The following is a 49,357-nucleotide window of genomic DNA, read 5'->3' on the forward strand; positions in this document are numbered from 1 at the left end:
GACTACATAAAGCTTAACAGCTTTTCAGCGTCAGGGGTAACATGGGTGACACGCAGGCGAAGCAGGTCCGCTTATGATGTCCTGGAAGAATTGAATAATCCGCATAAAGAAAAAGGGGTTATTGCAGACAAACGTATCCGCTTGGGTTACAGGGGCAGCAATCGCGTTTTAGGCAGAATCGTGCAATTCAAAAGCCCTGAGAGCGGAGAGGTGTACGAGTTCCTAACCAATAATATGAAAATGAGTGCGATAACTATAACTGAGTTATATCGAAAACGCTGGCAAATAGAGCTGTTATTTAAAAGAATGAAGCAAAACTATCCGATTAAATACTTTCTTGGTGACTCGGAGAATGCTATAAAGCTACAAATATGGTGCGCTCTGATAGCAGACTTAATATTAAAGATCATTAAGAAAGGAATAGCCGCTAAATGGTCTTTCGCTAATCTGGCTGCAATGATGCGCCTGCATCTTATGACGTATATAGATATACGTGGCTTTCTAAAATCACCCGAAAAAGCATTGCAGAGCAAATTTTCAAACACCCAATCCGCCAAATCCCAACAACTGCTTTTTATTACATAGGGCCTGCTATCAGCATATTCCTATAAAACCGCCAAATTGTGATTTATTCATACATTTAAATTGTAGTCCTGTTTTTACCGGACAGTAATAGTCGGAGACTTCGGACAGCGGGGTTTGGAAGGTTTTTATAGCTTTTTTGCAATAAAATTTAAAACCTTTTTTGGTAGTGTCTCAATTTGAATTTATATCGAAAATTAAAGTGTTTTTTCAAAAAATGCTTTTATGCTGGGGTCAACCTCGCAAAGAAACTTTATTATCTCAATTAAAGCGAGAAAACCAGTTCCTATTGCAAGCCATAAAGTCCACTGATTTAGACGAGAAGATAAATTTTTCAAGCCTTCGTCCTGTTGTAAACGACGATTTATTTCCATTTGAACCAGCAAAGCGTCGTTTGCATCTTTTAAAGCCTTAGCCTTATAGCCGCCTAATTCTATAAATAATGACCCCTCCCACGTTATCATAATGGCATTGCCGCCATCATATTCAACATACCCATCTTTATGTAGTTTTTTTAATGCTATTATAAACTGGTCATTACCAAATATTATTCCGTCTTGTTCCAATTCTGCATTTGTTTCAATGATACTATGAATTAAATCATCGTTTAATACTAACAAAACTTCATCTAAATTTTTAACCCTAGAAATATATTGCATAAAAAACCACTTTTAGATGGCTTAAATCTATGAATAAGATATTTTAAATTACTCTGCTAATCTGACTATTTCTTCTATTGTCATAACATCTTTAGTTAACCCTGCTTCCATTGCCGGGGTAATAACTCTTAATGTTTTGTGAATTTTAGCGAAGTTATAATAAACAAATTGCAAGGCGATTGCATGGCAATGATTTTCCATTTTCTTGCTGAAAGCATTGGTTAACCTTGTAAACCTACCCAATCTGGCGCGAGTATGCTGCGTAGGCCTAAAGCCTGGCGTACTCGTGACTTTATACGCCATTGCCATCTTTACTTTTCTTTTCTTTTACTTGTCCTGAAGTGAAAAAGTCATGAGTACACCGCGCACTTGTCATCGATGCATATTCGCGTCAGGTGAGGAGGACTATATACCTATTAGCCCACGCCATTTACTTTTTCTTCAAAAGCCTGATTATCCATTTAATAACAAATCGAAAAACCGTTATGAGCCCTATAACAGCAAATAGTATAATTAATAGCGACAGTAAATTAATGCCCATTATAAAAAGATTTAGTTCTCCCGCTGTCCGATTCTCTGACCTCAAACTACAGCATCGAAAAATAAACAATCCACATCAATAATTTGATCTATACCTGCATAATTTATTATCGCTCGTATAGTCAACTCACCCCGACGAGGCTTCGCCCGTCGACCCTCTCTACTTTGTAAAGAGGGTGGGGAGAGATTTTTCAGTTTTTCCATTCCCTCTTTACCGCTTGCGGTAGAGAGGGTGATCCAGCGTAGCGTAGATCGGGTGAGTCACCTCTGCGGGCGATATTAACGCCAAATTTCCCCACATCTTACTCCAAAAAAATAATTACAAATAAATTTGCGCAACTCAAAAGTTGCACGTAACTTGCAACCTGAAAGTTGCGCATTTGTGATTAAAAGATGAAACAAGATATATTTCAAGCCATAGCCGACCCAACACGCCGAGCTATTTTAACTTTACTTACCATACAGGCATTAACACCAAATGTTATGGCCGAAAAATTTGATATGAGCCGCCAGGCAGTATCAAAACATATTAAAGTATTGCACGAATGTGAATTGATTAAGCCTGAGCAAAGTGGCAGGGAAATTTATTATCACTTTAATGCAAAAAAAATGCAGGAATTTGACCATTGGTTGGCCAAATTGAAGCAAAACTGGGAAACTCAATTTAATCAACTCGACGAAATATTAGCAACCATTAAAGAACAAAAAAATGAATAACAATTTGCTATTTGATTTTACCGTAGATAAAACGGCTAAAACGATATTTATAACAAGAGAATTTAATGCCGGCCTTGCTTTGGTTTGGGATGCTTTTACTAAACAAGAAATACTGGACAGGTGGTCAGCACCGGCACCTATGCGCTGCAAAACCAAATACATGGATTTTAAAGTGGGGGGACGAAGATTTTATTCCATGATAGCCCCCGACGGGCAAGAGGGTTGGGTGCTGCAGGAATATACTTCCATTACGCCGAAAACTAATTTTAAAATGTATAACGCTTTTGCCGACAAAGACGAAAATCCCGAATTGCCGGGTTCGGAATGGGATCACAACTTCGGCGAAGAAAATGGTATAACAACAGTGAACATCAGCATTTTTAATGAATCGCTTGAACGAATGGAACGGATATCGGATGGCTTTACAAAAGCCTATACCATTATGTTAAAAAATCTGGACGAGCTGTTTGCAAGCTTACAGCAGGAATTATAAGTAGAAATTGAATAAGAAAAAATTAACCATTTAAAAATAAAGATTATGAGAACAATTAACCCATGGATTAACTTCAATGGAAATGCTGAAGAAGCATTCACTTTTTACAAATCAGTTTTTGGCGGAGAATTTACCAAGATTATTCGTTTCAAGGATATTTCAAGCGCCGAATTTCCGGTAGCAGAAAATGATGAAAACAAAATAATGCAAATTGCTTTGCCGATAGGCAAACACAATGTGTTAATTGCCAATGATATTCCCGAATTTTTGGGACGGGTAAACGAAGCCGAAAACAGATCTAAAATAGCAGTCAATGCAGAAAGCCGTGAAGAAGCAGACAAAATATTTAACGGACTATCAGCAGGCGGAGATACTGAAGGGGACATTGGCGACAGTCCCTGGGGTACATACGGCGCAATGTTTAGGGATAAATACGGTATTGAATGGATAGTGGAATTTGACCCCAATTATAAGGGATAAATTTAATGGGGAAACAAGGAACGCGTAATAACAGCTCCCGCTGTCCGTAGTCAGAGAATCGGACAGCGGAGGAGATGAGTTTATCGGTTTTGTTCTCATTTCTTCGTCAGTTGGTATCTCAGGTGTGTTGTTAAGTCTGATGGTATTACTTCTACAATTTGAATATCATATTTGTCTTTGTCAATGCCGTCAAACAGCCGGATGCCAGTTCCTAAAAAAACAGGGGCAATGTGAATGAAAAATTCGTCTACAAGCCCGGCATTCAAAAATTGTTGAATAGTATTGGCACCACCTTGTATTCTTATGTCTTTTCCTTTGGCTGATTGTTTTGCTTTTTCTAATGCGCTTTCTATTCCGTCATTAATAAAATAAAAAGTTGTTGTCCCCTTTTGCACCCAGGGTTCCCGTTTTTCGTGCGTCAGTACGTAAACATCTGCTTTGTATAAATCTTCTGCCCAATGCACTTCGCCTTCTTCAAACATGCGTTTACCCATGATGTAGGCGCCTGTTCTTGCAAACACATCATCAATTAATTTGCTGTCGGCACCGTATTCTTCACCGCCTTCCATATTGATGTGTTTCCAAAATGCTTTTTGTTTAAACATCCACGTGTGGATTTTTGGTGAAACGCCGCCCATCGGGTTGTCTGGACTTCTGTTATCGCCCGCGAAAAAACCATCAAGTGATATTCCGCTATCAAAGATAATTTTGCTCATAATTTTTATTTATGGTTGGTTAAATTTAATCCGCTGCTGGTTACTGTGATTTCAGATTAAGGGACCGAAAAATAAACAATCTATATCAATATTTTGATTGATGCCTGCATAATTTATTATCGCTCGTATAGTCTACTCGCCCCGACGGGCGCTGCGCTGGTCGACCCCCTCTACCGCAAGCGGTAAAGAGGGTGGGGAAGAATTTTTTCTCCCTCTTTACGACTTGTCGTAGAGAGGAATGTCGAGCGTAGCGACGACAGGGTGAGTAAATTCTGCTGGCGATATGCACGTCAGTGCAAACCACCGTCAACAAAAAACATCATTCCCAAACAAAAAATACACTCGCCTGTAGCGTTTTACAGTTAGCATCGTAATGGTAATAAAACCAATTATGAAAATTAAATACATTTTGTTGGCAATTGCAGCAGTGGCGTTTTGTTTACCGGCCTGCAAAAAGGATAAGAAGACCCCGGTTATTAGTAACGCCACCCTGCTCGGCAAGTGGGATGAAGTTAAGTTTCATTTAACCGAAAATAACATTAACGGTACGGTTACCGATACCACTATTACGGCCGCTTCGCTTAGCGCAAATGATTACGCCCAATTCAACAGTGATTATACGGTTAATATATTCCAAAGCGCTAACAACGCCACACAGGGTAGTGCCTCACCAGATTATATTTCCGAAAGCATCTATAGCTATACTATTTCGGGTTCAACGGCAATCCTTGCTCCCGAGGCCATATTATTAAATATCAATACACCGGCAGGTTCAATTACCTGGGTGGTTACCATGATAGATGCCAATAATATTGATTTGCGCTACACCGATAGTGCTGGTGCCATTAAGGTAGTGTCAGATACCTATTATACCAGGGCGCAATAGGCTGGGGGGGATACTCCTTGTAATAAAATGTTTTGTGGTGTATGTCGCTCGCAGAGGGGACTCACCCCGACGATCCGCCTAAAGGCGGACGTCGACCCTCTCTACCGCGAGCGGAAAAGAGGGTTGTTGAAGAGTTTTTTTCTCCCTCTTTACGACTTGTCGTAGAGAGGGAGGTCGAGCGTAGCGACGACAGGGTGAGTCCTCTCCGTGCGATAGACCCAACCCCTTATTTCACCGGCAGCTGCAAAATAAACTCGGTGCCTTCGCCTGGTTGGCTGTTTATTTTTATTGATCCGCCAAGGGCCTCAATTTGTGTTTTTACCATAAATAGTCCCATGCCTTTGCCTTCAACTGTGGTGTCAAAGCGCTTGTAGAGGCCAAATAGCTGGGTGCCGTTTTTATTAAGGTCAATTCCTTTACCATTATCTTTAAACCGGAGCTCAAGCATGTTGTTCTGTATGGTGCTTTTAATGGTAATAACAGGACAAACACTCTTTTGACGGTATTTGATACTGTTGGATAACAGGTTGTAAAAAATGCTGTAGAAATAGCTTTTGATAGAGAATATGGAGGCGGCTCCATCAAAATTACATTCAATGCGGACACATTCTTTGGCAACTACGTGGCTGATGCTTGATTTAAATACCTCTACCAGGTTGTTGAATATAATGGTTTCTTTCCGTTCGTTAACAAACTCCCTGGCTTGTATAATCTGGTTAAGGTCATTAATAACCGTATCAATATTATTTGCCGATATTTGCAGATTTCTGTTGGCTTCTTTTATCTCGTTTGGTTTTAAAATGTTACCGTTAATCATGTTGGAGAGTCCGATAACATTGGCAACCGGTGCACGCAGGTTGTGCGAAATAATGTAGGTAAACTGCTCCAAATCTTTATTGCGCTGTAATATATCCGAAAGCATTTGTTCTTTTTCTAATAAATTCAGCTTGGTTTCGGTAATATCAGCAGCGGCAAAAATGAAACCGCAGTGCTTGTTGTGCTCGTTTTTTACACCTATCCACCTTATTATGAACCAGCTAACGCTACCATCGGGGTTGTCAACGTTTAGCTCATACCTAACCACTTCGCCAAGTTTAACTTTTACCAGGGTTTCCATAATAAAGGGCCAGCGTTCATCTGTAAAATACTCTTTAATATGTGTGCCTGGTGCCAGTTTTGCCAGCAGCCTCAGGTAGGCAAAACCTTCGGCAATTTTGTTAAACGAAACGGTTTTAAAAGCGGTATCAATCAACACATAAGCCGATTCTGTATTGTTAACCAGCGTTTTTAAATTGGCCTCTGATTTTTTTTGGGCCTCTTCGTCCTTTTTGCGTTGGGTAATATCCATCACCATAGCCAGGGCACCGGTATAGTGGCCATTGTTATCAAAAATAGGATTGGCTGTAACGTTTACCCAAATGTAGCAGCCGTTTTTGGTGCGATGTTTTATATCGAGGTTTGTGGGTATGCCGCGTCGCATATTTTCAATGTCATTAATAGCGCGTTTGTGGTACTTGTTTACAACAAAGTGCAAAAAATTCTTTCCCACTATTTCTTCGGCCGGGTATCCCAAAATATCCACTATCCGTTTATTTACAAAAGTGGTGCGGTTGTGCTCGTCAATGGTCCAGATGCCTTCGTGTGCGGTTTCAACTATTTGCCGGTAGCGTTCTTCGCTGAGTTTAAGTTTCGTTTCATCACTTTTTTGTTGGGAGATATCCCTTACAATACCATCAAACCGTATCAGCCTGCCATTATCGTCTATGGTGGGTACTATTTTGTTTTCAACCCAGCAAACGGACCCATCCTTGCGTACAATCCGGTATTGATCGCACACGGCGATGCCTTTTTTTAGTTGATACCATTCGCTATTAACTATATGTGCTTCGTCAGGATGAACTAGTTGAAAATATAAAGAATAATCTGCCATAAACTCTTCGGTACTATAGCCGAGAAGCTTTTCGCACGATTGTGATACTTGAATAACTTTACCATTTTCAGCATCAATAGAAAAGAAAACATCATCCATTACCCTGAAAAATGCATTGAGATCCTTGTTTACTTTTTCCAGATTTTGCGCTGCCAGGGTAGTTTCCGTTACATCCCAATTGGTGCCTATCATTTTTAGCGGATTGCCATTATGATCGGGCTGTACCAGGCCTATTGCCCTGATATAGCGGGTTGAGCCATCTTTATAAATAATGCGGAACTGCGTATCAAATTCATTTAACCCCTTAAATGCCCTTACCGATTCCTTTTTCATTCGTACCCTATCGGCTGGATGTACTTTATCCATCCAGCAATTCGGACTAAAATTATCATAATCAGCACCATATAATTTGTACATGGTTTCGTCCCATTCAAATTTGCAGGTTGCTGCATCCCAAATCCAAATGCCGATGCCGCCAATGCTGGTTGAAAGTTGTAAGCGTTCCAAAACCTCCTGGTGTTGCTTTTTGCTTAGCCTGAAAGCTTGCTCAGAAATTTGTGCCCTTTTTTCAAATGTGTGGTAAACATTTGAAATGCTGTAAAAAACATTTTGCAATGACCCATTTCTGAACAGATTTGGTGAAAGCTGTGCTTGTATTTGTTCTTTTAAAAGGGGGTGGTAATTCATAATCAATACTTTTTATCAAGTTCTGTTAACACTATGCCATCTTTGTATTGAAGTGCAATTTGCCAGGGGAGCAAACGTCACATCATGATATTGAATTTTAATACGCCGGAAGGTTAGGGAAACCGAAAAGAATATAATTATGCTGAAATCTGTAAAGCACATAGGTAGGGTAGCACTTGTATAGGGCACAAAGTGAGATAGATTTTTGTTAAAAAGGGGATTTTGATTTAACAGCATTAATTTATCAATTTGTATTATTAAGGTATAATACGGATAAAAAAATATTTAGTTATTGAATTTTACATAAATAATATTCCTTTTGGGAATGTGTAATAGTATCTTTTTAAGCACATTGCTTATTGTTTTACTAAATAATATTATTTTTTTAATCGCAGTGGCGTTATTATTTAGTAAAGATTTATATACAATTGCTTTTTAATAAATATATAAGTTTGCCGACAAGCTTTATTGCTCGTTGATTCATTAATAAATGTTGTTTTAACGCTTAAATTGATAAAAATTATTGCTGAATAATGCTGATGAAGGTGGTTTAAGATTTTTAACTTTATAAAAAGTAACCCATTAACGGCCAGTTGTAACACACAAAGTACCTATCACTAGTTTAGTGTAATTAAAAAATAGCCGATACACCGCCTGCTATTAACCAGGAATACAGCGCTAAGTAATTGGATTAATAGGGTATTTTTTGATTTAATTTCATTTGCCTGTAGCGTTTGTTAGGGCAGGGGCGTAATGGCTATTAGTAACCAAAACCACTTTTAAAATGAAAAATATATATACCCCTATTTTTATTATCGGTATTTTACTGAGCCTGTACTCATGCCACAAAACCGATTCTGCAGACTTTATTTCTACAACCTCTACAACTTCTAATTCTGCTGTTTATAATACTGCTATGGTTGGCAAATGGAATATTGTAAGTGATTCTACCTATGTTGGTGCGGGATCTGGCAACCATGCGGTTGATTATGCCGGTACAGCTGGTGATTACTTCATTATTTTGGCAAACGGCACTATTTATACCAAAGAGGGTTCGCAGTTAGATACCCTTAGCTATCACATGTCTTCCGATACCGGCATTGTAATATCATCATTTGGTGTAATTTTAAATGGGGTTCCCCAGGTTAGTAAAATTATAACGTATACCTCAACCAGTTTGGTTATTGCATCACCAGAGTCTTTAACTCCCGGAGGTATTTTTTGGCGCAAAGTAACTTTAAGCAAGTAATATTTATGATGATAAAAAAGTTGTTACCCATTATAATATTGGGGATGTTATGCCTGTTTCAATGTGAAAATTATTGCTGCCATATTACCGGTATAACCTATATCAGCAAACCGCTTAATTAAGCAGTTTGCTGGATTGGGTTAATGATATGGCTTTCAACAAATGCTTTTGAGTAAATTTTTATCATCTCCCTTACTTTCCTAAACTCGTTCATCACTTCATCTGCATTTCCGGTAGCCTTTGCCGGGTCGGGAAAATTGTGGTGAAACTTCTGCGCCAGGGTAGGGAAGTAAGGGCAGTTTTCTTTAGCATTATCGCAAACGGTTATTACATAATCAAAGTTTATGTGTTGGTATTCGTCTACATTATTGCTGGTATGTTTACTAATGTCAATACCGTCTTCGGCCATTACCTGTATGGCTTTGGGGTTTACGCCGTGGGTTTCAATACCGGCGCTGTAAATGTGGGCATTATCGCCTGCAAAAAATCTTAAATAGCCCTCGGCTATCTGGCTGCGGCAACTGTTGCCGGTGCAAAGTACCAATACGTTTTTCATGATATAGAATGGTGTGTTTTTGTATTAAAATATTTTTTACGGAGCCAAAAGGCCAGGTTAACCAGGGCAATTAATGCAGGCACTTCCACCAGCGGACCTATCACCCCGGCAAAGGCTTCGCCGCTGTTAATGCCGAATACGCCAATAGCTACGGCAATAGCCAGTTCAAAATTATTGCCCGTAGCCGTAAAGGCAATGGAGGTGCTGCGCGAATAATCGGCCCCGAAGTATTTACCTGTAAAAAAGCTCACAGTGAACATAATGGTAAAATAGATAACCAACGGTATAGCTATGCGCACAACATCCATAGGGATTTGTACAATCAGACTTCCCTTAAGGCTAAACATTACCACAATGGTAAACAGCAGGGCCACCAGCGTTATGGGCGAAATAAAGGGCGCATATTTTAGCCTGAACCACTCTTCTCCTTTTATAGCAATAAGCGTATAGCGACTAATGATGCCCGCGGCAAAGGGTATCCCTAAATAAATACCTACGCTTTTTGCAATTTGCAGTATGGTAATGTTAACCGCCAATCCTTTTAAACCGAAAAGTGGCGGCAAAATGGTGATAAATACATAGGCGTAAACACTGTATAGCAGCACCTGGAAAATACTATTTAGGGCGATGAGCCCGGCGGCATATTCGCGGTTGCCCTCGGCCAGTTCGTTCCACACTACTACCATGGCAATGCAGCGTGCCAGGCCAATGAGAATTAAACCCACCATATATGCAGGATGATCGCGCAGCAAAGTAATTGCCAGCACAAACATCAATATGGGCCCTATTATCCAGTTAAGCACCAGCGATGCACTTAGTACTTTGGTGTCTTTAAACACTTCGCCCATGTTTTCGTATTTTACTTTGGCCAGCGGCGGGTACATCATTAAGATAAGGCCGATAGCCAGGGGGATATTGGTGGTGCCGCTTGAAAAGGAATTGATAAACCCGGCTGATGAAGGGATAAAGTAACCAATGCCCACGCCGACAGCCATTGCCAAAAAGATCCACAGGGTTAAAAACCTGTCGAGGAAGCTTAGTTTTTTTCTTTCGGCCGCAGGGGCACAAACGGTAGCACTCATATGTTATTTTGGTTTTAATATATCCCACATGCTGTTGATGCATGGGACGTTAAAAAGCTGGATGTTTTTTTCTTTTAGCAGGGTGAAATTAATGTTGCCCATCTTTGTAAAACTGGTTTATTTAACCCAATATTCCATTTGTTTAGCTTCTTCAATAAAGGCCAGTACCGCTTCTTTAATCTGGTCCCTTACCTTACGGGTTTGTTCCAATATTTCTTCTTCAGTACCTTTAAAAGTTGATGGGTCGGCAAATGACCATCCTAATCTTCTAACCACGCCCGGAAATATCGGACAACCCTCAGCGCTGGCTTCATCACAAACGGTAATAACAGCCTGAAATAATCTGCCCTGTTTAAACAAATCAAAAACTTCCTGTGTTCCTTTTTTGCTGATGTCAATGCCTGCTTCCTGTAATACCTTAATAGCATAAGGGTTCAGTTTGCCGGCTTGCAATCCTGCACTTTCGGCTGTTAGTGCTCCACCGCCATATTCGTTTAAAAAGGCTTCTGCCATTTGGCTGCGAGCCGAATTATGGATACAGACAAAAAGGATATTATGCTTTATTTTACTGGTTGTAGTTGTCATGATGTTGCTCCATTTAAGGTTTATATAATCTTTTTCATTACGATGGCCGATTGCGGACAAACATGACTAAACTCCGACGATTGCTGAACACCCGCAGGCACTTCGGCCCTGGTTATGTTTACAAAACCTTTCTTTTCGAAATAGGCAGGTGCAGTTTCCGTTAATAAATAAAGCTCGTTTATGCCCTTTAAGCTACCCAATGCCGAGATGTTTTGCAGCAACTGATCAGCAATGCCCTGCCCGCGATGAGCAGCGTGTACGGCCAGCGAGCGCAATAGCGCGCCGGTGCCATAAACTTCCAAACCGGCTACGCCAATAACTTCATTGTTTTGCAGGGCAACCAAAAAGTTGTTCAGATTTAAAGGAAGATCAGCCACCGGCAGGTTTTCTGTAGCCAGTAAGCCAATTACTTCATCACGGTAATTTGCAGCGTTTTCTATTTTCATAGTGTTTAAAAATCAGCAACAGCCAGAACCAGGTGTGCAGCAGCTTTCGGCCGCTACGGCCAGGTTTTTCAATTGTACTTTTGGTTTTTCGGCAACAGCAGGGGCACAGCATTCTTCGCCCTTATCATTGGTGCCACAGCTACCTCCGCGGCTAATGGCTTTACACTGTACTGCGTCGGGACGCAGATCAATCAGCAGGTTTTCGCCGTTTACGCTTATCCCGTTAGGAAACATTTGCCGGGTATCAAACTCTGAGTTGCCAAACTCTATCTTAACCGTTCCGTTAGGATTAAGCGGCAGCATTTTTTCAACCACATCAATAATGGATAATGCCTTTTTTACTTTCATTGATCGCTGCTGATCCTGCCCTTCGGATACCCAAAGCTGTACAATGATTTCGGTCCATGCATTCATCACCCCGCCGCAATCAACCGAGGTAATGGGCGCTTGTTTAATTTCGGTGATATGATAAGCTGCATTAACCAGCTTGCCTTCGGCATACTGAAACTGCAGATCCAGGTCGGGATGCTGTAATAAAGTTTCTTTAAAAGTACCCCAGTTAATTGATTCTGTGTTTTTCATGACTTTACTATTTATTGCAATATTACGATGGTTTGATTCAAATTTTTTTAACAGCAATTATTGCTTAATGAGGTACTGTTTAAAAAGATACCTAATTGATTTTTAAGCTGATTCCATACCGCAGGGTTAATGCAATAGCATACGCTAACCCCCTCAATGGTGCCTTGTATTAGTCCGGCGGTTTTTAGTTCTTTTAAATGTTGCGATATGGTAGCCTGCGCCAAGCCCAGCTCGATGGATAAATCGCCACAGATACAGGCATTGGCGCTCATTATTTGCTGCAAAATGGCAATACGCGCCGGGTGAGCCAATGCTTTAAGCATGGTAGCCAGGTGGTTTTGCTCCTCAGTAAATATTTCTGTTTTTGTTAAGCCCATAATTACATTGCAATATTACGATGAATGGGTGAGATTTGCAAGTGTTTGTTTATTTTTTTTGTTGGGTGCTTATTTTCTATCCTTCGCTACCGCAGGCGAGATGGCATTAAGCCAAAGGAAATGAATTTCTCAACCCTCTTTGCCGCTTGCGGCAGAGAGGGTGATCCAGCGTAGCGTAGATCGGGTGAGTCGACTCTACGGGCGGCACTAACGTAAATGCATTGGCGGTATCGACTCATCCCGACGACGCTACGCTGGTCGACCTTCTCTCCGCTTCGCGCAAAGAAGGTAAGCGAAGGGATTTTCATTAAAAAATATTGAGGTGGTCGCAATTTGCGACCGGCTGATTAAATTGGGTAGTTGGGCTTTGCTAAACTTCGATCAGGGAGAAACTATTCTAATTATTATATTAGTGTCATGATCCTTCGGCATGAAATGGATTATAAGAAACGGCCTATTATGACCAATTACGACATAGAATCGAAAGATTTCTCTTTATCACCGCTGGGTTTGCACTTACTTCGTAATAAGTTCAATTATAAAACTATTAATTTGGCTGATGTTGATAAAGCCTATTTCACAAGAGCGCCCGAAACTAAGAACGTTGCGCTTGCCTTATTGATTGGGGTTGTATTTGTTGTATTCGCAATCTACAGTGCTATCTGCGTTTATGATGATTTTCATGATCCTTTAGCATACCATATTTATATAGAATCGATAATGCTTCCGGTTTTCCCGTTGCTGGCTGGTAGCTATTGTATTTACATAGCTGTAAAAAAAATCCCGTTGTTAATTATCGAGCTTAAAAATAAAAAGTACAAGCTTAGTGTGGTAGATGTTATTAATACCGGCCAGTTGTACGAGCTTGAAAGCTATTTAAAGGAGAAACTTAATGCAAGGTTTTATACAGGCTCAATGTAATAAAGAAATGCTTTTTCGCAAGCAGTTGTTGCCTGTGTTTTAGGCAAAATCCCCTAACCCCACACCGCAGGTGCTTCATTAACATATGAACCCTCCTGCAATACTTTTATCATAAAGTGGGCAACGTTTTGCCGGCTGATGGTTAGGCCGGGTTTGGGCGAGTTATTGATGCTTACCTGCACTGCTTTGTGTTTTACTGAATTGGTTAAGCCTACGGGGCGCACTATGGTCCAGCTTAGGGTTGATTGTTTTAGCAGATCTTCCTGCCGTTCATGATCGCGGTAGGGGTAGCCGATGTTACTGTGATCTATGAGCCACCTGAACCAGCCTGGTAAATCTTTTTTGGTTTCGTTTACACCCCAGGCGGTAGTTATAATGACGCGTTTAATATTGAGTTGATTGGCCAGTTCAATAATATTTTTCATGCTGGCTGATAAAAGGTTCTCCGGCGATCGTAAAGGTGCCCAGGGGAAATCAGACGTGCGCGAAATATTTAGGGTGCTTAAAATGGCATTGCATCCCTGCATGGCAGGCAACAGCGCTTCTTTATCCGCAGGTGTGCCTTCAAAAACGGTAAGTAAGGGCGAGTTAATTTGGAGCTTATTTTTATCGCACACCAAAACATTAATAACATAGCCCTGCTTAATAGCTTCTTTGAGTAAAAGGCTGCCGGTTCGGCCGGTGGCACCTAAAATAAGAATCTTCATAGCGTTGCTTTTATGATGACAGGTTTATACTATCAAATATAAGCAACCGCAATTGTATAAAATAGGTTAAGGTATTGGCAATTTGCGGCAATCATGCGTTAATTAATGATTGCTGCAAATGTAGTTCGGGGTTCACTATTTTAGCACAACCGCCACCATGTTATTACCTGAAAAGTTAAATAGGGATATTAGCCAATAAATGGTTTTTGAAGCTTTTAGTTGTAATGATTTGGGAAGCTTAGTAACTGTTTTAAAAATAATTTTATTATGATCCCATAATCTCAAAACCCTTATAAGCTTGTAATTACTAAGTAGCAGACTTTTTACCACCTGGGTAACCAAATCTTTATCCCATCTGAAAACGTAATTTACAGCATCGCCATGTTTTTCCCATTCTGTGCCAATTAAGTTACCAACTAAGCCATTATAGGGTTCAATCACAACGATTCCCTTTTTTGCTACTCGTAGCATTTCTGTAAAACCAGAAACCGGTCTGGGTAAGTGGTGTAATCCATCCTGAACAACCACCAGATCGTATGAATTATCAGGAAGATCTAAACTCTCACCATTAAGCATTATCGTATCAATGGCAGGTTCAAAAAAATTGCAAATTTTTAAAGAGTTTTCGGAAATGTCTGATACGGTTATGTTGCTTAACCCTTTTCTATAAAAAAAGATACCCTCGCCACCAACACCCCCGCAAACAACTAAAACACTCCAGCTTGAAACATCATCGTTGTTGTTGTTCTTTAAAATATCTAAACTTTTATTAAGTCTTCTATCCCGCAAAAATCTGATAAGTGGATCATGGGTTATATGGAAGCCATATTTAGTTTTGGTTTCTAATGCATATTTTTCTTCAAAAATATTTTTTTGATCTTGAACCAGTTCATGCATGCTATTTTGTTTCAATGTGTTTAATGAAATTAGATTTAGGGATATTAAAAATAACAGTCAATCAATTTGTTAAATAAACTAGGTAGAATTGTGGTGAAGCTGATTATCAAAGCTACATAAATATATTTTTATACTTAGTTTTTTGTGAAAAAGGAATTGTGAATGAAGTCACGAATTGGATTGCTGATGCACCAATCGGGGTAAAAAAAGACCTTAAGGAGCGGTTGCTCTATTACCCTGTAAATTATCGAATTCAATACCCAGGATATAAGAAAGCGAATAATCAAAAAACTGGAAAAGCACCCGCCGGAAGTGATTGTCATTTAATGATATAGACGTATTTGTTAACACGCATTGTGTTATATCATAGTTCGCCCAAAAAATAAAACATAGCCATCAACATCTGCAATTTCAAATCCGCGCAGCCCATCGCCATCGTTTTGAACGAGTTGGCGGAATGCTACACCGCCCGAATTATATTCCTCAAATAAAGCATCCGGGTCGGCAACGCCAACAAATGCATCCCAGCGGCCCCATTCATGCCGGGTATTATTGGGCAAGGGTTTTATGTCATTAGCAATTGCCTTCAACATTAGGTAAGCATTATCGCGGCCCACAATAGCAAAAAATGGGTCGCCTGTGGGGCCAGTATATTCTGCTTTGAATCCAAGTTTATTTACGTAGAAATCCACTGAATCTTTTACGTTAGAAACGATAAAAAAAGGCCAGATGTAATTAAGTTTCGACATAGGTAGCGTTATTTTAGGGTGCCTGTTAAAAGTCAGGCCAAGTTAACCTGTGCAATTGACACGGGTTGACTGTTTATGTAAAGTAGGAAAAAATATTAAGCAATGCAAGTATCCTGCGTTAGCCATGGAGAATTTATTGCCTTTACAATATTACGCTTTATTTAATATAGCAAATATGTACCTTGGGGTAAACCTTACTCAAATGAAGAAACCTTACTGGCTAATTGTTTTATTGTTATTTGGTGCATGTACCATGCAGATGCCTCCAGACACAAAGGCAAGGCATGTTGTTGAACACTATTTAGATAGCATCAATAAACCGGAGAAAGTTGAATTAATGAAATTTATTAAGCTCGAAAATAAGGATATTGACAATAGCGATATCGATAAGCATATTGAAAGCAGCGCTGCTATGAATGATTCAGATGGGCGGTCATATAGAAAGTGGTTAAACTATGAAAAAGGTTCATCTGGTCCCAATGGTTATTACTGTAATTATCAAATTAATGATGGTAAATATGTAGCAATAATCAGACTTGATACCTCGCTTTCAAGGGTTGTGCGTGTTACCTATGTGATAAAATGAGTTTTAACCTGCTAATGGATATATTAGCCTTGTAGCAGCAGTTAGCTCTTAAACAAAAAAGCGGCTCCATTTTCATGAAGCCGCTTTTCTTATTATGTGTTAAGGCTGGTTACTGTTGTTGTCTTTGTAAAACAGCAGAGAACTTGCTTTCGTAATCTTTTAGTTGTGCTTTAATTTTGGCACTTAATGCAGCCTGATGGTTTTCTTCGGTAAGGCTGGCCAGTCCATTTAAGAACGATACACCGTACTGTACATCGCGCACGCTTAAATCGCCTGAGTTGTTTTGCAGCAGGTAATAGTTATAATCCAGCTGATCAACCAGGTAATTATCAACGCCGGTTACAAATTTATTGCCCAGTACCACATCATGCAGGGTGTAAGCGGTTTGTGCCAGTATTATTTTACGGTCGGCAACATCCAGGCCGGTATAAATATCAGGCAGCTCCTGGTCATATTTATGCAGGGCCTTTAATGCTAAATCGGGGTGACCATCTTTCATCAAACCGGCGGTTAAATCAAGGAAGGTGGTAACCATAACCGGGTAAAACATAGTGGTTGATTCATGATCCAAATATTTGGCTGTTTTAAATTTGCCGAATTGGAATTTGTTCATCACGTTGTTATACATCACCAGGCTGTTTATTTTTCCTAACTGATCGCCACGGCTGGTAATACTGGTATCTGGTTTAAACGGTAACAGGCGGTAGGTAAAGCCTTCTTTATACAAGTATGGCTGTAAACCTATCAGGTTTTCCTGCCCAATAGTGGTGGTAAAGCAAATAGGCCTTTTCCAGTTATTGTGCGACAGGATATCCAGCATCGCCAGGTTTTCTTTGGTGATGTAGTTTGAAGTGTATTTCCAGTCAATTTCGGTAGCAAGCCTGTCTTTTTGCTCAGGTGTAATTACATGGTTAGCCATTACATCATCAGCATTAACGGTAAGCTTAAAGCTTTTGGTTGGCAGGTAGTTACCATAATCGCCGCTTTGGTATTGTACCTGGGTAGCTTTATCGTCAGAGGTGATAAAGTCAAACACCTCTTTTACTTCGGTATAGCCGGGAAGTTTTTTATCATCAAAATAAATCACATCGCGCACACCTTCTTTGTATTTATCATAAGGCATGGTGATAGGCAGCGCGGCCGATTGGTTCATCGGTTTCTGCATCTGGCGGATGTACCAGTCGCCGGTAAACAAGCTCAGGTTAACGATGCGCACATCGGGCCTGATGTTTTCCACTTCCTGGTCATACCATAATGAGTAAGTGTCATTATCGCCATAAGTAAACAAAATAGCATTTGGCGGGCATGATATCAGGTAGTTATAAGCCATATCATGCGGCGTCATTTTGGTTGAACGATCATGATCGCCCCACTCTTGCTTCGCTAAAAGCACCGGAGCAATCAAAATACCAATTGCGGTAGCCAAAATGGCAGCACCTTTAGGACTTAATTTCAGGCGGATCAATTCGGCAAGGGCTATTACACCTAACCCTATCCAGATGGCAAAAGCGTAGAATGAGCCCACGTATGAGTAATCCCTTTCGCGCGGCTGAATGCTGGGCTGGTTAACATAAACCACAATGGCCAAACCGGTAAAGAAGAATAATAACAATACCACCAAAGCATCGCGTTTTTTACGTTGAAAGTGGTAGATAGCGCCTATCAACCCAATTAAAAACGGAAGGGCATATAGTGGGGTATAAGTAACATTGTTTACCACTGATTTTGGCAGATGTTTGCCGCCATCAAAAATACCGCTGGTCCAGTTTCCGTCAATGGCAGTCATGCTTTGCTGACCATCGGCATCGCTGTAACGACCCACAAAGTTCCAAAGGAAGTAACGTACATACATTTGATATACCTGCCAGCTAAACATCCATTTAATGTTATCGGCAAATGTTGGTGCGGCACCATCGCTCATTTGCAGCCATTGGCGGTAAAACTGCGGATCCTGACCATCGCCGCTATACATACGCGGCAAAAAGGTAGTATGATCATAAACGTAGTTGGTTTTTTTACCGGCGTTTTCATATTTGGTTTCGCCTTTGCGGTAAATGGTATTGCCTTCGGTTTGGTCAATAACCTTGGCATCAAAATACTGACCGAAAAGCAATGGTGATTCGCCATACTGAATACGGTTTAAGTAACCGTACAGGGTAAAGGCATTATCAGGGTGCGAGTTATCTAAATTTGTACCTGCAGTAGCACGAATTGGGATATAAGCAAATGAACTGTAGCCTAAATAAACAAAGGCAACACAAACAAAAGCCAGGTTAAGCAACGTCTTTTTGGTTTTTATGCTGTAGTAAATACCACCTACCAGTATGGCTATAATAATAAGGAACCATACCAATGCACCCGAACCAAAGCCCAAACCCAGGGTATTTACAAAGAAAAGATCGAAATAGGCAGCAATTTGAACCGTATAACCGCGAATACCGTATTGTACAAATACCAATATCACCACACCTATTAAAAAGGCCCCAATTGCGGTGCCTATATTAATGTTTTTAGCACGGCGGAAGTAGTATACAAATGCAATAGCCGGAATAGTTAACAGGTTTAACAGGTGGATACCTATTGATAAACCAATTACATAAGCAATAAAAACTATCCAACGGTCGGCACCCGGCTCATCGGCATGGGCATCCCATTTTAGTATTGCCCAAAAAACAATGGCGGTACATAATGATGATAATGCAAACACAATGGTTTCAACAGCCGAAAACCAGAAGGTATCGGTATAGGTAAAGGCCAGTGCGCCAACCAAACCTGCACCCATTATAAGGTATATACGTGATTGTTCAACTTTTTCGTCTTGCTTGCCGGATAAAAGTTTTTTAGCCAGTGCGGTGATGGTCCAGAAAAGGAACATAATAGTTGCACCACTTGCTATGGCCGAACCCATATTGGTAAAGTAAGGCACCTTAGCATTGTTGCCGAATGATAAAAGCGAAAATGCTTTACCCAGCATAGCAAAAAGTGGATAACCTGGCTGGTGAGCTACCTGTAAACGATAGGCGCAGGAAATAAACTCGCCGCAATCCCAAAAGCTTACGGAGGGTTCCAGTGTTAAAATATAGGTAATGGAGGCTATAACAAAACAAAGCCAGCCTAACAGATTGTTAATTTTATTGTATTGCATGGATTACAAAATAATAGATTATTGCAGGGTAAATATCAGATTTTTTATAAGTTATTTTAAATAAACAGCTTTTGGTTAACAACTTTTAACAATTTTAATTGATGATACATTGTTTAAGTAGCTGCAAATATGGTAAATTATACTTATTTGGCGTGTATCTTTTTAGTGTGTAAGATAGATGATTGAACAAATTTCCCAAACCCTCTTTTTTGCTTGCAAAAGAGAGGGTGGTCTAGCGTAGCGATGACCGGGTGAGTTTACTCTGCAAGCGGCATTAACGTAAATGCATTGGCGGTGTCTACTCATCCCGACGTTCTCCGCCTTTAGGCGGATGGTCGACCTTCTCTCCGCTTCGCGTAAAGAAGGTGAGTTTCGCAATCGGAAAATATTTTTTAACTGAATAACATTGAAGGAAACAACCATTGTTTTGCCGTAGCCTATTGTCTATTTTAATTTTTTTTGGTATATTTAGTTAATAAAATAACAATTCCTAACCTTATTAAAATCAATCTCTTATGTCGCACATTGATGCTTTAGTGCAGGACGCACAATCTTATACCGGCCAGCAGGAAATACAGCCCAACCAGGGTTTTCAGGACCCGGCTTTTTCAGCCAAAATGTTTGGTGTGGGTTTTTACAAAGGAGCGCCATGGTGTGCATTTTTTGTAATGATGGTACTGTTTGAAACTTATGCCGATGAACCCGATGTGCTGGCTTATCTGAAAAGGTACTGTTCACCATCTACCGCTACCATGTGGCAAAATTTCAGGGCATCGCCACAAATTATTACCGGCCAAACACCTAAGCTGGGTGCCATAGCCGTTTGGGAAGAAGGAAACGGTACCGACGGCCATACCGGTATTGTGGTGGATGTTGATGCCGATGGTATACATTTCTCTACAGTTGAAGGCAACTCCAACACCGATGGATCGCGCGATGGGTACGAAGTGGCCCAAAATACGCACGCCTTGGGCCAGCCGCACTCGCAGTTTAATTTGAACCTGCTGGGTTTTGGTTATATGCCGGATTAGTGTTTATGCCTCGCCTGTAGAATTGACTCACCCGAACATCGCTACGCTCGTTCACCCTCTCTACCGCGAGCGGTAAAGAGGGTTGGGAAAATTTTTATTTTTACTTTTTCTTCTTTTTTACCCTCTTTACAAATGTTGTAGAGAGGGTGGTCCAGCGTAGCGTCGACCGGGTGAGTCAACTCTACACGCGATAATTCATCATCTCCTCGCAATCAGCCCCAATATAACCGTGAGTAGAGATTAGTCGATACAATTGCCCTCTTCGTCGATAGTTAGAGATCCCGAAATAATTTAGGTTTTACTATTACGTTCACAACGTGAACAAACAGCAGGGTACTTATAAAACGAATAATATTAAAATATGATCATACAGCTATGCGGAATGTCAGGTGTTGGAAAATCCACTATTACCGATTTGGTTAAAAAACGGTTAATAAAAAATGGATACCAAATAGAGGTTATTGACGGCGACGAATACAGAAAGGCGCTTTGCAAGGACCTCGGCTTTTCTAAAGAAGACCGGAACGAGAATATCAACAGGCTTTCGTTTGTTGCATCAAAGTTATCGGCCTATGGCATTATTGTAATTATCAGCGCTATTAATCCGTATGACGAGGTTAGGCGAAAAGTTGCCCGTTCATACCAAAACGTAAAAACGGTGTTTATTGACTGCCCTGTTAATGAACTGATAAAAAGGGACACCAAAGGACTGTATAACAAGGCCCTGCTGCCGGATGGGCATCCCGATAAAATTTACAACTTAACCGGTATTAATGATGCCTTTGACCGGCCGGAAAACCCCGATTTGTATATTAATACAGCAGGGCAAGCGGTTAAAGATTGTACCGATAAGCTGTATGATTTTATAGCAGATTGTTGGAGTAAAATATGTTCGAAGTATGATTGAACATTCACCTAAAATATTAATTATAGCCGGTATGCACCGGTCAGGTACATCGGTTATTACGCAGTGGTTGCATCGGTGCAATTTAAATATTGGCGAAAATTTGCTGGGTGCCGATATTGGAAATGAAGAGGGCCATTTTGAGGATATTGACTTTTACCGTTACCATGAGGATGTATTGATGGATAACCATCTGTCGCGGTATGGGTATGTAAAAAGCCCGGTGAGCAGCCTCTCGCCTTACCAGGAAGAGCAGCTTAAGTTTCTTACCGCTTTTAAAAGCAAAATGAATGCACAATGGGGCTGGAAAGAACCCCGCACCTGCCTGTTTTTAAATCATTACCGCAAACTTTTGCCAAATGCTTATTATCTTATTGTGATACGGGATTTTCAATCAACCGTTAACTCATTAATTGTGAGGGATTTTAAGTATGTTGAGGCTAAGTATTTGGCCCGAAAGCTATTTGGACGACTCATTTGGAAATGGTTCAGGCGTGATAAAAGGAAAAAGAATTTATATGAAAACCTTGCGGCCTATTATTTAAATGTTTGGATAACCTATAATAATGAGCTGTTAAAGCACATGGAGCTTTTGCAAAATCAACAATTTATAGCTGTTGATTACAAATTGCTGAACCAAAATGATAAAAGAACATTTTCTGTTTTAAAAGACAACTGGGAGTTTGAAATTGAATACGTTGACTTCGGTAAGGTATTCAAAGAGAAATTCATCAGCAAAACGGTTGATATCAGCCGGTTTGTAGTGGATAAAAATTTGCTGGAAACCGCCTGCGTACTGGAAGGCAAATTAAGAGAATATGTTTAAAGAAAAAGTAACAGCCGACCAGGTAGTGATTGTTATACCTATGTATAGGAATCACTTATCGGGCTATGAGCAGATCTCTTTAACCCAATGTTTTAAGGTTTTGGGCAGTTATAAGGTGATTGTTATTAAACCCCGATCGTTAAAGCTTACTGTTTTAAATTACTACACTCAAATTGAATATAAAAGCTTTAATGATAACTGCTTTTCGGGGGTTGATGCTTATAGCCAGTTGTTAATGTCGGAAAAGTTTTACCAGGAATTTTTGAATTATACCTATATGCTCATCTATCAGCTTGATGCATTTGTTTTTAGGGACGATTTGCTAAACTGGTGCAATAAGCAGTATGATTATATTGGCGCCCCATGGCTTAAATACAATAACTATAAGGATGTTTTCCATTGGTTAAAATCACGATTGATGGTTGCCTTACATATCCGGCTTAACAAAAAAGAGCCGGGTACTGATATGCCTGCTCCAAAACAATTTGAAAACATGGTGGGCAACGGCGGTCTGTCTTTACGAAGGATTAATACGTTTTACCGGCTATCAAAAAAATACGCAGATCATTTTCATTACAATTTTTTAGGGGCCGATAACTGGCTGCCCGAAGATGTTTTTTGGAGCATCAGCATAAACCGGGAACAGAAAATCCTGCTGATACCAGAATATAAGGAAGCTATCCATTTTTCTTTTGAAAACTACCCGGAGCGTGCCCTTAACTTAACAAAAAACCAACTCCCTTTTGGCTGCCATGCCTGGCATCAGCATAAATCTTTTTGGAAAGATATTTTTGCCGGTATGGGATACTTTATATAGTCTTGCCTTCATATCACAAAAAAATATCTGTCTTAATTAGTTATCGGCCTGGCTCTAAATAAAAAAAATCTCTTGCTTAAAACCGGGCGGCTTTAACATCCGTATGTAAAAATTGTATATACCGACAACTTTATTTCAAATAAAATTAAACCTTTGGCGTTTTAAATGAGTCGAAACATCGTTAAAATTAACAGATCAATTCATTAAAAATCCGGTTGGCGTATAGACACAATTTTTACTAAACCTTCTTAAACAATTAAACTATGCTAAAACGGATTTTAGTGCTCGATGACAGCCAGGTTATACTAGATACGATAAAGGAAGTTCTGTTATATGAGAAATTTGAGGTTAAAATAACCAAAGAAAGTAAGGATATAATTGAAACCATAAAAGAATATAAACCTCACCTGGTAATACTTGATTATAAGAACACTGGTCCGAAAGGCGATGCCATTTGCAGGCAGATAAAAAATAATCCAACCATTAATGATACACCGGTAATTATATGCTCGGCCTATTTAAATGAAGATGACATGGCACTTTGCGGCTGCGATGCCACTATATCCAAACCTTTCGGTATTGAGGAACTAACCGATAAGGTTAATAATTTGGTTTATTTGTAAGGGGAGGTAAATCAGAAGCTAAGAATATCGTTTCTGATTTACAGCGACCAATAATTACCTATTAGCAACTGCAGCTTCAATATCTTCCTTAATAAATATCCATTCCTTATTTTTTAAGCAGATAGGATCTAAATCGTCATCAGCTTCTGAAAAATAAGTGAAATTATTTTGGATTAGCAGTTCATCATGCGTCCATTGAAATCGCTGTTTATGCAGAGCGATCATAGTAGTAATAGTATATTGGTTAAGCAATTCGTGTAGGTCCCAAAAATCCTTCTTCCTGCCTAGTCTTTGTACTACATCTACCTTCATAGCAATTATCTCTTCTACGGTTGCCATACGTATACCATCTTTATAGAGTGCTTCTTGAAAAAAAGGATCCATAGAGTAGTATAAATCCAATTTAATAACATTATCCGGATCTGTTCCAATAAGGTAAGATTTTCCCATGCCGGGATTAACGCCAAATTCGCCCTCCACGTATCCGAAACTTTTTTTAAGTAGCCCTTCAATGGTATTAAAATCAATAGAGCCATATTCTGCATCAGTAAAAAGGTCAATGTCTACAGACATCCGATGCCCTAAATGCAGACTCAATGCTGTGCCACCCACAAGCCGGAAGTCTATAAGTTCTTCAGCGTCCATTAAAGTCAACAAGCAATCTTTTAAAAGACTATTAACAGTGTTCCAATAGAGCATACTATTTTACTTTTAAGTGCCCCATTACTGGTAATTTGACATTTGTAATCGGTGTGCTTCCCGTTACTTCTTTAATTTTGTCTTCACCGTAAAACCCTAAAATTTCTTTTTTTTCATCGTCATTTCCACGCTCAAACACACGTTGAATAACAGCTTTAGACTGTTTTTCCCAATCAATTTTGGTGATATCTGTATCCCAAAAAAGCGTTTTTCGAATGATAGAAAGATCAGGCCGATCCTTTGAATTATTTTTTTGCTGTTCTTTTTTTATTTCATAATAAGCCTGAAGCAGCAACATTGTTCCTTCTCCCAGCCCTAACGCTTTATCAATTTTTAGAGAAAGCGCCGGTGTTAATCCACGTTGACCTTTAGTTATACCGTTTAGCGTTTGCGGATACTCATTTAAAGAAAGCGCAAAAGGTCCTTTTTTAAGATTCCTTTTCTTAAGCTCACGTTCCAGAATAAGTCCCGGATGAATGCCTTTGTATTTTTCAAATGCGGTTTCCATCTAACAAAAATAAACAAATTTGTTTATATATAAATGTTTAATTAAAAAAGTTTATTTTTATTTAGGATGTTTGTAAAATGATGTGATAAGAAATTTAATTGCTATTACTAGTTCTTAATCTATTAGGTTAAAAATAGTGGTTTATGTAATTTGTCAACTTTTTCTATAATACATAATGAAAAAACCTTATATAATTTATTCACTTTCAAAGGGCCGCACAACTCAGAAATTTAATAAGAGCAAAGTCTCAGAAATATTGGATGAGGTAGAAGTTTTTCTGAATACTTGTACAACAGCTAATATTCAGAATCCAGATTCGCTGAAGTTGATTATCTACGAAAACAATCAAGATACAGGTAGTTATCTTAGCAAGGTTTTGGACATCGCAAAATTAAATTTTGGTGAGAGCGTGAAATCACCAATTGCTTATGATTATCCTAGTGGTGAACCTGATTCGAGAAATAGATACGTTTGGACATTACCCGGCAACAAGCTTCCGGAAGTTTTGCAATTTATAAACTCAAATGGCCCTATGCCCAAAACAGATTTCGGGCCTATTCAAGCATTTTTTACTTATAGTTTTAAATTACTTGATTTAAATACAAATAGTGGCTTCCCAAGTCAAGAACCCAGTTCAAATTTTTGCATTTGGTTTTCAAGAGGTAAGTCGATTTCACCAGATCTGTTTTTTCCATTTGAACATCCGGATAAATTTTTTTGGAATTATTTAGATCAAATTGCAGCTATTCTTCCATTTAAACTTGAGGAAAAATATCTAAGGCTTGCAAACGTAAATGGTAAGGGCGAGGTGAAATCTTTTAAAAAGATTATCCGATAGCACCATCCATTCCTCAATCAATCCCCATCTTTCAAAAACTACCCCAAATGTCACCCAATAATCAAATCATTAAATAAATGTTACAGGTATTAATTTAATTGTCATAATGTCAGGTGTATCATTGCGGCAAGCTATTTGAATAGTATATATTTGTAACACGAAAAAAACAAAAAATTTAAAAACATAAAATCATGGCTTTAGAAATAACTGATGCAAACTTTGAAGAACTTGTTCTTAAATCTGACAAACCCGTTTTGGTTGATTTTTGGGCAGAATGGTGCGGACCTTGTAGAATGGTTGGCCCGGTAGTTGAAGAAATTGCAAAAGAGTACGATGGCAAGGCGGTTGTAGGTAAAGTAAATGTTGACAACAATCCAGGCATATCAATGAAATTTGGTATCCGCAATATACCGGCATTATTATTCTTCAAAAACGGAGAAATTGTAGATAAACAAATTGGTGCAGTGCCAAAATCAGTTTTAGCTGATAAATTGAGCAAACAATTAGCATAACTCTAATTTCACTGATTATAGTGAGATTACACCGATAGTACAGATTAAATTATTTATTTTGTGCTATCGGTGTATTTGTTTTACACCATGCCGTTTTGCACCCAGTGTAATCATACAACATCGGTGCAATCATTTAATAATCGGTGAAATCATACAATAATCAGTGTAATCATATAACAATCGGTGAAATCATTAAATGAAGATCAGGAAATAAGGCATTTGGCCAACCTTGAGCTGCTGGCCCGCCAGGTGGTTGAGGGGTTTATTACCGGTCTGCATCAAAGTCCGTTTCATGGTTTTTCGGTTGAGTTTGCCGAGCACCGTTTGTATAACAGCGGCGAATCGGTAAAAAATATCGACTGGAAATTACTGGCCCGTACCGATAAGCTTTTTGTTAAGCAGTTTGAAGAGGAAACCAATTTGCGCAGCTACCTGCTGCTGGATACCTCATCGTCCATGAATTTCCCCGAAAAGGGTATCAATAAACTTCAGTTTTCTATTTATGCCATTGCATCGCTTATGTACCTGTTTAAAAAACAGCGCGATGCCTTTGGACTGTGCCTTTTTTCGGACAAAATAGATTGGATGAGCCAGGCAAAATCAACCTCAACGCATCTGTTTTACTTATACGCCGAGCTCGAAAAAGCGTACAATCAGCCTAAAAAAAATACCCAAACAGATATTACTCAGGTATTGCACCACATTGCCGGCCAGATACACCAGCGATCAATGGTGATATTGTTTAGCGATATGCTGGAGAATAGCTTAAACCCCGATAAGTTACAGGCCCTTTTTGCCGCAGTGCAGCATTTAAAATACAATAAGCACGAGGTGATTATTTTTAATATAAGCGACAAACAAAAGGAGCTTGATTTTAATTTTGATAACCGCCCGCATCATTTTATTGATATAGAGAGCGGCGAGCAGGTAAGGGTACATCCCAATAAAATACGCGATTCCTACCGCGTTGCCCTTAATCAATACCGCCATGAGCTGCAACTGAAATGCGCCCAATACAACATTGACCTGATTGATGCTGATATTGCGGATGGCTACCATACCGTTTTAAGAGAATACCTTATTAAACGGAATAAGATGGTATAAAAAAAGCTGCTTTTCGTTTAAGAAAAACAGCTCCTAATTAAAAGGGGTAAGAAAACTAAAACTTTACCACACAAAACAAGCTGATTATGATGAAGATTTAGTGAAGTTATGCTTCTTTACTAAAAAACAATTGTTTGCAAATCGCTGAGTCGACTCACCCCGGTCGACGCTACGCTGGACCTGCCCTCTCTCCGACAAGTCGCAAAGAGGGCGAAAGAAATAAAAATATAAAACTTACCTACCCTCTTTCCCGCTTGCGGGATAGAGGGTGGACGAGCGAAGCAACGTCCGGGTGAGTTAACTCTACGCGGGCTTATTGCACTTCCACAATTATATCAAACAGCTTCTTTACTAAAAATAAGCTTCACCGTTGTTCCCTTATTTTTTGCTGACTGGATAGTGATGCGGATATTGTGAAAAGCGGTTATACTTTTTACAATGGCCAGTCCTAACCCGTAACTTTCTTTTTCCTGGCGGTCAAATTTTTCAAAACGGTTAAAGGCAAGCTCAATTTCTTCATCATCCATTCCCATTCCGGTATCGTTTATTTGAAGTATGTACTGTTCTGTATACATCTCATCGGTAATGGTAATGCTGCCGTCAACATGGTTATACTTTATAGCATTGTTAACCAGGTTAAAAAAAAGCGTATGCAGCAGACTTTGATTTCCCTGAAGGATATAAGCATGGTTTATATTATTGGTGAAAATGATTTTTTTATCTTCCAACCGGTCTTCCAGCTCATTGTACACTTCGGTAATAATTTGTTTAAGGTCAACAGTATCTGTTTTGTTGAATTGCAGGTTTTCCACCCTCGAAATAAGCAGCAAGCTGTTAATGATTGATTTTAAACGGTTTAAGGTTTTAAGGGAGGCAAATATTTTATTTTCGCTGTCTTCTGTAAGCTGTTCCTGTACCAGCACGTTTTCCAGCCGGGTACTGATAATGGATATTGGGGTTAACAACTCGTGCGATACATTGGCAATAAACTGCTTTTCGAGGATAAACAAGTCGGCAATTTTGTTCATCAGGGCGCTGATGCTGTTGTCCAGCAGTTCAAAATCCTGAGTGGTGGTTTTAATTTTTTTATAATCAAAGTTCATAGGGTCATTAACCCTTATCAGTTTGCGGTCAATTATCTGGTAAAAGGGGGTTAGCAGGTATTTGGTAAAAACCAAATCAATAACCAGGGTAAGCGACAGGGCAACAAAAAGCATCAGCAGGGTAAATTCCTTAATGGTTTGCTTCAGCTGAAGCATGGCATCCATGGTATCGCCAATTTCCAGCAGGTAGCTGTGGTTGTTAAAGTTAAATTTATAGGTAAGTATCAGGTAGGTATCGGTAGTTTGTTCAATAGTACGGCGTGCTGTGCTAATGCTTTCGTCTGTTTGGCGGCTGCTGCGGTAGGGTATGGGCTTCAAAAAAATATACTCTTCCTTTAAAATATTATAGTCGGTAAAGGTTTGCTGCTGATTAAGGATCTGACTGATCTCTTTTGAGGACAGGTGCTTCATCAACTCATTTTTTTTATCCTTTAAACGGGCCGAAATATGGTTGTAGGTGATGTTTTCGAGCGAAAACAGGATAAGCAGGCCAGTGAATACAATAATAGCCAGCTTGGTTAAAGTGTTATACAAAGCCAGCTTAAATTGTAGTTTCATATGAGCCCCACCTAAATCCTCCCCGGTAGGGAGGCCTTTAATTAATTATATATGAAAATAAAAAGTCTCCCCTACCGGGGGAGATTAGAGGGGGCCTAAATATTCACCCTGTATCCAATACTCCTAACGGTTTCAAACCAGTCAACCGGCACAAATTGGGATAGTTTTTTGCGCAGGTTTTTTACGTGCACATCCACAAAGTTCGAGTCGGAGTTAATTTCCAGTACATCGCCCCAAACATGCTCGGTTAAATTGGTACGTGATATTACCTTGTTTTTGTTTAAAACAAGATAGTTAAATATTTCAAATTCTTTTTTTGTTAGGTTGATGCGTTCATTTAAATAATGTACAGTGCGGTTTTGAATATTTATTCTGAAATCGTGTACTAAAATATCGTTGCTATCCAGCTTGTGTTTGCGCCGGGTTATAGCATGGATGCGGGCCAAAAGCTCATTTAATGAAAATGGCTTAGCCAGGTAATCATCAGCGCCCTGTTCAAGCCCCAGTACCCTGTCGTTAACTGCGCCGCGGGCGGTAAGAATAATTACAGCATCGTTACGGTCCTTGAGGCCCTTAAGCAATTGCAACAGGTCGAAGCCATCGCCATCAGGCAAACCCAAATCGAGCAAAATAAAATCGTAATTGTTTACAAAGATCTTTTCGCCGGCCGTTTTTTTGGTCCGCGCATGTTCAATTGTAAAACCTTCATGGCTTAAAAATTCATCTATTTCAAGCGCAAGGCCCTTTTCATCTTCAACAATAAGCACATTCATAATGCGGCAATTTACAATTTACTTGTTTGGTAAAAATGACTTGCGAGATTAGATTTTTTTAATGTTGGGGTGGGGAGGGGTGTCGCGCGCAGAGGACTCACCCGGTCGACGCTACGCTGGACCTGCCCTCTCTACAACAAGTTGTAAAGAGGGCGGAAGAAATCTTATTTATTTTTTTTCAACCCCCTCTTTATGACTTGTCATAGAGAGGGGTGGCCGAGCGAAGCAATGGCCGGGTGAGTCTTCTGCGCCCAACCATCATACCAAAAACAAATTATAAATAAGCGAAATCAATTTATTAGTATTGGTGTTAACTATTATTAAAACGTATATTGTTTTATATGAGACTTTCCATTATCCGCAAACCCATCAGAATTAATCCCGATCCGAAACGTGTTATTGCCAGATTCTTTTTTAACGGAAATGATAGAGCAAAAGAGGTAATACAAAGGGTAATGAGCATCAGTGAGGAAGTTGCCTTTGGCATAGTTTCACCTTTGCTGCAAGAATATTCTAAGCGCCATAGAAATATAACCCGGGCCCTAAACCGCAACTGTACACGGCTAATGCCGCTTTTTGCAGAGCTTAATATTGATTTTGATACCATTACGGTATATCGTAAATTATTGATAGGATCATACTTTACGCACGAATATTCTATTGAATCGGCGGCGTTTTTTAATCCGTCAATTGTGGAGGACCCGGATCAGAGCGAACTGCACGAAGGGCAAAAGCGGGTAATTATCAGTTTCAGGGCAGTGGGCGAGGGGCATATCTCATCCATAACCTTCCGCAGGGCATTAATTGATCAGAACAATAAAATAACCGTATTACCGGCAGGCAGCTATATTGATGAGGCCGAAATTGTGCGGAATGCCGTTTATAATAAAAAGTTGTTTTTTGAAAAAGCAACCGTTACCCAAATAAATATTGATGTTTTAAAGGAGCTGGAAGGCAAGCTGGATCATCATTTTGAATATTCTAACCTGCGCCGTATCATCATGGACTCGCAAAAGCTGCATGAAAGTGATATAAACAAACTGGAGTATGATAAAGTACTTTGGCTGGCCGACTCCTACTACGAAATTGTTTTTTCATTGGATACCGATATTTCAGACAGGGTAATATTCCCTATTTCGGAGTATGAGCGTAAGGGTATTGAGGATGCCCGCTTTGTGCATTATCATGATGAGGACGGCAGCTCCATGTATTACGCTACCTATACTGCTTATGATGGCGCGCTGATTATGCCCAAACTATTGCAAACCAGCGATTTTATTAATTTTAAAATAATGCCTTTATACGGTGCAGGCGCCCAAAACAAAAACCTGGCGCTTTTTCCGCGTAAAATAAATGGCAAATTTGCCATGATATCGCGTATTGACGGCTGCAATAACTATATCATGTACTCTGATAAGATAAACATATGGGAAAAGCCCATTTTGCTGCAGCAGCCCAAGTTTGCATGGGAGTTTATACAGATAGGGAATTGTGGTTCGCCTATTGAAACGGAGCATGGGTGGGTAGTTATTACCCATGGTGTGGGGCCAATGCGCCGCTATGTGCTTGGCGCCAGCTTAATGAAGCTTAGCGACCCGGCGGTTGAAATTGGCCGTTTAAAAGAACCCTTACTTATACCCAATAGTGATGAGCGTGAGGGCTATGTGCCTAATGTTTTATACTCATGCGGCTCATTGGTACATAACGGGAAACTGATTATTCCGTATGGTGTATCTGATTCATCAACCGCATTTGCCGAGGTTGATTTAACCGAATTATTGGAGAAATTGATTGCCGACGGGAGCGATTGATACCAAATAACTACAAACACCGGCTTTACCACAGTACAATTATCCTAAAATAATTAGCAGTATTAAACTTTTAGTTGAAATAATTTTGCAGTAGATGTGTTTTTATTATCATTATGTCAAATTGTTAATTAAATTTTCGTGAAACGTTATTTCTTGAATTTTTGGCATGTCCATTGCATGTAACTATGTACAGCTTTATTATATTAATAATGTGTTTGTTACAGATTATTTATGAAGATAAATTTTTACTACTATGGATCATTTTAGAGAAATAAAAAACAACCTGGCCTGGCATAATGAAGGTAAATTTGAAGTTGAGCTAATCAACGGAGTAATTACGAAGCTTAATTTTTGCGAACCAGGAAAAGGCCCTGATGAGTCAGGAAAGTGCCTTACTTCAACAAATTTCAAGTTTTTACAATCGGTTTATTATAGCCTTGGAGATCTTTTTAATTTTATTGAAGAAGAGAATAAAAGACTTGGTTATAGCTTCTCACGAGTAGAAGAATCCAGGCCAACTTATCAACAAGAAAGATCAGAGGAAACTTATCCTGCACTTTCTGACATTAAGATAAGGCCATTAATTAACTATTCAAATCAGATCGATCAATCAGGTCCATCTATTGATGAAGGTAATTTAATGAGGGATATTGGGTAATTAAGGTAACAGAGGAAATGTTACACCTTAAAAGAAGCGTTCGGCCTGAACGCTTTACCCTCCATTCATTTTTCTACCAACACAACGTTCAGATGGAACGCATGGTTGGTAGAAAATTTTAATCGTTTATTCCCGCACTCAGCGGGATTTTGTGTTTTATAGCACCTGAAAATACAAAACGTTTTCCCCAACGTCTTTGCGAGGAATGAAGCAATCTTTAAACAATGCAGATAAAGGAGAAAAAGGTTATCGTTAAGTAAAAAGCATCGCGTTTAATTGATTGTCCAGCGTAAAGATCGCTTCGTTCCTCGCGATGACGAATGGAGATGGTGAGTAGATTAGCTTACCCCAATATCTGTTGATACAACCCCAAATAATCGGCTACCATTTTATCGCTGGAGAACTGCGAAGATGCCCACTCGTGGCAGTCAATCCGCTTTATTTCGCTGATTTGGGTTACGGCTTCTACTGCTTCATTAATATTATTTACTAAAAAGCCGGTTTTTTGATGCTTTATTAGTTCGGGCATAGAGCCGCGGTTAAAGGCAATTACGGGTGTGCCGCAAAGCATGGCTTCGGCAACGCTCATACCAAAAGGTTCGTTAAAGTTTATTGGGTGCAGCAGCGCGTAAGCATTCCCCAAAAGCTCCTTTCGTTTACACGATTCGGCATTGCCCAGATATTGTATCTGATCGTTAAGCTGTGGTTTAATTTGGGTATTAAAGTAATCAGCATCCTGTATCAGCCCGGCTATCAGCAATTGACGGTTGCTTTTTTTGGCTATTTCAATGGCCCCGGCAGTGCCTTTATCATGATGGATGCGCCCAAAATAAAGCAGGTAATCGCCCGGCGAATTATTGAACTCAAAATGGGCAGTATTTAACCCGTTATAAACCGTGGCCAGGTATTTTAACTGATCGCTGCGATCACTGTTGCTGATGGAAACGTAGTGCCCGCCAGCATTATATTTTTTATAAACCGGGATTATTTTAGGTGATGAAAACCCATGTATAGTAGTAATAACCGGCGTTTTTATCAAGCCCGAATAGGTAAGTGGCAAAAAATCAAAATTATTGTGGATGATGTCAAAATCATCTGCTCTTTCCATCAGGTTGCTGATGTGCAGACACTCCAAAACTTTGGCATCCTGGGTACGGTCTTCCTCATATCCTTTGTCGCAGATAGAAAAAAGCTTGCCTGCGGTTACAGAATCGCCGGTGGCAAACAGGCTAACATCAACGCCCAGCTTCACTAATCCTTCGGCAATGTTTGATGCCACCTGTTCCCAGGGGCCATAATGCCGGGGTGGGGTGCGCCAGGCTACTGGCGCTAATATGGCAACTTTCATTTAGCAGGAGGTTTCCAAAAACTGGCCTATTTTGTTGTATTCGTACTCCAGTTCAAACGCTTTTAAAACGGTTAAGTGGGATATTAAATAAGCCAACGTGCTTTCGGCGCCCTGGTTACGGTTTATGCCCGTTGGTAGCAAGCCATCGCAGCATCCCTTTGTTTCGTGATCATAAAGCGGTGCTCGTAAGGTATTTTCGCCCAAAAACCATTTGTAGCTCAAAAACATTTTTTCGATATACTGCGGCTTACGGAATATTTTGTATGCCTGGAAATGCATCAGCACCATAGCCATAGTTTCAATAGCCTGCTGATCAAACGTTGGGAAAGTGCCGCCACGATAATACCAGCCATCATTACCCACCGGACTCAAATACCCGTTTGAAAGGGTTAGTTTATCCAGAAAAGCCATAGTTTTTAAGGCAACCTGTTTTACTTCATCATTCCCGGTAATTTCGCACGAATGCAGCAGGGCCAGGGGAAGTATGGCATTATCATAGGTCATTTTTTCCTCAAACCATTGCCAGTCATCCGATTCATTGGCTTTATAAGCATCAATTAATGGCTGGGTAAGTCTTATCATTTCGTTAACCATGCCCTCATCTCCCGGCACCGCCTGCAGGTATAGGCTAATACCTATTATGGTATTGGCCATTCCCCTTAAATGTTTCAGTGCTTTAAAGTGCGGGAACGATTTGTGGAAAATCTCCAAAGCAAATTCACGATACGAATTACTTGCGGCACAGTTTATAAGGTAACCAAGCGCCCATATGGTGCGCCCAAAAGAGTCTTCAGAACCCACTTCATCCAGGTATTGCCTGTTAAAGCTTAAAAAGTTGCGGAAATTGCCATTGTCTGTCTGCATGTAGTGAATGTAGCTCAGATAAACCGGCAGCAAACCAAACGCTTCCTGACTTTTGTTGCGCTGATGAGCCATCAGTGCCATAATCAGTGCCCGGGCGTTATCATCCAAACAATAGCCTTCTTTTAAATTGGGGATGCCATACTTGGCATGCTGAACAATACCGGTATCATCCGTTAAGCGCAAAACATGGGTAAGATTAAATTTGGGCATTATTTCGGGATCAACAATGCTGTTTTTTAATATTTTGTCGCTAAAGTCGTGAGTAGCACAAGCTTCGCGGGCCACTTTAATAAACTCGCTGCCAATTACGGGCCAGCGCAGGTGCAGGCCATACTCATAAGCATTTTCTTTCAGCTCACTTAATAAACATTCCTGATCCAGCAGTTCGTTTACATTATCGGCAAGCGCATCGGCATTTTTAAAGTCGAATAACCTACCGCGGTTATTGGCCAGTAATTCGGTAGCATGCCAGTAGGGGGTTGATACTACCGCGGCACCGGCACCTACTGCGTATGATAAAGTACCGCTGGTAATTTGTGCCTCATTTAAATAGGGCGTAACGTATATTTCGGCCGCTGCCAGGTAATCAACCAGTTCCTCTTCCGAAACAAATTTGTTTATAAAGCTGAGGTGTTTGGATACATTAAGCTGTGCAGCAAGCGTTTTAAGGTGATCGCGATATTCCTCGCCCGAGCTTTTGATAACCCCGGGGTGTGTGTTTCCTAAAACCACGTACATTACGTCGGGGTGTTTGGCCACAATCTTTGGCAATGCTTTTACTACGGTTTCCAATCCTTTATTTCGGCTTATCAACCCAAAGGTTAACAATACCCTGCGGTTTTTAAATGGGATAAGATTTTTAACCGGGTTATTTTCGCTGGCCTCAACATCGGGCACGCCATGTTCTATAATCTGTATTTTTTCAACCGGTACATCATAAATGGTGGTCAGAAACTTTACTGCCCTGTTGCTCATCACAATGATTTTAGACGATTGCTCGGCTATTTCGCGGATGATGATGCGCTGTACATAGCTGGGATCTTTTAATATAGTATGTAAAATAGATATCAACGGTTTCTCCAGGCGGTTAATGAGCGGTAAAATATAAATACCGCTTTCGCCGCCGTAAATGCCAAACTCATGCTCCATTATGCAAACATCCGCATCGCTGGTATTGATATAGTTGGCTGCACGGATATAATCTTTCTGGTGATTTTGTCGTACCACATATTTAACCTCCTCGGGGTACTCATATTCCTGTAAGCTTTCAGAATCATTTAAAGCCACCACAAAGCCACCTTTCAATAATGAACCCCTTTCCGGAAAGTTTGCGTTTATGGCTTGCATTAAATTGTGGTTAAATGTTGCAATGCCGCATTCGCGGGGAGGATAGGTTGATATATATGCTATTTTCATAAATTTACAGAAGATGTTTATTATTAACGTCCATAACACTTAATTGTTTAACCTACTGACTTAAAAAAAGGGCATTTCTGACTATTTGAACGCTATTTTTTATTAAGTCAGCAGGTTTTATGGTTCTACCTATCATTGTTCATAAACTATACCAATTTAATTAGAAGTAAAATTGCAGTGGTAATATTGTTGCTACAGATAAAGTAATGCTTGTTGCTTTTGCCTTACCTGGTATACACAATGCCTAACCTGTCCCTCTGCTTGGCGAGCCATAAAGAGGGTGAAATTTTTATAAGATATTTTTAAAGATGGCATTATTGCCAAGGATATAGATGCTTGCAACATTGAGATATCAGGTCAACACTGCGCTGGAATTGTTCTTTCTGCAACAAGCCGCAAAACGAACAGGGTAAAGAATTTTTATTGGATTTTTTTAAAGATAGTCATTATTTGGCAAGGAATGGTGATGCCGGGAGGTTTAACTCACGGCGTTAACACTTACCCTACAAACACCCATTCAAAAAATCAGCATAAAAACATGCCGGTTTTTATTTTTTTTACTATATTAGTTGTGGCACTATTAATTTTCTCATCACTCACTAATAGTCAATAAATTAATTACTTAACGCTACCTAATACCCTATTCGTGACTTTTAAAACACACCTTATTCGTGCCTTTCTGGTATGTTCCTTTATTTTATGCCTTGTGTTTAATGGTTTTTCGCAACAAATGCAGGGTTATAGCCTGTTATGGAAAATTACCGGTAACGGACTGGCAAAACCCAGCTACCTTTTCGGCACCATGCATGTTAAAGACAGGCGCGTATTTAATTTTAGTGATTCGGTAATGCTCAGTTTGCAAAGCTGTCGCCGTTTTGCGTTGGAGGTTCATCCGGATACCTTGCTCAGCGTAATGTTTGCAGCCATGCAAAATACCGATACCCTGCGCAATCTGGATAAACTGCTCAGCAAACAACAGTATGATGCAATGGCTAAAAAGTTCCAGAAAAAGAACGGCTATCCGATGGGGAAAATTGACCCGATGGTGCTTGAATCATTAATGGAACCGGATGATAACAAGCCCGATGATGCGGTGTCTTTTATTGATGCCTATCTGTACGGTATTGCCCGCACGCTTAATAAAAATATTTATGGCCTGGAGAATGCCGAATCGCAATATGATGAATATTACGGATCAAAAACTGCTGTAAAAGAGCGCCTGCTCGATTTGCTGGATGATAATAACGAAGCATCGGTAGCGGAGGGTAAGGATGAGATGGTTAAGATATACAGCAGCGGCAATCTGGATAAAATTTATAAATACATCCAGCAAACCAGCATGATTGATTCATCAATCATTGCCCGTAATAAGGTAATGGCAGCCAGCATGATCAAATACATGGATAACGAGGGTTTGTTTACAGCGGTAGGCGTGGCCCACTTACCCGGTCCGGACGGTGTAATAGCACTTTTAAAAAAGGCTGGATATACTGTAACCTGTGTAAAAGCCAGCTTTACCGGTGTAGCAGCTAAGTACCATATTGATTATATGAAGATGGACTGGCCCCTTTACCGTAATGAGGACGAGGGCTATGCCATTAATTTCCCTGGAAACCCGGTAAGGAACCAGCTTTACGGCATGAACAATGTGTTGTATCCTGATTTGGCAAACAATATTTACTACGGGGTTTATGCCATAAAAAAAGGCACTCCCGATCAGCCGCTTACTACCAAAGAGGCGGTGAGCAGCGTACTGGTTAATATGGCAAAAACAAATACCATCATCAGCAAAAAAGAACTGGAGGCCAATAACTATCCTTGTACCGAAGTACTGGTTAAAAACAAAACCGGTTATGTACGCACAAGGTTAATTTTTGCCAATAATTTACTGTACTCGGTTTATGCCAGTTCAAAGGTAAATCACCTTAATCAGTCTTTTGTTGATCGTTACTTTAACTCATTTACCAGTTTTGCATTACCCGAAAAACCGCTTACTCCCTGGATATCCTTTACCAGCGATACAGGTGCATTTACGGTAAACCTTCCAAGCCAACCCCAGCTAATGGTTAAGGAAATACCTTCAACTATACAAGAACGCCCCGTATCATTTAAAATGAAGATGTACGTATCTTCTGATACGGTGAACTCCAGGCAATACTTACTGCGGTATAACGATTTTCCACCCGGCACCTTTTTGGGGGGGAAGGATGTTTTATTCAACAGCATTGAAAAAGAGTTTGACGGCAAGGCGAAAATTGTAGGCCAGCCGGTTAAAATATATCAGAATGGGGTTGAAGGGAGAGAAGTAAAACTGATAATTACAGGTGGCTACAATGCTGTTGCCAGGTTATTTGTTAAAGGAAACAGAATTTATTTACTAATGAGGGCGATATTACAGCCTGACTTAAAGGATGACCAGAAAGATGCATTTTTCGATTCGTTTAAAATTAACGACCCGGTAGTGCCCCAATGGTACACCTATCAGCCCGATAGCGCTAATTTTAAGATACAGCTGGTATACAAGCCCGAAGTTGTAAAAGATTCTTTGGCCGATTACAAAGGATTTATCAATCATTCATCAACCGCTTACGCTACCGATCCTTGTTCGGGGGCGGCTTATGTTTTAGAATATGGTAAGCTGAGTCCCTATTTCAGAATTGAGAATACCGATTCGCTCTATACCAAATTAATCAGGCAGGATGTGGATTACCAGGATACCCTTTTAAAAACCGATACGATTATATGTAATGGTATAATCGGTCGCGAGGTGATTTCGCAAAATAAAACTACAAAAGTTAAAAAACGCATGCGCTTACTGGTTAATGATGATGATGTTTTTTGCCTGTTGGGCCATATGGACGAAACACAGTTTTATGATACAACAAGCAATTACTTTTTCAATTCGCTCCATATTATCCACGCTGATACTAAAAAAATAAATTTGCGGGTATCCAAAGCTGCTTTAATTTGCAGGGACCTGGCATCAACCGATACAACAGTAAGAAAAGGGGCAGTTGGGGCGCTTAACTATTATAAATTTAAGGCTGATGAACTGCCCTATGTTTATAGCGCGCTACAAAAAAATTACCCGGATGATACCACAGAAGATGGCACCCGCGTAACGCTGCTTGATGTTTTGAAAAAAGTTAATAATGATACAACGATTACCTTTTTAACCAAGCTGTACCCTAAAGCTGCAGGGCTGGATGAAATAAAATCCAACATCCTTACCAACATTACGCAGATAGACAGGAAAACCGGTTTTGATATTTATTTAAAGCTGCTTACTAGCAATCCGCCGTTAAAGGTGAAATACGCTTACCGGCTTTTCAGGCCGATGAACGATTCTGCTGCGTTTGCTGCCGAACATTTTGACCAATTACTGCCTTTCATCAAAAATGATAACTATCGGAGTTCCATTTTAACGGTGGCCGGAAATATAAAAGACCTTAAAAATGCTGCTTATGATAAAATGCTGGCAGATCGTTATTTATCCATCATGGCCTATGCACAGGCTGATATAGATAATTATATTAAGCTGAAAGACAGTACCGATAACAGATGGAGCGGCTGCGTGTATGGTTATATGAACCTGATGAGCAAAATTAAAAATACTGCCATTAATGATAAACTCACTAAAAGATATATCAGCAAAGATCCAAAGGGCCTTTACCTGGTTGATGCGGTGGTGGCACGAATCAGCAATAATTTACCTGTTAATCCATTATTAACTAACAAGCTGCTGGATAGTCTTGACTCCCGTTATGATGTTATGAAGGCTTATAACAGCCAGAAACAGCTGGCTAAAGTACCGCAACAGTACCGTACCCAGGTTGCTTTTGCCAAACTCTGCCTTTATAAAAGTATTTCTGTAGATGATGAGGGCGTTCCTTCAAAATTCACCTTGCTGGGTACTGTTACTAAAAATGGCTCGCTTTATTATGCGTTTAAATTTTTGATGCCTGATGAAAACAATGACAAAGGACCATCTTACCTGATTGGTATTAGCGGCCCTTACAAGCCAGGATCTATCAAATTGAATTTCGAAAAGTATTGCGCAGTTACCCAATACGAAAAGGTAACCACCAACTGGCGCACTCAGGCATTGAGTTTGATTGATTCGCTGTTAGCGCAAGACGGAGATTAAACATAGTTTCCATCAATAAAAAAGAGGCTTTATCATAAAGCCTCTTTTTTGTTTTAACTACTTGAGCTACGTGAACCACGTGGCACACCTGCTTATTATAACTTATCCATTTCGCTTTTTACAAATTCGGCCAGCTCTTTTACATAAGCTGCGCTGAAATCAAATTTTATACCGGCGGTTTCGTAAATTTCTTTAATGGTTTTGGTATAACCCAGTTTTAGGGCATCAAGATATTGCTGCAAGCCTTTTTCGGGGTTCTCTTTGTAGTTTTTCCATACAGCAATTGCACCTAATTGGGCCATGCCATATTCAATGTAATAAAACGGTACCTCAAAAATGTGCAATTGCTTTTGCCACAGGTTAGCTTCTGCTTCAGGGTGCTCGCTCCAGTCGGCAAAACCTTCGCCAAATGGCTCATAAATTTCTATCCATGCCCGGGTACGGTCGGCATCGGTATGGTCTGGGTTGGTATAAATCCAGTGTTGAAACTGATCAACCACGGCAACCCATGGCAGGGTTTTCAGCACATCAACCAATTGATCGCGTTTGGCGCGTTTTAAGTCTTCGGCATTATCAAAGTAAACATCCCAGTTATCCATTGATATCAGCTCCATACTCATAGAAGCCAGTTCGGCAACTTCGCTTGGGCAGTGTTTAAAATCGTTCAGCTCCAAATCGGCTGTTAAAAAGGTATGCACGGCATGGCCGCCCTCGTGAACCATGGTAGTTAAATCGCGGAAGGTATTGGCCGAGTTCATGAAAATGAAAGGCGCACCGGTTTCAGACAGCGGATAGTTATAACCACCCGGAGCTTTTCCCTTACGGCTCTCCACATCAAACAGGTTATTCTCTTTCATAATCTCCAGTCGCTCGCCCAAATAGCTGTTGATATTAGTGAAGCATTGGATAGATTTGTCAATCAGTTCAGCACCGCTGTTAAACGGTTTTAGCGCAGGCTTGCCCGAAATATCGACATCCATATCCCATGGCTTTAAAGCATCCAGTTGCAATGCTTCGCGGCGTTTTTCGGCCTGCTGGCGCAAAATAGGAACTACCTCTTTTTGTATGGCTTCGTGAAAAGCATAACAATCCTGTGGCGTATAGTCAAACCTGCCCAGTGCCTGGAACATGTAATCGCGGAAGTTCTCAAAACCGGCATTCAGGGCCACTTTATGGCGCAGGCTGCGCAGGTGATCAAATAATTCGTTTAACTGCTCCTTATCCTGCAGGCGGCGTGCAGTTATCTTTTCCCAAACTTCCTGCCTTTTGCTGCGGTCGGTATCTTTTAAAAATACGGATGCCTGCTCCAGGGTAAACTCCTTTTCGCCTATGTGTACAGACATGGAGCCGGTGATAGATTGATATTTTTGCTGTTCAACCTGAATCTCTGTTTGGATGGGGATATTCTCCTCGCGGAAAAGCTCCAGCGATTTTTTTACACCGCGCAGGTAAATGAAATATTTTTTATGGTCAAGTTTGTCAACCCACTCGCTGGCAACCAGCTTTTTGTTCAGCTCATTGCTGAAAGGGGCAATTTTAGGCTCAATTTCGGTAGCAAAATATTGAAAGTTTTGCAGCAGCTCTTCGCTGGTAGTATCGCAGGTCATGCGGATATAGCGCCAGGCAAAATCTTCCTCAACGGCAGCTTCCAGTTCGCTGCGGTCGTGCAGCCATTTTTCCAGTTCTTCAACCGAGTTAATAGGGCGGTCGCACAGTTCTTTAAAAAATGGCTCCAATGTTTCCCATTTAATTTCGATACTGGCGGGGATATATGTTCTTGTTTTTTTATAGATCATGATATGCTAATTGTATGGATACAAATATGCGTATAAGTCCTCATGTGCGGAAGCGGCGGAAGTCTGAATTTGTCATTTTGGTGACGCGCCGCAATAAACGTTTTCCCTATTTCGTACCAGGTTTAGATATTGTAGTCGAGTCTGCTATAAATTTTAATTCACTCATTGCAATTGGTTTGGTAGTTCGTAATTGTTGCAATGCCAAATAAGTATGATGCCAGTCAATTTTATCTGATTTATGCAGATTTGACTTCGTAGTTGTGTCTGGAGAGCTGTAATAACTCATCAAATTGTCCTTCAGTGGCGGCGTTAAATAAGCAAATTTATTAGTCTGCAACTTGATCACCAAATCACTATAAGTTTTATCAGCTAAGCCGTATTCACCCGGTTCGGTGGCCTTACCTGTATCAAAATCAATATCGGCCAACTCTACTCGCCCACCCTGTTGTAATTCATGCAGCATTACGTCATAATGTGCCGTTGTTGTATCAAATCCCTTGATAAATAATTTTTCACCCTCTGGTCCCGGGGCCTTAAACCTGAAAGACTTTAAGGGCCCTATTTTAGGTGCTATCTCTATTAATGCGGCAAAGAGCCATTCATCGAATTTGGGTTTTTCTCTTTTCATCCCGTATTCTTTATAATATGCTTTCCGGCTGAATTTAAACCGGAAGTCTTTACGGGTGGCTTTCGGGTTAAGCTTACGGATATCATTTTTCTTTATGATCCAGGCCGTGCGCGTAAGGGCCGGCAGAAGGGTTTTTACCGACCAGCGAAACGAAGCGATAGTTAGTGAGAGATCAGAAAATACTGTGTTTATATCTTCCCCATAGGTAATTAAAAAAGCCCTTTCCAATACCGGACGGGCTACGCTGAAACCTATAAAATTATGGTAAGACTGGGGCAGATAGTTGCCCCTGGCTACCTGTAAAACATCGAACGCAAACTCCATTCTTTTATGGGAGGTATTATCCTCATCGTAAGTTACTACGTTACCAAATTTATTCCGGTCCTGGGTATAAATCAGGGGCACCGCTATATTGGTAGCAATCGAATGGCCGTACTTATCTGTTAAATAATGGGCCAGGGCCCCAATCGCAAATGCATACTCATCCAAATTTGATGCCTGATTAATAAGATTTTCGACAAAATCTCCACTGCGCACATAATGCAACAAGTTGGTGAAATAGGGATTCCCAAAAGGGAAATAACCCATATCGGCAATAAGCGACCCGCCATAGGCATATGCGCGGGCAGAATCCAGATCCTTATCAGTAGCTGTTGGATACTTTTGTTTAAGCAAAGGCAGAATTGAGTGCTGCCAGGACGCATCGATAATCGCCTCGTGCGCAAAAACAGAATACGCTCTTGAATAATTGGGCACGACTAATAAAACAATCAGCAACATGAGCACTAAAGCAAAGTGCGATAAATTTTTCATTTAAAGTTTAACAGGTCTATCGATAATCAACTGTATTGAGGATCAAATTGTTTGCCTGCAAGCCAGATATTTTTCAGCAAAATAAAGAATTATTATCCTACTTACTTCGCATACAATGTTTCCGACATCAGCTTAATCCCTTCTTCATAGCTGGTGGGTTTAAAATTAAACGCCTTTTCAAATTTTGATGAGTCGAAGATGTAATCGTGGTTGTATTGGTAGTACATTTCAACTGTGCCCATTACGTTTTTGTTAAATAAGCCATAGGCCCACAGTAAAAACTTATTTATGGCAAAATATGCCGGTTTAACGCCGTAAATGCGGGCGGCTATGTCTATAAACTGTTTGCCGGGGATGGCTGGTGCGGTGGGCATATGCCATATCTGGTTGTCACTATCAGGGTTTTGGCCCAGCAGGTACATGGCTTTGCCCATATCAGGGATATAACTAAAGTTGTGCAGCTTTTTAGCGTTGCCAAGCCATTGTACGGTTTTCTTTTTGGCATAGGCGTCAAGTACCATCATATCAAAAAAGCTATTCAGGTTTTCGGTACCATAAAAATCGGCAGCGCGGGCTATGCTGGCGCGGATGGTACCGGCTTTCACTTCGGCCATTAACTGATCGGCAATGGCGGCACGCACCTTTCCTTTTTCGCTAATTGGGTTGTATGGGGTATCTTCAGTCATGTGGCCGTTTACCAGGCCATACATATAAACGTTATCGAAAAATATGAGCCTTGCTCCGGTGGCTTTGGCCAGGTTAATTACATTGTTCATAATTACCGGCCATTGCTGCTGCCATATGTTTTTATCATAAACCAGGCCCGCAGTTAAATAAATTACTGTTGAACCTTTTACAGCTTCCAGCAATTCGTTGTAGTTTAATAAATCGGCTTTTTTCCAGCTGATGTTTTCGCCGGTAATGGCAACAGGTTTACGGCTAACCAGGCGGATGATTTCGTTATTGTTTGCTAATTCGCGGGTAAGTGCATTGGCTACTGCGCCGCCGGCTCCTAATATAGTGTGCATATCTTTTTGTTTTTGATTTACTCAAAGGTATGGTAGACTTGAAAATCAAAACGTTAACAAAAGATAAGAAAATCAGACAGGATAATTATCCTAATCCCTTCTTTATCAAAAACTAATAAAACTCTAATGCCATAAATGCCTGTTTACACAATAGGGCAAGTACCTTTAAAAAAAACTTAAACCTTGAAAAAAACGATACTATTATTAGTTATACTGATTATACTTTTAGTGGGATTTGCATCTGCCCAAAATAAAATTGATAAATACTGCCAGGTAGTGGTTTTCGCAAAAGCACGTATTTCTATTGGAGACATTAAGCAACTATTTGCGCTAAAAGATACCTCCGAATATGAAAAGCTTAAATTGGTGAATAGATTAAAAAACACTATTGATGTTTTAAATTACATGAGCAAATTAGGATGGACCGTTGTAAATATTCATGCTAACGGGGTGGCTAATTCTGTAGAGGTGCTGTATTTTAAAAAGCAATATGATACAACTGAGCTTCAGGAAGATTGATCTCGGATAAAGTAATTTAATTGCCAATTACCGGGCTACTTCCAGTATCCTCCGCCTTATCCGCGAAAGCGAAACCGGGGTAATACCCAAAAAGTTGGCTATATAATGCTGCGGCATGCGCTGCAATACTTCTTTACCGTTCTCTAAAAGCTCTATATAACGTTCTTCGGGTGTTTTGTTAATGAATGATGACATTCTATCTTCATAACAAATAAGGTAATGTTCGGCTACCAGGCGGCCAAAGCGTTCCATTTTGTAGGCCAGCATGGGGTTGTTGAGCATCAACTGCATGTTTTTATGGCTGATGATGATCAGCAGTGTATCTTCCAGCGCCTGGATGTAGTTAACGGCTGGCTCTTGTGTTAAATAGCTTTTGTATGAGCTTGTATACTCGTTTTCGAAACTAAAATATCCTGTAATTTCTTCCCCATCCTTCACCACGTAATACCTTACCGATCCGGATACAATAAAACCGATGTCACTGCAAACCTTGCCATACTCGGCAAAATGCTTTTTCTTTTTAAGCGATTGAAAACTAAGATGCTGGATGAAAATAATCCACTCAGCTTCGTTAAAAGTAACATACTTTTCCAGCTGTTGCCTGAAAATTTCTAAAGCTTTTGAGGTATCCATAGTTTTGAATTACTATACTGCTTATACACAAATGTGCAGATAATTTATGTGAATCTTTTAGCCTCCAAATAAAATTTGCCGGAGTGCTTTGCAAACAAGTTACCCCCTTTCTAAATCCCAGCCAATACCATTAAGTGAGGAATTAAATTTTTCCGACCCTCTTTTTTGCTTGCAAAAGAGAGAGGGTGGTCGAGCGAAGCAATGACCGGGTGAGTCTACTCTGCGAGCATCATTAACGTAAATGCATTGGCGGTGTCGACTCATCCCGACGACGCTACGCTGGTCGACCTTCTCTTCGCCTTCGGCGGAAAGAAGGTAATCACGGCAAAGTAGCTTTCTACCTGATAAAAATTCTATCCAGCAAAAACAAAACGGCAAACACTACACTGGCAATGCCATTGGTGGTCATAAAGGCAAAGTTTACACGACTCAGGTCATTTGGTTTTACCAGCAGGTGCTGATAAATAAGCATGGCGCAGAAAAACGCTATCCCCACAAAATAAAGAATACCTACATGGGTAAAGAATACCGGCATCACCACAAAGGCAGCCGATAGTACGTGTAAAAAGGTTGACAATCTTAACGCGTTTACCTTACCCAGCCATGCAGGTATGGAATGCAGGTTTTCGCTGCGGTCAAAGTCCTCATCCTGCAGGGCATAAATAATATCGAATCCACTTACCCAGCACAATACCGCGAAAGAGAAAAACAAGGGTGTTAAAGCAAAATGCCCGGTTACTACCAGGTAAGCCCCGATGGGTGCCAATGAAAGGCCCAAACCCAATACCAAATGGCAAAGAGCCGTAAACCTTTTAGTAGCGCTATAACCCAATACCACCAGCAAAGCCACCGGCGAAAGATAAAAACACAGCGGATTAATGAACCAGGTGGTGCCAATAAACAACAGGCCGTTAGTAATAGTAAATGTTAATGCCGCCGCCGGACTAATCCTGCCGGCAGGTATGTCGCGCTGTTTGGTGCGGGGATTTTTGATGTCGATGTCCCTGTCCAGGTAACGGTTAAAGGCCATTGCCGAGTTACGGGCAAATACCATGCATAGCACCATCATTACCAGTTTTAACCATTCAAAATGGTAATTGGTTGTAGTTACCGCCAAAAAGAAACCAATGAAGGCAAAAGGCATGGCAAATATGGTATGCGCAAACGTAACTAAGGACAAGTATTTTTTCATATTACTTAAAGATCAACTAAGGTGCTAAGGATAAATTTCCCACCCTCTTTATCGCCTGCCATAGAGAGGGTCGACCAGCGTAGCGTAGTCGGGGTGAGTTGACTCTGCGCAATGCATTGGCATTTATTGCCGCTTGCACATTTACTCACCCGGTCATTGCTTCGCTCGACCACCCTCTCTGCGGCAAGCCGCAAAGAGGGTAAAAGAATTGTTTAAATCCTTAACTGAAAATATTACTCCGGGTACATCCCGGAATTTTCGATTCAAAATTAATAATTTTTATTACCATTTAGCTCTTTCATACTGAACGGGCCATTTGGTTTCCTGTCCTAATACATGTGCAGCTCTTAATGGGAAGTGTGGATCGCGTAAAAACTCGCGGGCCATTATAATTAAATCGGCTTCGCCTTCCTGTATAATTTCGTCGGCTTGCTTGGGTTCGGTTATCATGCCCACAGCTCCTGTTAGTATGCCGCTTTCCTTTTTTACCTTTTCGGCAAACTCCACCTGATAACCCGGTTTCACCGGAATTTTAGCCGTAGCCACGTTTCCGCCGGTAGAGCAGTCAATCAAGTCAACACCTTTGTTGATCAATACTTTTGCTAGTGCTACAGAGTCGTCTGCGGTCCAGCCGCCTTCGGTCCAGTCGGTGGCAGAGATGCGCACAAACAGTGGATTTTCTTTCGGCCAAACTTCCTGCACGCTTTCAATTACCTCCAGTAAAAAGCGGATACGGTTTTCAAACGGGCCGCCATACTCATCTGTACGATGATTGCTTAGTGGCGATAAAAACTCATGAATTAAATAGCCGTGTGCGCCATGCAATTCAATTACATCAAAACCGGCAGCCAGGGCACGTTTGGCGGCAGCTTTAAAATCAGCCTTTATTTTTTCAATTCCGGCTTTGTCTAATGCGGTTGGGGCAATTTCGGCATCGATAAACGCCAGTGCACTTGGTGCAACACTCTGCCAGCCATTAGGCTGACCGGCCGGGATTTGTTTACCGCCATTCCATGGAAGATCATGACTAGCCTTACGACCGGCGTGCGCCAGTTGCGTACCAATATACGCGCCATGCTGATGCACAAAATCGGTTATCCTTTTCAGGTTTTCAATATGTTCATCTTTATAAATCCCCAAATCGCCATAACTGATGCGGCCCTCTGTTGATACTGCCGTAGCCTCGGTAATAATTAACGCGGCCCCACCAACAGCACGGCTACCCAGGTGTACCAGGTGCCAATCATTAGCGAAACCGTCAACACTGCTATACTCGCACATAGGTGATACTACCATGCGGTTTTTTAATTCGATATTTTTAATTTTTATAGGAGAGAAGAGATTTGGCATAGTTGCATTTTTTTATGTGTAAAGATGAGAAGTATTGGGATAAGGTATTGTCATAAGAAGATTATTTTTTTGAGAGTTATATAGCCCGCCCGCTCACCCGTGGTCGCCTGAACGGGTGTACAGCATCCGCTATGACATTAGCAATTAAAGTGCCCCAATTTGTATAACCTAATGAATTAAAATGAACATTGTCGCTATAAGGGATTATGCCTGGTGCCAAACCTTTTACGCTAAGTTCAACATCAAACGTATCTAAATTAAATTTCGTAGCTACCGAATCAGCAACTGATCGATAAGAACTAATCTTCTGATCGCCATTTTCAAGGTATGGCGACAAGCAGAGTATTACCCAGGCACCTTGATTTATTCTTCTTTGAACCAGTTGCGTAAGCTGACTTTTATAAGTTGCCGTATCTACCGTTCCGGATGCATAACCGGCAAAATTATAGGCATCATTGCTACCATATTCAATAATGCATATATCTGTTTGCGTACTGTCTTTCCATCTAACCAAGCCTTCTGTTGTACGGTCACCCGGATAACCCCTTAAGGACAAAGTTATAAACGAGGCACTTAGGGTCTTTAGCATGATGGCCGGATATTGGTCTATTGCACGTGTAGGGCCGTTAGGAAGGCTTGAAGGGACAGTATCAGTACCATTAATATCCTGCCCGTAAGTAAGGCTGGTACCCTCACAGGCAATTTTTATATTTTTACTGGATTTGATTTTTTGAATTACGATATTTTTGTTGTTTTCTTCTGAGGGAGGAAGAGGAGGTGCTGGTGGTGGTGATGAAATATTAGCAAAGTTAACTTTGCGGCAAGAAGGAAAAACGGAACAAACAAAACAAATGAATACCAAGTAAATTAACAAGCTTTTAGGCATTCGGCAAATATATAAATGCGAAATTATCTTTCTGCAAAGGATAAAAATTTAAACTCATAATATGTTCCCCCGCCTGTTCAAGCGTCCACGTGGCTGTTGCACAACGAAGCGTTTAGGAATTACAATTCCAGTCTGACGATTTATGTTAACCTTAGATTCATTAAAGTGAGAAAACAAATCGTGGCGATAACAGACTTAATAACGCATCCCAAAAGCATTTTCCGCCGTATTTTATTAGTTTCTTGAGATTATATGCGATCCCAGCCATTATCATACATTTATTGGCCAGTTTTATCCCAATGGTGTTGACTTTCCGCATGCCCAGGTATTCAATAAGGTTTCCAATGATGGGTTCCACGGTGCTTTTTCTTATAATCATCATCTGTTTGCCATATGCTTC

47 protein-coding genes and 1 pseudogene are annotated in these 49,357 nt (G+C 40.4%); 20 read left to right on the forward strand and 28 right to left on the reverse strand.

Annotated elements, in window-relative coordinates:
• Positions 1–585, forward strand: a 585-nt coding sequence (locus JN11_RS23475; RefSeq protein WP_144911361.1) for a transposase, incomplete at its 5' end; no start/stop codon positions are given.
• 194 nt (positions 586–779) lie between these two features.
• Here the strand turns inward: JN11_RS23475 and JN11_RS23480 are convergent.
• Together JN11_RS23480 and JN11_RS24695 are read right to left on the reverse strand one after the other, a co-directional pair.
• On the reverse strand, positions 780–1,241 hold the full coding sequence (locus JN11_RS23480; RefSeq protein ID WP_144916658.1) for a hypothetical protein: 462 nt from the start codon (positions 1,239–1,241) through the stop codon (positions 780–782).
• A 48-nt stretch (positions 1,242–1,289) separates the two neighbouring features.
• Positions 1,290–1,493 (reverse strand): annotated as a pseudogene (locus JN11_RS24695) (IS1 family transposase); the annotation flags it as partial.
• 681 nt (positions 1,494–2,174) lie between these two features.
• Here JN11_RS24695 and JN11_RS23490 point away from each other — a divergent pair.
• From JN11_RS23490 to JN11_RS23500, 3 genes are read left to right on the forward strand one after another with little or no spacing between them, the layout of a single operon-like run.
• On the forward strand, positions 2,175–2,498 hold the full coding sequence (locus JN11_RS23490) for an ArsR/SmtB family transcription factor (RefSeq protein ID WP_144916660.1): 324 nt from the start codon (positions 2,175–2,177) through the stop codon (positions 2,496–2,498).
• A complete protein-coding gene (locus tag JN11_RS23495) occupies positions 2,491–2,991 on the forward strand; it encodes an SRPBCC family protein (protein WP_144916661.1) in 501 nt (166 codons plus the stop codon). The genes JN11_RS23490 and JN11_RS23495 overlap by 8 nt, the downstream gene beginning before the upstream one ends.
• A gap of 45 nt (positions 2,992–3,036) precedes the next feature.
• Positions 3,037–3,471 carry a VOC family protein gene (locus JN11_RS23500; RefSeq protein WP_144916663.1) on the forward strand — a complete coding sequence of 145 codons (435 nt, stop codon included), beginning with the start codon at positions 3,037–3,039 and terminating at the stop codon, positions 3,469–3,471.
• Positions 3,472–3,566: 95 nt separating this feature from the next.
• On the opposite strand, the gene JN11_RS23505 is transcribed toward JN11_RS23500, so the two are convergent.
• Positions 3,567–4,187, reverse strand: a complete 621-nt coding sequence (locus JN11_RS23505) for a dihydrofolate reductase family protein (RefSeq protein WP_144916664.1) — start codon at positions 4,185–4,187, stop codon at positions 3,567–3,569.
• Positions 4,188–4,578: 391 nt separating this feature from the next.
• Between JN11_RS23505 and JN11_RS23510 the strand changes: the two genes are divergently transcribed.
• On the forward strand, positions 4,579–5,073 hold the full coding sequence (locus JN11_RS23510; RefSeq protein WP_144916666.1) for a hypothetical protein: 495 nt from the start codon (positions 4,579–4,581) through the stop codon (positions 5,071–5,073).
• 226 nt (positions 5,074–5,299) lie between these two features.
• On the opposite strand, the gene JN11_RS23515 is transcribed toward JN11_RS23510, so the two are convergent.
• Entirely contained in the window at positions 5,300–7,690 is a 2,391-nt protein-coding gene (locus JN11_RS23515) for a PAS domain-containing sensor histidine kinase (protein ID WP_144916667.1), read from the reverse strand.
• A 784-nt stretch (positions 7,691–8,474) separates the two neighbouring features.
• Here JN11_RS23515 and JN11_RS23520 point away from each other — a divergent pair.
• Positions 8,475–8,939: a hypothetical protein gene (locus tag JN11_RS23520; RefSeq protein ID WP_144916669.1), complete on the forward strand. Its 465-nt coding sequence runs from the start codon at positions 8,475–8,477 to the stop codon at positions 8,937–8,939.
• Positions 8,940–9,057: 118 nt separating this feature from the next.
• Here the strand turns inward: JN11_RS23520 and JN11_RS23525 are convergent, their stop codons facing one another.
• From JN11_RS23525 to JN11_RS23550, 6 genes are all read right to left on the reverse strand, one after another.
• On the reverse strand, positions 9,058–9,495 hold the full coding sequence (locus tag JN11_RS23525) for an arsenate reductase ArsC (RefSeq protein WP_144916670.1): 438 nt from the start codon (positions 9,493–9,495) through the stop codon (positions 9,058–9,060).
• Positions 9,492–10,577, reverse strand: a complete 1,086-nt coding sequence (arsB, locus tag JN11_RS23530; RefSeq protein WP_144916672.1) for an ACR3 family arsenite efflux transporter — start codon at positions 10,575–10,577, stop codon at positions 9,492–9,494. Before arsB ends, JN11_RS23525 begins: the two co-directional genes overlap by 4 nt.
• A gap of 117 nt (positions 10,578–10,694) precedes the next feature.
• Positions 10,695–11,162, reverse strand: coding sequence for an arsenate reductase ArsC (locus tag JN11_RS23535; RefSeq protein ID WP_144916673.1), 468 nt, complete (start codon positions 11,160–11,162; stop codon positions 10,695–10,697).
• A gap of 20 nt (positions 11,163–11,182) precedes the next feature.
• Positions 11,183–11,608 carry an arsenic resistance N-acetyltransferase ArsN2 gene (arsN2, locus tag JN11_RS23540; protein WP_144916675.1) on the reverse strand — a complete coding sequence of 142 codons (426 nt, stop codon included), beginning with the start codon at positions 11,606–11,608 and terminating at the stop codon, positions 11,183–11,185.
• Positions 11,609–11,620: 12 nt separating this feature from the next.
• Positions 11,621–12,190: a DUF6428 family protein gene (locus JN11_RS23545; protein WP_144916676.1), complete on the reverse strand. Its 570-nt coding sequence runs from the start codon at positions 12,188–12,190 to the stop codon at positions 11,621–11,623.
• A gap of 47 nt (positions 12,191–12,237) precedes the next feature.
• Positions 12,238–12,567, reverse strand: coding sequence for an ArsR/SmtB family transcription factor (locus JN11_RS23550; protein ID WP_144916678.1), 330 nt, complete (start codon positions 12,565–12,567; stop codon positions 12,238–12,240).
• Between the two features lie 417 nt (positions 12,568–12,984).
• On the opposite strand from JN11_RS23550, the gene JN11_RS23555 reads away from it, so the two are divergent.
• Positions 12,985–13,488, forward strand: coding sequence for a hypothetical protein (locus JN11_RS23555; RefSeq protein ID WP_144916679.1), 504 nt, complete (start codon positions 12,985–12,987; stop codon positions 13,486–13,488).
• A 53-nt stretch (positions 13,489–13,541) separates the two neighbouring features.
• Here JN11_RS23555 and JN11_RS23560 read toward each other — a convergent pair whose 3' ends face one another.
• The 3 genes from JN11_RS23560 to JN11_RS23570 all read right to left on the reverse strand — a co-directional run bounded on the left by JN11_RS23560 (position 13,542) and on the right by JN11_RS23570 (position 15,841).
• A complete protein-coding gene (locus tag JN11_RS23560) occupies positions 13,542–14,195 on the reverse strand; it encodes an NAD(P)-dependent oxidoreductase (RefSeq protein ID WP_144916681.1) in 654 nt (217 codons plus the stop codon).
• A 135-nt stretch (positions 14,196–14,330) separates the two neighbouring features.
• Complete coding sequence (locus JN11_RS23565) at positions 14,331–15,107, reverse strand: class I SAM-dependent methyltransferase (RefSeq protein WP_144916682.1); 777 nt, start codon at positions 15,105–15,107, stop codon at positions 14,331–14,333.
• A gap of 344 nt (positions 15,108–15,451) precedes the next feature.
• Complete coding sequence (locus JN11_RS23570; RefSeq protein WP_144916684.1) at positions 15,452–15,841, reverse strand: VOC family protein; 390 nt, start codon at positions 15,839–15,841, stop codon at positions 15,452–15,454.
• A 124-nt stretch (positions 15,842–15,965) separates the two neighbouring features.
• On the opposite strand from JN11_RS23570, the gene JN11_RS23575 reads away from it, so the two are divergent.
• Positions 15,966–16,427 (forward strand): hypothetical protein, encoded by a 462-nt coding sequence (locus JN11_RS23575; protein WP_144916685.1) that lies wholly within the window; start codon positions 15,966–15,968, stop codon positions 16,425–16,427.
• A 109-nt stretch (positions 16,428–16,536) separates the two neighbouring features.
• On the opposite strand, the gene JN11_RS23580 is transcribed toward JN11_RS23575, so the two are convergent.
• A complete protein-coding gene (locus JN11_RS23580; protein WP_144916687.1) occupies positions 16,537–19,572 on the reverse strand; it encodes a glycosyltransferase family 117 protein in 3,036 nt (1,011 codons plus the stop codon).
• Positions 19,573–20,087: 515 nt separating this feature from the next.
• Here JN11_RS23580 and JN11_RS23585 point away from each other — a divergent pair.
• From JN11_RS23585 to JN11_RS23605, 5 genes are all read left to right on the forward strand, one after another.
• Positions 20,088–20,603 carry a CHAP domain-containing protein gene (locus JN11_RS23585; protein WP_144916689.1) on the forward strand — a complete coding sequence of 172 codons (516 nt, stop codon included), beginning with the start codon at positions 20,088–20,090 and terminating at the stop codon, positions 20,601–20,603.
• A 361-nt stretch (positions 20,604–20,964) separates the two neighbouring features.
• Positions 20,965–21,510: an adenylyl-sulfate kinase gene (cysC, locus tag JN11_RS23590; protein WP_144916690.1), complete on the forward strand. Its 546-nt coding sequence runs from the start codon at positions 20,965–20,967 to the stop codon at positions 21,508–21,510.
• Positions 21,503–22,333, forward strand: a complete 831-nt coding sequence (locus tag JN11_RS23595) for a sulfotransferase (protein ID WP_144916692.1) — start codon at positions 21,503–21,505, stop codon at positions 22,331–22,333. Before cysC ends, JN11_RS23595 begins: the two co-directional genes overlap by 8 nt.
• Positions 22,326–23,150 (forward strand): DUF5672 family protein, encoded by an 825-nt coding sequence (locus tag JN11_RS23600; RefSeq protein ID WP_144916693.1) that lies wholly within the window; start codon positions 22,326–22,328, stop codon positions 23,148–23,150. The genes JN11_RS23595 and JN11_RS23600 overlap by 8 nt, the downstream gene beginning before the upstream one ends.
• Before the next feature lie 263 nt (positions 23,151–23,413).
• The gene (locus JN11_RS23605; protein WP_144916695.1) at positions 23,414–23,773 is read left to right on the forward strand and encodes a response regulator transcription factor; all 360 of its coding nucleotides are present in this window, start codon (positions 23,414–23,416) and stop codon (positions 23,771–23,773) included.
• Between the two features lie 54 nt (positions 23,774–23,827).
• Here JN11_RS23605 and JN11_RS23610 read toward each other — a convergent pair whose 3' ends face one another.
• A complete protein-coding gene (locus tag JN11_RS23610; RefSeq protein WP_144916696.1) occupies positions 23,828–24,472 on the reverse strand; it encodes a nucleotidyl transferase AbiEii/AbiGii toxin family protein in 645 nt (214 codons plus the stop codon).
• A gap of 1 nt (position 24,473) precedes the next feature.
• Entirely contained in the window at positions 24,474–24,980 is a 507-nt protein-coding gene (locus tag JN11_RS23615; RefSeq protein WP_144916698.1) for a helix-turn-helix transcriptional regulator, read from the reverse strand.
• Between the two features lie 175 nt (positions 24,981–25,155).
• Between JN11_RS23615 and JN11_RS23620 the strand changes: the two genes are divergently transcribed.
• The 3 genes from JN11_RS23620 (at position 25,156) to JN11_RS23630 (ending at position 27,434) form a co-directional block, all read left to right on the forward strand.
• Positions 25,156–25,818 (forward strand): hypothetical protein, encoded by a 663-nt coding sequence (locus JN11_RS23620; protein ID WP_144916700.1) that lies wholly within the window; start codon positions 25,156–25,158, stop codon positions 25,816–25,818.
• A 191-nt stretch (positions 25,819–26,009) separates the two neighbouring features.
• Positions 26,010–26,330, forward strand: coding sequence for a thioredoxin (trxA, locus tag JN11_RS23625; protein WP_144916701.1), 321 nt, complete (start codon positions 26,010–26,012; stop codon positions 26,328–26,330).
• A gap of 183 nt (positions 26,331–26,513) precedes the next feature.
• Positions 26,514–27,434 carry a DUF58 domain-containing protein gene (locus JN11_RS23630; RefSeq protein ID WP_144916703.1) on the forward strand — a complete coding sequence of 307 codons (921 nt, stop codon included), beginning with the start codon at positions 26,514–26,516 and terminating at the stop codon, positions 27,432–27,434.
• A 335-nt stretch (positions 27,435–27,769) separates the two neighbouring features.
• Here the strand turns inward: JN11_RS23630 and JN11_RS23635 are convergent, their stop codons facing one another.
• Both JN11_RS23635 and JN11_RS23640 read right to left on the reverse strand, forming a co-directional pair.
• A complete protein-coding gene (locus tag JN11_RS23635) occupies positions 27,770–29,095 on the reverse strand; it encodes a sensor histidine kinase (protein WP_144916704.1) in 1,326 nt (441 codons plus the stop codon).
• Between the two features lie 95 nt (positions 29,096–29,190).
• Positions 29,191–29,868 carry a response regulator transcription factor gene (locus tag JN11_RS23640; RefSeq protein ID WP_144916706.1) on the reverse strand — a complete coding sequence of 226 codons (678 nt, stop codon included), beginning with the start codon at positions 29,866–29,868 and terminating at the stop codon, positions 29,191–29,193.
• Positions 29,869–30,209: 341 nt separating this feature from the next.
• Between JN11_RS23640 and JN11_RS23645 the strand changes: the two genes are divergently transcribed.
• Complete coding sequence (locus tag JN11_RS23645; protein ID WP_144916708.1) at positions 30,210–31,679, forward strand: glycoside hydrolase family 130 protein; 1,470 nt, start codon at positions 30,210–30,212, stop codon at positions 31,677–31,679.
• Positions 31,680–31,932: 253 nt separating this feature from the next.
• On the forward strand, positions 31,933–32,337 hold the full coding sequence (locus JN11_RS23650; protein WP_144916710.1) for a hypothetical protein: 405 nt from the start codon (positions 31,933–31,935) through the stop codon (positions 32,335–32,337).
• A gap of 343 nt (positions 32,338–32,680) precedes the next feature.
• Here the strand turns inward: JN11_RS23650 and JN11_RS23655 are convergent, their stop codons facing one another.
• Together JN11_RS23655 and JN11_RS23660 are read right to left on the reverse strand one after the other, a co-directional pair.
• Complete coding sequence (locus tag JN11_RS23655) at positions 32,681–33,685, reverse strand: glycosyltransferase family 4 protein (protein WP_144916712.1); 1,005 nt, start codon at positions 33,683–33,685, stop codon at positions 32,681–32,683.
• Positions 33,686–35,965, reverse strand: a complete 2,280-nt coding sequence (locus tag JN11_RS23660; RefSeq protein WP_144916713.1) for a glycosyltransferase family 4 protein — start codon at positions 35,963–35,965, stop codon at positions 33,686–33,688. It abuts the gene before it with no gap.
• 646 nt (positions 35,966–36,611) lie between these two features.
• Between JN11_RS23660 and JN11_RS23665 the strand changes: the two genes are divergently transcribed.
• Positions 36,612–40,112: a TraB/GumN family protein gene (locus tag JN11_RS23665; protein WP_144916715.1), complete on the forward strand. Its 3,501-nt coding sequence runs from the start codon at positions 36,612–36,614 to the stop codon at positions 40,110–40,112.
• A 95-nt stretch (positions 40,113–40,207) separates the two neighbouring features.
• Here JN11_RS23665 and JN11_RS23670 read toward each other — a convergent pair whose 3' ends face one another.
• The 3 genes from JN11_RS23670 to JN11_RS23680 all read right to left on the reverse strand — a co-directional run bounded on the left by JN11_RS23670 (position 40,208) and on the right by JN11_RS23680 (position 44,377).
• Complete coding sequence (locus JN11_RS23670) at positions 40,208–41,908, reverse strand: M3 family oligoendopeptidase (RefSeq protein ID WP_144916717.1); 1,701 nt, start codon at positions 41,906–41,908, stop codon at positions 40,208–40,210.
• A gap of 106 nt (positions 41,909–42,014) precedes the next feature.
• A complete protein-coding gene (locus tag JN11_RS23675) occupies positions 42,015–43,349 on the reverse strand; it encodes a zinc dependent phospholipase C family protein (RefSeq protein ID WP_144916719.1) in 1,335 nt (444 codons plus the stop codon).
• Positions 43,350–43,450: 101 nt separating this feature from the next.
• Entirely contained in the window at positions 43,451–44,377 is a 927-nt protein-coding gene (locus JN11_RS23680) for an NAD-dependent epimerase/dehydratase family protein (RefSeq protein WP_144916720.1), read from the reverse strand.
• Between the two features lie 183 nt (positions 44,378–44,560).
• Here JN11_RS23680 and JN11_RS23685 point away from each other — a divergent pair, with 183 nt between their 5' ends.
• On the forward strand, positions 44,561–44,896 hold the full coding sequence (locus JN11_RS23685; protein WP_144916722.1) for a hypothetical protein: 336 nt from the start codon (positions 44,561–44,563) through the stop codon (positions 44,894–44,896).
• A 27-nt stretch (positions 44,897–44,923) separates the two neighbouring features.
• Here JN11_RS23685 and JN11_RS23690 read toward each other — a convergent pair whose 3' ends face one another.
• The 5 genes from JN11_RS23690 to JN11_RS23710 all read right to left on the reverse strand — a co-directional run.
• The gene (locus tag JN11_RS23690; RefSeq protein ID WP_144916723.1) at positions 44,924–45,529 is read right to left on the reverse strand and encodes a Crp/Fnr family transcriptional regulator; all 606 of its coding nucleotides are present in this window, start codon (positions 45,527–45,529) and stop codon (positions 44,924–44,926) included.
• A gap of 337 nt (positions 45,530–45,866) precedes the next feature.
• Positions 45,867–46,721, reverse strand: a complete 855-nt coding sequence (locus JN11_RS23695) for a UbiA-like polyprenyltransferase (RefSeq protein WP_144916725.1) — start codon at positions 46,719–46,721, stop codon at positions 45,867–45,869.
• Positions 46,722–47,003: 282 nt separating this feature from the next.
• Positions 47,004–48,071, reverse strand: a complete 1,068-nt coding sequence (namA, locus tag JN11_RS23700; protein ID WP_144916726.1) for an NADPH dehydrogenase NamA — start codon at positions 48,069–48,071, stop codon at positions 47,004–47,006.
• A gap of 76 nt (positions 48,072–48,147) precedes the next feature.
• A complete protein-coding gene (locus JN11_RS23705) occupies positions 48,148–48,957 on the reverse strand; it encodes an SGNH/GDSL hydrolase family protein (RefSeq protein WP_144916728.1) in 810 nt (269 codons plus the stop codon).
• A 160-nt stretch (positions 48,958–49,117) separates the two neighbouring features.
• The coding region (locus JN11_RS23710) for a transposase (protein WP_211360898.1) at positions 49,118–49,357 on the reverse strand (240 nt) is incomplete at its 5' end.

The sequence above is a fragment of the Mucilaginibacter frigoritolerans genome, assembly GCF_007830615.1.
In the GTDB taxonomy this organism is placed as follows: Bacteria; Bacteroidota; Bacteroidia; order Sphingobacteriales; family Sphingobacteriaceae; genus Mucilaginibacter; species Mucilaginibacter frigoritolerans.

Bases quoted from the DNA above. Each gene is read 5' to 3' on its own strand.
- JN11_RS23500 (WP_144916663.1), top strand. From the start codon at position 3,037: ATGAGAACAATTAACCCATGGATTAACTTCAATGGAAATGCTGAAGAA.
- JN11_RS23705 (WP_144916728.1), bottom strand. From the start codon at position 48,957: ATGCCTAAAAGCTTGTTAATTTACTTGGTATTCATTTGTTTTGTTTGT.
- JN11_RS23580 (WP_144916687.1), bottom strand. From the start codon at position 19,572: ATGCAATACAATAAAATTAACAATCTGTTAGGCTGGCTTTGTTTTGTT.
- JN11_RS23515 (WP_144916667.1), bottom strand. From the start codon at position 7,690: ATGAATTACCACCCCCTTTTAAAAGAACAAATACAAGCACAGCTTTCA.
- JN11_RS23560 (WP_144916681.1), bottom strand. From the start codon at position 14,195: ATGAAGATTCTTATTTTAGGTGCCACCGGCCGAACCGGCAGCCTTTTA.
- JN11_RS23490 (WP_144916660.1), top strand. From the start codon at position 2,175: ATGAAACAAGATATATTTCAAGCCATAGCCGACCCAACACGCCGAGCT.
- JN11_RS23600 (WP_144916693.1), top strand. From the start codon at position 22,326: ATGTTTAAAGAAAAAGTAACAGCCGACCAGGTAGTGATTGTTATACCT.
- arsB (WP_144916672.1), bottom strand. From the start codon at position 10,577: ATGAGTGCTACCGTTTGTGCCCCTGCGGCCGAAAGAAAAAAACTAAGC.
- JN11_RS23510 (WP_144916666.1), top strand. From the start codon at position 4,579: ATGAAAATTAAATACATTTTGTTGGCAATTGCAGCAGTGGCGTTTTGT.
- JN11_RS23695 (WP_144916725.1), bottom strand. From the start codon at position 46,721: ATGAAAAAATACTTGTCCTTAGTTACGTTTGCGCATACCATATTTGCC.
- namA (WP_144916726.1), bottom strand. From the start codon at position 48,071: ATGCCAAATCTCTTCTCTCCTATAAAAATTAAAAATATCGAATTAAAA.
- JN11_RS23640 (WP_144916706.1), bottom strand. From the start codon at position 29,868: ATGAATGTGCTTATTGTTGAAGATGAAAAGGGCCTTGCGCTTGAAATA.
- JN11_RS23575 (WP_144916685.1), top strand. From the start codon at position 15,966: ATGGAGAATTTATTGCCTTTACAATATTACGCTTTATTTAATATAGCA.
- JN11_RS23545 (WP_144916676.1), bottom strand. From the start codon at position 12,190: ATGAAAAACACAGAATCAATTAACTGGGGTACTTTTAAAGAAACTTTA.
- JN11_RS23525 (WP_144916670.1), bottom strand. From the start codon at position 9,495: ATGAAAAACGTATTGGTACTTTGCACCGGCAACAGTTGCCGCAGCCAG.
- JN11_RS23505 (WP_144916664.1), bottom strand. From the start codon at position 4,187: ATGAGCAAAATTATCTTTGATAGCGGAATATCACTTGATGGTTTTTTC.
- JN11_RS23555 (WP_144916679.1), top strand. From the start codon at position 12,985: ATGATCCTTCGGCATGAAATGGATTATAAGAAACGGCCTATTATGACC.
- JN11_RS23690 (WP_144916723.1), bottom strand. From the start codon at position 45,529: ATGGATACCTCAAAAGCTTTAGAAATTTTCAGGCAACAGCTGGAAAAG.
- JN11_RS23495 (WP_144916661.1), top strand. From the start codon at position 2,491: ATGAATAACAATTTGCTATTTGATTTTACCGTAGATAAAACGGCTAAA.
- JN11_RS23610 (WP_144916696.1), bottom strand. From the start codon at position 24,472: ATGCTCTATTGGAACACTGTTAATAGTCTTTTAAAAGATTGCTTGTTG.
- JN11_RS23650 (WP_144916710.1), top strand. From the start codon at position 31,933: ATGGATCATTTTAGAGAAATAAAAAACAACCTGGCCTGGCATAATGAA.
- JN11_RS23615 (WP_144916698.1), bottom strand. From the start codon at position 24,980: ATGGAAACCGCATTTGAAAAATACAAAGGCATTCATCCGGGACTTATT.
- JN11_RS23520 (WP_144916669.1), top strand. From the start codon at position 8,475: ATGAAAAATATATATACCCCTATTTTTATTATCGGTATTTTACTGAGC.
- JN11_RS23620 (WP_144916700.1), top strand. From the start codon at position 25,156: ATGAAAAAACCTTATATAATTTATTCACTTTCAAAGGGCCGCACAACT.
- JN11_RS23660 (WP_144916713.1), bottom strand. From the start codon at position 35,965: ATGAAAATAGCATATATATCAACCTATCCTCCCCGCGAATGCGGCATT.
- JN11_RS23550 (WP_144916678.1), bottom strand. From the start codon at position 12,567: ATGGGCTTAACAAAAACAGAAATATTTACTGAGGAGCAAAACCACCTG.
- JN11_RS23595 (WP_144916692.1), top strand. From the start codon at position 21,503: ATGATTGAACATTCACCTAAAATATTAATTATAGCCGGTATGCACCGG.
- JN11_RS23480 (WP_144916658.1), bottom strand. From the start codon at position 1,241: ATGCAATATATTTCTAGGGTTAAAAATTTAGATGAAGTTTTGTTAGTA.
- JN11_RS23635 (WP_144916704.1), bottom strand. From the start codon at position 29,095: ATGAAACTACAATTTAAGCTGGCTTTGTATAACACTTTAACCAAGCTG.
- trxA (WP_144916701.1), top strand. From the start codon at position 26,010: ATGGCTTTAGAAATAACTGATGCAAACTTTGAAGAACTTGTTCTTAAA.
- JN11_RS23680 (WP_144916720.1), bottom strand. From the start codon at position 44,377: ATGCACACTATATTAGGAGCCGGCGGCGCAGTAGCCAATGCACTTACC.
- JN11_RS23605 (WP_144916695.1), top strand. From the start codon at position 23,414: ATGCTAAAACGGATTTTAGTGCTCGATGACAGCCAGGTTATACTAGAT.
- JN11_RS23645 (WP_144916708.1), top strand. From the start codon at position 30,210: ATGAGACTTTCCATTATCCGCAAACCCATCAGAATTAATCCCGATCCG.
- arsN2 (WP_144916675.1), bottom strand. From the start codon at position 11,608: ATGAAAATAGAAAACGCTGCAAATTACCGTGATGAAGTAATTGGCTTA.
- JN11_RS23675 (WP_144916719.1), bottom strand. From the start codon at position 43,349: ATGAAAAATTTATCGCACTTTGCTTTAGTGCTCATGTTGCTGATTGTT.
- cysC (WP_144916690.1), top strand. From the start codon at position 20,965: ATGATCATACAGCTATGCGGAATGTCAGGTGTTGGAAAATCCACTATT.
- JN11_RS23670 (WP_144916717.1), bottom strand. From the start codon at position 41,908: ATGATCTATAAAAAAACAAGAACATATATCCCCGCCAGTATCGAAATT.
- JN11_RS23655 (WP_144916712.1), bottom strand. From the start codon at position 33,685: ATGAAAGTTGCCATATTAGCGCCAGTAGCCTGGCGCACCCCACCCCGG.
- JN11_RS23535 (WP_144916673.1), bottom strand. From the start codon at position 11,162: ATGACAACTACAACCAGTAAAATAAAGCATAATATCCTTTTTGTCTGT.
- JN11_RS23570 (WP_144916684.1), bottom strand. From the start codon at position 15,841: ATGTCGAAACTTAATTACATCTGGCCTTTTTTTATCGTTTCTAACGTA.
- JN11_RS23585 (WP_144916689.1), top strand. From the start codon at position 20,088: ATGTCGCACATTGATGCTTTAGTGCAGGACGCACAATCTTATACCGGC.